At 55.3% G+C, this 57,671-nt stretch carries 46 protein-coding genes and 1 tRNA gene (2 of these 47 running past the window's edge); 30 read left to right on the top strand and 17 right to left on the bottom strand.

Translation table 11 applies throughout. The annotated features are described in order from the left end of the window. Positions 1–679, bottom strand: partial view of a GAF domain-containing protein gene (locus IEX74_RS18520; RefSeq protein WP_188815520.1) — the 5' portion only. Its footprint begins 29 nt before the window's first position; only the first 679 of its 708 coding nucleotides appear in the window; its start codon is at positions 677–679; its stop codon lies beyond the left edge, outside the window. A gap of 533 nt (positions 680–1,212) precedes the next feature. Here IEX74_RS18520 and IEX74_RS18525 point away from each other — a divergent pair. The 15 genes from IEX74_RS18525 (at position 1,213) to IEX74_RS18595 (ending at position 21,502) form a co-directional block, all read left to right on the top strand. Next, positions 1,213–1,446, top strand: a complete 234-nt coding sequence (locus IEX74_RS18525; RefSeq protein ID WP_188815521.1) for a hypothetical protein — start codon at positions 1,213–1,215, stop codon at positions 1,444–1,446. Continuing rightward, positions 1,418–2,662 carry a tetratricopeptide repeat protein gene (locus IEX74_RS18530; protein WP_188815522.1) on the top strand — a complete coding sequence of 415 codons (1,245 nt, stop codon included), beginning with the start codon at positions 1,418–1,420 and terminating at the stop codon, positions 2,660–2,662. The genes IEX74_RS18525 and IEX74_RS18530 overlap by 29 nt, the downstream gene beginning before the upstream one ends. 59 nt (positions 2,663–2,721) lie before the next feature. Next, complete coding sequence (locus IEX74_RS18535) at positions 2,722–3,246, top strand: sensor histidine kinase (protein WP_188815523.1); 525 nt, start codon at positions 2,722–2,724, stop codon at positions 3,244–3,246. 67 nt (positions 3,247–3,313) lie between these two features. After that, entirely contained in the window at positions 3,314–3,928 is a 615-nt protein-coding gene (locus IEX74_RS18540) for a response regulator (protein WP_188815524.1), read from the top strand. Positions 3,929–4,173: 245 nt separating this feature from the next. Beyond that, on the top strand, positions 4,174–4,350 hold the full coding sequence (locus IEX74_RS18545; protein WP_188815525.1) for a hypothetical protein: 177 nt from the start codon (positions 4,174–4,176) through the stop codon (positions 4,348–4,350). 29 nt (positions 4,351–4,379) lie between these two features. Next, positions 4,380–4,982: a glycine-rich protein gene (locus IEX74_RS18550; RefSeq protein WP_188815695.1), complete on the top strand. Its 603-nt coding sequence runs from the start codon at positions 4,380–4,382 to the stop codon at positions 4,980–4,982. Then, positions 4,979–6,442, top strand: a complete 1,464-nt coding sequence (locus IEX74_RS18555) for a LamG-like jellyroll fold domain-containing protein (protein ID WP_188815526.1) — start codon at positions 4,979–4,981, stop codon at positions 6,440–6,442. The genes IEX74_RS18550 and IEX74_RS18555 overlap by 4 nt, the downstream gene beginning before the upstream one ends. A 74-nt stretch (positions 6,443–6,516) precedes the next feature. Then, the gene (locus tag IEX74_RS18560) at positions 6,517–7,728 is read left to right on the top strand and encodes a T9SS type A sorting domain-containing protein (RefSeq protein ID WP_188815527.1); all 1,212 of its coding nucleotides are present in this window, start codon (positions 6,517–6,519) and stop codon (positions 7,726–7,728) included. 526 nt (positions 7,729–8,254) lie between these two features. Next, complete coding sequence (locus IEX74_RS18565; RefSeq protein ID WP_188815528.1) at positions 8,255–11,410, top strand: SusC/RagA family TonB-linked outer membrane protein; 3,156 nt, start codon at positions 8,255–8,257, stop codon at positions 11,408–11,410. A gap of 49 nt (positions 11,411–11,459) precedes the next feature. Continuing rightward, positions 11,460–12,974 carry a RagB/SusD family nutrient uptake outer membrane protein gene (locus IEX74_RS18570; protein ID WP_188815529.1) on the top strand — a complete coding sequence of 505 codons (1,515 nt, stop codon included), beginning with the start codon at positions 11,460–11,462 and terminating at the stop codon, positions 12,972–12,974. Between the two features lie 283 nt (positions 12,975–13,257). Beyond that, entirely contained in the window at positions 13,258–14,976 is a 1,719-nt protein-coding gene (locus IEX74_RS18575) for a ribulokinase (RefSeq protein WP_188815530.1), read from the top strand. Next, positions 14,976–15,677 (top strand): L-ribulose-5-phosphate 4-epimerase, encoded by a 702-nt coding sequence (locus tag IEX74_RS18580; RefSeq protein WP_188815531.1) that lies wholly within the window; start codon positions 14,976–14,978, stop codon positions 15,675–15,677. The genes IEX74_RS18575 and IEX74_RS18580 overlap by 1 nt, the downstream gene beginning before the upstream one ends. Positions 15,678–15,750: 73 nt before the next feature. After that, positions 15,751–17,244: an L-arabinose isomerase gene (araA, locus tag IEX74_RS18585; protein ID WP_188815532.1), complete on the top strand. Its 1,494-nt coding sequence runs from the start codon at positions 15,751–15,753 to the stop codon at positions 17,242–17,244. Between the two features lie 229 nt (positions 17,245–17,473). After that, positions 17,474–19,531: an alpha-L-arabinofuranosidase family protein gene (locus tag IEX74_RS18590; RefSeq protein ID WP_188815533.1), complete on the top strand. Its 2,058-nt coding sequence runs from the start codon at positions 17,474–17,476 to the stop codon at positions 19,529–19,531. Positions 19,532–19,747: 216 nt separating this feature from the next. Beyond that, positions 19,748–21,502, top strand: a complete 1,755-nt coding sequence (locus IEX74_RS18595; protein ID WP_188815534.1) for a family 43 glycosylhydrolase — start codon at positions 19,748–19,750, stop codon at positions 21,500–21,502. A 132-nt stretch (positions 21,503–21,634) separates the two neighbouring features. Here IEX74_RS18595 and IEX74_RS18600 read toward each other — a convergent pair whose 3' ends face one another. Beyond that, positions 21,635–22,621, bottom strand: coding sequence for an arabinan endo-1,5-alpha-L-arabinosidase (locus IEX74_RS18600; RefSeq protein ID WP_188815535.1), 987 nt, complete (start codon positions 22,619–22,621; stop codon positions 21,635–21,637). Positions 22,622–23,037: 416 nt separating this feature from the next. On the opposite strand from IEX74_RS18600, the gene IEX74_RS18605 reads away from it, so the two are divergent. Next, positions 23,038–24,153 (top strand): LacI family DNA-binding transcriptional regulator, encoded by a 1,116-nt coding sequence (locus tag IEX74_RS18605; RefSeq protein ID WP_188815536.1) that lies wholly within the window; start codon positions 23,038–23,040, stop codon positions 24,151–24,153. A gap of 314 nt (positions 24,154–24,467) precedes the next feature. On the opposite strand, the gene IEX74_RS18610 is transcribed toward IEX74_RS18605, so the two are convergent. Then, positions 24,468–25,583 (bottom strand): glycoside hydrolase family 43 protein, encoded by a 1,116-nt coding sequence (locus IEX74_RS18610; protein ID WP_188815537.1) that lies wholly within the window; start codon positions 25,581–25,583, stop codon positions 24,468–24,470. A gap of 172 nt (positions 25,584–25,755) precedes the next feature. Between IEX74_RS18610 and IEX74_RS18615 the strand changes: the two genes are divergently transcribed. Next, a complete protein-coding gene (locus tag IEX74_RS18615; RefSeq protein WP_188815538.1) occupies positions 25,756–26,046 on the top strand; it encodes a YciI family protein in 291 nt (96 codons plus the stop codon). A gap of 98 nt (positions 26,047–26,144) precedes the next feature. Here the strand turns inward: IEX74_RS18615 and IEX74_RS18620 are convergent, their stop codons facing one another. From IEX74_RS18620 to IEX74_RS18630, 3 genes are all read right to left on the bottom strand, one after another. Then, positions 26,145–26,546: a SpoIIAA family protein gene (locus tag IEX74_RS18620; RefSeq protein ID WP_188815539.1), complete on the bottom strand. Its 402-nt coding sequence runs from the start codon at positions 26,544–26,546 to the stop codon at positions 26,145–26,147. A 332-nt stretch (positions 26,547–26,878) separates the two neighbouring features. Further along, positions 26,879–29,290 carry an endonuclease MutS2 gene (locus IEX74_RS18625; protein ID WP_188815540.1) on the bottom strand — a complete coding sequence of 804 codons (2,412 nt, stop codon included), beginning with the start codon at positions 29,288–29,290 and terminating at the stop codon, positions 26,879–26,881. A 208-nt stretch (positions 29,291–29,498) separates the two neighbouring features. Beyond that, complete coding sequence (locus IEX74_RS18630) at positions 29,499–30,116, bottom strand: DUF4136 domain-containing protein (RefSeq protein ID WP_188815541.1); 618 nt, start codon at positions 30,114–30,116, stop codon at positions 29,499–29,501. Positions 30,117–30,857: 741 nt separating this feature from the next. On the opposite strand from IEX74_RS18630, the gene IEX74_RS18635 reads away from it, so the two are divergent. The 9 genes from IEX74_RS18635 (at position 30,858) to IEX74_RS18675 (ending at position 45,485) form a co-directional block, all read left to right on the top strand. Next, on the top strand, positions 30,858–34,040 hold the full coding sequence (locus IEX74_RS18635; RefSeq protein ID WP_188815542.1) for a SusC/RagA family TonB-linked outer membrane protein: 3,183 nt from the start codon (positions 30,858–30,860) through the stop codon (positions 34,038–34,040). Positions 34,041–34,304: 264 nt separating this feature from the next. After that, the gene (locus IEX74_RS18640) at positions 34,305–35,759 is read left to right on the top strand and encodes a RagB/SusD family nutrient uptake outer membrane protein (RefSeq protein WP_188815543.1); all 1,455 of its coding nucleotides are present in this window, start codon (positions 34,305–34,307) and stop codon (positions 35,757–35,759) included. Positions 35,760–35,962: 203 nt separating this feature from the next. After that, positions 35,963–38,512: a zinc-dependent metalloprotease gene (locus IEX74_RS18645; protein ID WP_188815544.1), complete on the top strand. Its 2,550-nt coding sequence runs from the start codon at positions 35,963–35,965 to the stop codon at positions 38,510–38,512. A 279-nt stretch (positions 38,513–38,791) separates the two neighbouring features. Continuing rightward, positions 38,792–40,360 carry a peptidase dimerization domain-containing protein gene (locus IEX74_RS18650; protein ID WP_229755385.1) on the top strand — a complete coding sequence of 523 codons (1,569 nt, stop codon included), beginning with the start codon at positions 38,792–38,794 and terminating at the stop codon, positions 40,358–40,360. 321 nt (positions 40,361–40,681) lie between these two features. Then, positions 40,682–41,611, top strand: a complete 930-nt coding sequence (locus tag IEX74_RS18655; protein WP_188815546.1) for a WD40/YVTN/BNR-like repeat-containing protein — start codon at positions 40,682–40,684, stop codon at positions 41,609–41,611. A gap of 146 nt (positions 41,612–41,757) precedes the next feature. Then, a complete protein-coding gene (locus IEX74_RS18660) occupies positions 41,758–42,246 on the top strand; it encodes a hypothetical protein (RefSeq protein ID WP_188815547.1) in 489 nt (162 codons plus the stop codon). A 49-nt stretch (positions 42,247–42,295) separates the two neighbouring features. Then, the gene (locus tag IEX74_RS18665) at positions 42,296–43,918 is read left to right on the top strand and encodes a hypothetical protein (RefSeq protein ID WP_188815548.1); all 1,623 of its coding nucleotides are present in this window, start codon (positions 42,296–42,298) and stop codon (positions 43,916–43,918) included. 269 nt (positions 43,919–44,187) lie between these two features. Beyond that, on the top strand, positions 44,188–44,943 hold the full coding sequence (locus IEX74_RS18670; protein ID WP_188815549.1) for a hypothetical protein: 756 nt from the start codon (positions 44,188–44,190) through the stop codon (positions 44,941–44,943). 128 nt (positions 44,944–45,071) lie between these two features. Next, positions 45,072–45,485: a hypothetical protein gene (locus tag IEX74_RS18675; RefSeq protein ID WP_188815550.1), complete on the top strand. Its 414-nt coding sequence runs from the start codon at positions 45,072–45,074 to the stop codon at positions 45,483–45,485. 63 nt (positions 45,486–45,548) lie between these two features. On the opposite strand, the gene IEX74_RS18680 is transcribed toward IEX74_RS18675, so the two are convergent. After that, entirely contained in the window at positions 45,549–45,965 is a 417-nt protein-coding gene (locus IEX74_RS18680; protein WP_188815551.1) for a hypothetical protein, read from the bottom strand. Between the two features lie 170 nt (positions 45,966–46,135). Here IEX74_RS18680 and IEX74_RS18685 point away from each other — a divergent pair, with 170 nt between their 5' ends. Beyond that, a complete protein-coding gene (locus IEX74_RS18685) occupies positions 46,136–46,558 on the top strand; it encodes a hypothetical protein (protein WP_188815552.1) in 423 nt (140 codons plus the stop codon). Positions 46,559–46,608: 50 nt separating this feature from the next. Here IEX74_RS18685 and IEX74_RS18690 read toward each other — a convergent pair whose 3' ends face one another. Together IEX74_RS18690 and IEX74_RS18695 are read right to left on the bottom strand one after the other, a co-directional pair. Beyond that, positions 46,609–47,379: a TIGR02757 family protein gene (locus IEX74_RS18690; protein WP_188815553.1), complete on the bottom strand. Its 771-nt coding sequence runs from the start codon at positions 47,377–47,379 to the stop codon at positions 46,609–46,611. Positions 47,380–47,490: 111 nt separating this feature from the next. Then, a complete protein-coding gene (locus IEX74_RS18695) occupies positions 47,491–48,519 on the bottom strand; it encodes a LysM peptidoglycan-binding domain-containing protein (protein ID WP_188815554.1) in 1,029 nt (342 codons plus the stop codon). A gap of 236 nt (positions 48,520–48,755) precedes the next feature. Here IEX74_RS18695 and kdsB point away from each other — a divergent pair, with 236 nt between their 5' ends. Continuing rightward, complete coding sequence (gene kdsB, locus IEX74_RS18700; RefSeq protein ID WP_188815555.1) at positions 48,756–49,508, top strand: 3-deoxy-manno-octulosonate cytidylyltransferase; 753 nt, start codon at positions 48,756–48,758, stop codon at positions 49,506–49,508. Here kdsB and IEX74_RS18705 read toward each other — a convergent pair. The 3 genes from IEX74_RS18705 to gap form a co-directional block, all read right to left on the bottom strand. Continuing rightward, positions 49,505–49,846, bottom strand: coding sequence for a translation initiation factor (locus tag IEX74_RS18705; RefSeq protein ID WP_188815556.1), 342 nt, complete (start codon positions 49,844–49,846; stop codon positions 49,505–49,507). The two genes, kdsB and IEX74_RS18705, sit on opposite strands and share 4 nt — an antisense overlap. A gap of 148 nt (positions 49,847–49,994) precedes the next feature. Beyond that, positions 49,995–50,870 (bottom strand): diacylglycerol/lipid kinase family protein, encoded by an 876-nt coding sequence (locus IEX74_RS18710; RefSeq protein ID WP_188815557.1) that lies wholly within the window; start codon positions 50,868–50,870, stop codon positions 49,995–49,997. A gap of 102 nt (positions 50,871–50,972) precedes the next feature. Beyond that, positions 50,973–51,980: a type I glyceraldehyde-3-phosphate dehydrogenase gene (gene gap / locus IEX74_RS18715; RefSeq protein WP_188815558.1), complete on the bottom strand. Its 1,008-nt coding sequence runs from the start codon at positions 51,978–51,980 to the stop codon at positions 50,973–50,975. 505 nt (positions 51,981–52,485) lie between these two features. Here gap and IEX74_RS18720 point away from each other — a divergent pair. After that, positions 52,486–52,557: transfer RNA gene (locus IEX74_RS18720), tRNA-Glu, on the top strand. Positions 52,558–52,900: 343 nt separating this feature from the next. Further along, entirely contained in the window at positions 52,901–53,746 is an 846-nt protein-coding gene (locus IEX74_RS18725) for a hypothetical protein (protein WP_188815559.1), read from the top strand. A 165-nt stretch (positions 53,747–53,911) separates the two neighbouring features. On the opposite strand, the gene IEX74_RS18730 is transcribed toward IEX74_RS18725, so the two are convergent. From IEX74_RS18730 to IEX74_RS18750, 5 genes are all read right to left on the bottom strand, one after another. Continuing rightward, positions 53,912–54,808 carry a phage baseplate protein gene (locus IEX74_RS18730; protein WP_188815560.1) on the bottom strand — a complete coding sequence of 299 codons (897 nt, stop codon included), beginning with the start codon at positions 54,806–54,808 and terminating at the stop codon, positions 53,912–53,914. Positions 54,809–54,814: 6 nt separating this feature from the next. Continuing rightward, a complete protein-coding gene (locus tag IEX74_RS18735; protein ID WP_188815561.1) occupies positions 54,815–55,327 on the bottom strand; it encodes a hypothetical protein in 513 nt (170 codons plus the stop codon). Further along, positions 55,317–56,051 (bottom strand): baseplate J/gp47 family protein, encoded by a 735-nt coding sequence (locus tag IEX74_RS18740; protein ID WP_188815562.1) that lies wholly within the window; start codon positions 56,049–56,051, stop codon positions 55,317–55,319. The genes IEX74_RS18735 and IEX74_RS18740 overlap by 11 nt, the downstream gene beginning before the upstream one ends. A 93-nt stretch (positions 56,052–56,144) precedes the next feature. Further along, positions 56,145–56,996 carry a hypothetical protein gene (locus IEX74_RS18745; protein WP_188815563.1) on the bottom strand — a complete coding sequence of 284 codons (852 nt, stop codon included), beginning with the start codon at positions 56,994–56,996 and terminating at the stop codon, positions 56,145–56,147. 1 nt (position 56,997) lies between these two features. Next, on the bottom strand, positions 56,998–57,671 hold the 3' portion of the coding sequence (locus IEX74_RS18750; RefSeq protein ID WP_188815564.1) for a hypothetical protein. Its footprint extends 442 nt past the window's final position; only the last 674 of its 1,116 coding nucleotides appear in the window; its start codon lies off the right edge, out of view — the gene reads right to left on this strand; the stop codon is at positions 56,998–57,000.

Genomic DNA, 57,671 nt, shown 5'->3' on the forward strand with positions numbered 1-57,671 from the left:
GCAGATCCTGAAAGCGCCGCTCGACTTGCGCCAGCACATCAGCCGGCACCGGAATCTGGATGCCATAGCGCGTGAGCATGTAGCGCACCAGCGCCGTGAGGCCTTGCAACTCTTCCTGCAACTGCCCACAGATGCTCTGCCAGCGGGCTTCACCGCCTGTCGGCAGGCTTCGGCAGCGATGCCGGGTAACGACGGCCTCGCTGACCAAAGCCGCTAGCTCTTCCAGCACGTGCTGCTCCTGAGTGGTAAAAACCCGCGGCTGCCGATCAATAATGCACAGCGCCCCAACATTCCGCTGGTCGGGCATGCGCAAAGGTGCGGCGGCGTAAAAACGTAGCTGATTCTGCTCGGCCGCCTGCATCGCCTGCGCCGTAATAAATGCTTCCTGCTCCGTTGATAAATCTTTGTAAACGACAGCCTTATCGTGCAAAATAGCAGTAGAGCACAAGGCCTCCTCCCGCGATTGTACGTTGTTGCCGGGCATACCGAAGTTGGCCGCATAGTGTACCTGCTCTTCATCAACCACCGCAATCAGGGAAATGGGCAGGCTAAAAACGCGTGCGGCCAGGGCCACAAATTCGTCGAAGACCGCCTCGTTCAACGAATGAAGCACATCGTACTGCTGGAGCGTGCGCAAACGCGCATCTTCATCAGGCGGAATCAACGGGCTGGAGGTCATATAATAATTAAAAACGAAAGAATCGAGGGAGTAAGCACCAAGTTAATTGGCTAAAGAATCAACAGTCTGCGTCTGGATAATTGTTGCCGTGCCTGACCAGCTTGGCAGATGGGTAAGTAACAGAAGTGAGAGAATGCCAGCATACTGAATGTGGCTACGGCCTTTGTAAAGCCTGGATGCTGCTGACATTATTACCTGACAAAGAAAAGAAACCGTTTGTGAAACCAAATGCACTAAGCTCTATATTCTTGCAACTATTTGGGTAGATACAAGAGCAGGCACAGCGGACTTAGCCTGCCACGTTAGCTTCCACTGGTTCGGCGCGGAGGTCATACATTCGGCTGCTTTGCAAGGCAGAACAAGGGCCAGGTAGGGTGCTGCGAACCGTGGCGGGGCTGCCTGCATTTTGTCGTAATTGAGGCTCGACAAGAGCCAAAAAACCAGTGTATACTTACGTGTTCTAGTTCCGTTATATCTGCCCCCTACCGAACCTCTGATAGCCGCTTGGAGGTCTTCGCTACATCCTAGCTTTTATGCCACTGATGCGTTTTCTGTTTTGCCATTGGTGGTTACTGGGGCTAGGATTGTTTCTTGGAGGAACTGGTGTTTTGCAGGCCAATCCGGCTGACTCTCCTAATAGCTTGCGCGCCCTGCTGCCGAGCACCCGCGCCCAGCAGCTGCATCGCATTGATAGTGTGCGGGCGCTGGTGCAGGCACACCCGCAGCCTGATACTACGCGTGATTCTGCTGACGCATCTGGCAACTGAAATCAGTGCTTACAACGCGCGTGCTGCCGGGCCGGTGCGTCGCGAAGCCCTGCAACTAGCTTACCGCGTCCACTACCGCGGCTTTGTTGCCGAAACACTACTGGACCTCGCCGATTACCACATCGTACTGGCCGAATACGGGCCTGCCATGCGGCGCTTAAAGGCCGCACAAGCCGAGTTTGTCCGTCTCAATGACCAAGGTGGGGTAATGCGCTGCCTAGGTCGTTTTGGTAAGATCGCCGATCAGGAAGGCCGCTACACGGAGGCGTTAGCATACTGTTTTAAGGGATTGGAAATAGAGGCTGCCGGCGACCTGCGCCGCTTTAATACCAGCCTCAAAATTCAAGTCAGCATCTACATCCGGATGCGGGAATATGACCAGGCAAAGCCATATTTAGTGGAGGCGCTGCGGATTGCACGCTATTTTGACTACCCCGACCGGATCAACCTAGCTCTGCGGGCGTTGGGGGAGCTTAGCTGCCGACAAGGGCAGTGGGGCGTCGCCCGCCTATACTACCAGCAAAGCATTGCCATCAGTCAGCACTTAGCCAATCAGCCAGAGGTGCTGACAGTGAAGCTAAACCTGGCCGAAGTAAACGAACAATTAAGCTATCATGCTGATGCGTCTGTCCTGGGTCACAGCGTATTGCAGCAAGCGGAAGCAGCTAACCAGCTGCTCACCGTCTTGAGGGCGCAGGTGCTGCTGGCGCGGGTTTGCCTGAGTACTGGCTACACCGATAGTGCCATCTGGTACGGGCGCCGCAGCCTGCACGTCAGCCGGCAGGATCATTACCAGCAAGGAGCCCGCGATGCGACCCAGATATTGGCGCGGGCGTATGCGCAGCGTCACAACTATGTCAAGGCATACCAGGCACAGCAACAGTTTATTGCGTATAACGACAGCCTGATGGGCACAGAAGTAGCGCGGCGAACAGCGGCGCTGCAGTTCAAGTACGAACTTAGCCGGAAGCAAGCCCAGATTCAGCTGCTAACCAAGCAGCAGCAGCTCGACCACCTGCTTCGACAGCGGCACTTGGCCGGGAAGCTAGGTCTTGGATTGCTGGCGCTACTGACCGGCGGCTTGCTCTGGCTCTATAGGCGGCAGCAGCGCCGCCGGGAAAACGCCCTGCGCACACGTCTGGCTACCCACCTGCATGATGATGTAGGCACATTGCTCAGTCAGATATCCCTGCAAAGCAGATTGCTACAGGGTTAGCCGATCCGGCCAGCCATCGTGAGCAGCTCAGCCAAATCTCCGATGCCAGCACCTCAGCCGTGCGACAGCTCAATGATGTGGTCTGGAGCCTCGATGCCCGCAACGACCATCTGGCTGATCTGGTGAATCGTATGCGCGACTATGCCTACGACGTACTCGGGACAGTCGGCCTGGAGGTACATTTTGAAGCTCCGGCCGGCCTGCTTACCCAACGCCTGTCGGCGCTGCTCCGGCGCAATCTGTATCTGATCTATAAGGAAAGCCTGCATAATATTCTCAAGCACGCTGCCAGCGCTACCCGCGTCGCGGTGCAGGTGCGTTTGGAGCCGGGTGCGTTAACGCAACTGGTGCTCGAAGTGCTGGATAATGGCCAGACTACGCCTGCTGCCAACCGTGCTCCGTGCTATAGTCGCCGAACGGGGCAGGGTTTGCGCAATATCAAGGAGCGCGCTCAGGCAATGGGCACCGCTAGCTGCGAAAGCATTTCCGAAGGCTTTTGCATCCGGGTAGCGGTGCCGTTGCTGTCGGGCTGGAAGGCATACGGCCGGAAGAAAAAGCAAACCACTAACCTAGGTACACAATAAGCTGCCAGTGGCTTTTACGCATCAACATGCGATACTCCCGTGCCAGCAAAGCCGATAATTTTGGAGCATGAAAGTTCGCTTAGCCATCGTGGAAGACCAGTCGGCTATTCGGGAGGCCTTGAGCACGTACCTAGGTGCGCAGGCGGAGTTTGAGTGCAGCCTGGTAGTGGAATCGGTGGAAGTGCTGCTGGCTGCGGGTGCCCCCAAGCCGCGATTGGTGCTGTCGGACATCGGGCTGCCCGGCGTGTCGGATGATGGTATTGCGCTGCTGCGTGAGCAGGCCCCGCAGGCTGAAGTAGTGCTCATTACGGTGTACCAGGATGCAGACCGGGCATTCAAAGCTTTGTGTGCCGGCGCCGTAGGCTATCTGGTAAAAAGTACGCCGCTGCCCGCCATCAAGCAGGCTCTGCTGGATGTGCTGGCGGGTGGCTCACCCATGTCTCCGGCCATTGCTCGCCACGTCATGCGCTACTTCCGACCCGCGCCGGTGGCTTCCGGAGTAGGCCTGACCCCACGGGAGCAGCAGATCGTGGAAGCATTGGAGCAAGGACTGAGCTACAAGCTGGTAGCTGACCGGTTAGGTATCAGTCTCAACACCGTGCGCGCCTACATCCGGTCGGTGTACGATAAGTTGCGGATTAACTCCAAGGCCGAATTGCTGAGCCGTAAGCGGCACAATTAAGGGAGTTGTACTTTCCGGGGGTCGCATCAATATGCGATGCTAAGGTTGGTAAGCGGGCGTACTCTTTGTAATGCGAAGCTGGATTATTCCACTTTGTTATCACTACCTGCTTGAAACATCTCTCCTCTTTTTTGATGAAGCATCAGCCATCAATGCTTTATAGCAACCGAATTAGATGGCCGCATGCTAGTTTATCAAACATTCTGAATATCACTGGGCTTCATTTCACTCACTGGTTCAACGTTGTGCTGTTGATCCTGGGCTCTGTAGGGGGGGCGCTGGCCCAAACGACGACTTTCTCATATATCGGTGGCAACCAGACGTACACTGTGCCAGCAGGCGTAACGCGCATTCAGGTCACTGCCATCGGTGGGGCTGGTGGCGTTGCAGCTAATCAGGGCCTTAGAGCAACTACGGCCTAGGGGCACGCGTCACGGCGACGCTCACGGTAATCCCTGGTGAGGTACTAACAGTGCGTGTTGGTGGACAAGGGGGCAATGACGGTGGCGCTGGTGGTTATAATGGAGGAGGTAAAGCGGCTAGCTTTGGTAGTGGTGGTGGAGCAACTGACTTGCGGCGTGCTACCGCTAATGGCGCAACCAGCGATTATGATGCAGTCCGCAACGCGTTGCTAGTGGCAGGCGGTGCAGGTGGTTCTGATGAAGATCAATCGGCTACTGGTGGCGCTGGTGGTACTCCTGCGGGTGCTAACGGAGGAGGAAATGGAGGTATGGGTGCCACACAGACTGCTGCGGGTGTAGGAGCCGGTAGCAACACCAATGGGGCTGGCAGTATAGGAGGAGCCGGCTACTGGGCTGGTGGTGGTGGTGGTTACTACGGTGGTGGCAATACCGATGGCATTGCCGGTGGCGGCGGCTCCTCTTGGGTAATGCCCACGGGTAGTAGCAACGTCAGCAGCTATAGTGTAGCTCCTTCAGCGACGAACGGTTTGCTGACTATTGTTGTCACGGGTCCTACTATCACGTCCTTTTCTCCTAGCTCCGGCGTGCGGAGCCAAGCCGTGACGCTGACCGGCTCAACCTGGCCGGCGTGACTGGCGTGACGGTGAATGGCGTGGCGGCTAACACGGCTAGCTTCATCAACAACACGGCTACCAGCATCACCTTTCAAGTACCTGCTACAGCTGGGGCTAGTGGTACCACCAGCGTGACTACAGCAGCCGGCGGCACAGCCAGCGTGACTAACTTCACCACCGTGGCTGCTGTGCCGCCCGGCAATGCGCTAGCATTGGACGGCACGGGCGATTACGTGGCTTTTGGTAGTATCCCTGCCCTGAATAGTCTGGGCACGGGTAACTTCACCCTTGAAGCCTGGGTCTATTACAATGGAGGCACGGGCGCGCAATCCATTATTCGAAAGACGGGCGACTACAATCTTTACCTCAATGGCAACACATTGCACGCGGAGGTTTGGCCTAATGGCATAGGCAACTCAACCTGGCAGGTAACCGACGGTAGCCTTGTGTTGCCGGCCAACCGCTGGGTACACGTAGCGGCCGTATGGACCAAGGCTGCCGCAACCTTGCAACTGTACGTAAATGGGGTAGCTGATGGAACCGGGGCAACAGCAACCGGCCAGATCACCCTCTACGACCAGACCAGCAACGCGTACGCCGGCACACTCACCAACTTCGCCCTGACGGGTACGGCCTCGAACTGGGTGGAAAGCTACGCCATGCTCGTGCCCAGTGTTGTGACTGCTACGGCTGTAACTACCAATGGTTTTGCCGCCAACTGGACCGCGCCTAACCTAGGTACGGTAACCAGCTACCTGCTGGAGGTATCTACGTCGAGCACTTTTGCTACTACTATCACTAGCTCGCCCTTTACCATTGCGGCCGGTACCACAACGCACAGCATCACCGGCCTGAACCCTAACACGACGTACTACTACCGCCTGCGGGCGGATAAGACGTCCGTGACGGGGCAGGGAGCCTACTCCAACGTTATTGCCATGACTACTTGTGCTTTGCCCGTTGCAGCAGCCAAGAATGTGACGGTAGCATTGAGTGCCAGCGGTAACGCGAGTGTAACGGCCGCTCAGGTCAATAATGGCAGCAACGCTGCCTGCGGGCCAGTAACCCTGAGCTTAACCGAGAGTACGGAGCGCCTCCTGAATGAGACGTTTGACACCAATACCAATGGCTGGACCGCTACGTATGTCGACGGCAGCGGCGGCTGGAACACCAACGGTAATCCGGGCGGCATGTTCATTCTTAACTCCAATGGAACAAGCACCGATTCTACCTATAACGCAAACCGTGACTGGACTCGTGAGCGGGGCAACCTACGTGCTGCGCGGCAGCTACCGCAATTACTATGGCCTAGGTACCGTAGGCACGCCCGCTTTCGCCATCGACCGGAACGGAACGGAACTGACGAACTTCCCGAATCCGGGAACGACCTGGACGGCCTTCAGCCTGACCTTTACCGCCACGGGCAGCACGCGGCGAAATCAACGGAAGCGACAGCGACATTGCCGTCGACAACCTGAGCCTGCGCCAGACCGGGAGCTCGACGGCCTGGGTAACCACAACATCCGCTGCTGCTCCCTCCGCAACCGTGCCGGTGACCCTGACAGTTACGGATGCCAGCGGCAACAGCAGCACGGCCACGGCGACGGTTACGGTGCAGCAGCCCAGCGTGGCCAGCACTCCATCCCTGATTTGGACGGGCAACACCAACACGGATTGGAGCGAGTGCAGCAACTGGAGCTTCGGCATGGTGCCCAGTGCCACCCACAACGTAATCATTCCGGCCGGTCTGAGTCGCTACCCCTCCCTGAGCGCAGGCACAGCCACCATAACTAACCTCACAGGTACGGTCCAGACGACCCGCGACCTAAGCACCGCCGGTACGCGCTACACCTTCGGCAACCTAGGTTTGGCCCTGACGCCCGCCGGCACGACACTACCCGGCAGCACGACCATTCGACGCGTGACAGGAACGGCACTTACCGGGCAGGGCACGAGCGTGAGCATCAAACGATACTACGACATTCAGGCTGCCACGAATGCCGGCCTGAACGTAGCGCTTGAGTTCGGCTATTTTACTACGGAACTCAACGGCATGCTGGAGAATCAGTTGATGTTGTTTCGCTCCAGTACGGGTACCGCTGGTCCTTGGCAGCCAATAGGTTATAGCAGCCGCAACGCAACGGCTCACACCGTTACGACAACTGGCGTGGACCACTTCTCTATCTGGACCCTAGATCAGCCGAGCAATCCGCTGCCGGTAGAGCTGATGAGCTTCACGGCGCAGGCACAAGGCCCGGATGCGTTGGTGCAGTGGGCCACGGCGCAGGAGAAAAACAACGCGTACTTCGTGGTGGAAAGCAGCGCCGATGGCGTCCGGTTCCAGCCGCTCACGCGCCTGAAGGGGCAAGGCACAACAGCTACCCGCCACGACTATCAATGGCTTGATGTGAAGTTGGCGCGCTATCAATCAACAGTCGTTTATTATCGCCTGCGGCAGGTAGACCAAGATAGCAGCGAGCAGTTCTCGCCCGTGCAGATGGTGCAGGTGAAAGCGCAATCCTCAGCGTTTGAGGTATATCCGACGGAGCTGGCCGACAACTACCTGCGCTACCACTACAACAGCACAGTAACTTCCGACGCGCTCCTGACTGTGTACAGCGCGGCCGGTCAGCTGGTGCTGCGCCAACAGGGAAGCACGCGGGCTAGCGGCAAGCTAGCTTTGCCAACCTTGCCGGTAGGATGGTACTTTGTGCAGCTAACCAGTAGCGGACACCACTACACGGTCCGGTTCTACCGCCCGTAGTAGTTCGTTCTTATTGCACGCAAGCAGAAAGGGACCGGCGTATGCCGGTCCCTTTCTGCTTTTCGGGGTAATGATACAAGTTGCCAGCAGCGTTGCAGCTGCGAGGGAAAACCTAGATAGGTGCCATGATCAGGTGGGGCATGGGAAGGAGCAAGAAACAGCCGCCAGCGAGGGGAAGGGTGGTTTTCCTGAAAGGGACCTTTCATCAGTCTAGCAGATATCAATCTAGTGAAGAAGTGTAATTAACAAAGGCCCGAATTATACACAATCCTTTGTGTTAACAATAAAATCCACTGAATTTGTTGATTTATTGTTAAGCCTTTGTTAATGTTACATCGAAAATATCCCCTAATAATCCTCTGAATAGGCGAAAAAAGCCCATTCCAAGCTTCCTGGCAGGGATTATAGAGCGTCTTCCAAGTAATTCTATTCAAAGTTTTTGTTTGTTTCAGCAATCGTTTGTGATAGTATGTAAAACACAAACGATTGTGTTCCTCATTTACCAAGTTCCCACAATTAGTACTCTATGAAAAAGCATGTACCTAAAATGCGCCGGCTCACCATTCCGGTCATACTCTTGTGCTTGCCGTTGCAGCCCATTGTGGCAGTTGCAAGCACCCCCGACAACAGCCGGATGGGGCTGGATCTGCGCCTGATTGCAGATATAGCCCTCAAAGGTCGCGTGACCGATGAAAAGGGCCAAGGATTGCCCGGCGTGAACGTGGTAGTGAAAGGCACCACCAACGGCGCCCAGACCGATGCCGATGGCAACTTCGCCCTGACAGCGCCCGACAACGCGACGCTGGTTATTTCTTACGTGGGCTACATCGCGCAGGAAGTAGCAGTAGGCGGCCGTGCGACCGTCAACGTGTCGTTAGCGCCGGATGCGAAGGCGCTTTCGGAAGTAGTGGTGGTGGGCTATGTGACTCAGGACCGTCAGAACCTGACGAGCGCCGTGAGCAGCCTTGATGTTAATGAAGCAATCAAAACACCTGTTCCTAACATAGCTCAGAGCATTCAGGGGCGAGTGGCGGGCGTGCAGGTGGAAAGCGCCGGCAACCCCGGATCGGTGCCTAATATTATCATTAGGGGCGTAGGCACGGTGGGCTCCGGTAGTAATCCGTTGTATGTGATTGATGGATTGTGGACAGATAACATTCGGGATCTGAACCCGAATGATGTGGAGTCGACTACCGTACTCAAAGACGCCTCTTCTACAGCTGTGTATGGTGCGCGTGGAGCGAATGGGGTAATCCTGATCACCACCAAACGCGGTCAAAGCGGCGAGCCCAAAATTAGCTTCAACGGCTACACCGGAGTTGAGAACATCTACCGGAAATATAACCTAGCTAACCACAGCCAGTGGGCTGATTGGGCCAACCAAGCCGCCATCAACGCTGGTATTCCTTCTCCTTCGCCTGGCGCGGTAAAGGGCACCCCAGCCTACAGTGACGCTGTGAATACGGACTGGCAGAAAGAATTCTTCCAAACGGGTAAAATACAGGACTATAACCTATCTTTCTCAGGGGGCAGCAGCGCCGGCAAGAATTCTACAAACTTCCTTATTTCGGGCGGTTACTTCAACCAGGATGGCATTGTGAAAGGGCCAAAGTTTGAGCGCTACAGTGTGCGTCTGAACTCGGGGCTGACCAGGGGGCGGTTGAAGCTAGGTCAAAGCGCCTTGCTGACGCACATCAACACAACCCTGCTCAATGAGGTGCCCTTCGTGGATGTGTTGACAGAACTACCGGGCATTCCGGTCTACAATCCCGCTAATTTCGGCGGGTATGGCTACGGTAGCGCTAACCTGTTTAACTACTCGGTAAACCCAATTGCGGCGCAGGAAATTCTGAACCGCACGCAGAAGAACAACCGCTTGCAGGGGAGTGCCAACGCTGAGTTTTCGTTCTTTGATTTCCTCTCCTATCGTCTGAACCTAGGTTTGGAAATACACGACTACAACGACCGGAATGCTCGCCGGGAAGGGTACATCCGTTTGGGGGAGTCGAACAACAATACCACGTACCTTTTCGAGAATCGGGGCACCCAACGTTTTCTGTTGGTTGAGAATACCCTGAATTTCAACAAGCGCTTCGGCGACCACAACGTTACGGCTCTGTTGGGCTACTCGGAGCAAACCTATCATCAGGATAATGCTACGGCCAACGCAACCGGCTTCCCGTCGTCGCCGCAGTACTTCTTTGTGCTAGGTGCGGGTACCAACCTAAATACTCCTCCGAGTGTAGGTGGTGGCATTGATGAGTATGCAAAACGCTCGTATTTCAGCCAGTTAAACTACGACTACAAGGGGCGTTATCTGGTAACGGGTAGCTTCCGGCGCGATGGCTCGTCGCGCTTCGACCCTGACCGGCGCTATGCAAACTTTGGCGCTGGTTCACTCGGCTGGCGTGTTAGCGAGGAAGACTTTTTCAAGAACAGTGTCTCCTTCATAAACAACCTAAAGCTGCGGGCTAGCTACGGCGTAAACGGCAACGACCAGTTGGGCGATGCCGGCAACTATGCATACCAGGCTACGGTGAACCAGACCATTTACTACCCGCTTGGTACTACCCAGACGCTGGTTAATGGTGCCATACAACCATCGCTGGAAAGCCGGGGTATCCGCTGGGAGTCGCGCTACACAACGAACTTTGGCTTGGATATGGCGCTGCTGGACAACCGGTTGACGCTGTCGACGGACTACTACATCTCGACTACCAAGAACGCCTTAGTGAACCCGCCTCTGCCGGGTTATGGCGGGGTGGCCGGTGCGGGCGCTTATCCATTTGCGAACCTAGGTGAAATTGAAAACCGGGGCTTCGAACTTGCCCTGGGTTATCACGAAACTCGCAAGGCATTCACCTATGGCGCTGACCTGACACTGACGACGCTGCGCAATAAAGTGCTGGCACTGTCAGAGCTTCAGCCCAATGTTCCAGGATTTATAGGTACTACTCCCGTAACGCGTACTACAGTTGGTCAACCAATCAGTCGGCTGTACCTGCTTAAAATGATTGGTGTCTTCCAAAATGAAGAAGAAATTCAAAACTATCGAGGTGCTAATGGGAATCTTATTCAGCCTTTAGCGAAGCCAGGCGATGTAAAGTTTGAAGATACAAATGGCGATGGCACGATCAATTTTGATACTGATCGTCAATTTGTTGGTAACCCTTTTCCAAAGCTGCAATACGGGTTAAACCTGTCAGCTGCTTACAAGGGAATTGACTTGAGTATTTTCTTCCAAGGCGTAACCGGCAATGATATTCTGAACTCAACGCGCGCCTCGTTAGATATTTTGGATGGCGCTGGTAACTTCCGCAGTGATATTGAGCCTTGGACACCAGAAAATGGTTCTAATACAACCCCGCGCTTAGTGTACGGAGGTGGTGCTGGTCAAGTAAAGAACTACGAGCGTGCAAGTACTCGCTGGGTAGAAGATGGCAGCTATCTACGCCTGAGAAACATACAGATAGGCTACACCTTCCCGCAACTGCTGACCAGCAAGGTGCCGAGCCTAGGTTCCGTACGCGTGTACGTAACGGGGCGTAACGTATTCACGGCAACCAAATACACCGGTTTCGATCCTGAAACTCCAGGGCTTGGCATTTTTGGTCGGGGACTTGACGATGGCACTTACCCAAACGTGCGGACATTCACCGCAGGGCTGCAAGTCAACTTCTAATACGCTGGGCAACAGCTTAGCAATGCGCCACCTTTCGAACTAATTCCCCATGAAAATACAGAAAATTACTACCCTAGCCGTATTAGGTACCTTGCTCGCTACTACTGGCTGCGACAAGGATCTGCTAGATAAAGTGAGCCCGAATAGACCTAGCACCGAGCAGTTCTGGAAAACCCAGGACGATGCCGTACGGGCGATGGTTGCCGCATATTCCCGCCAGCAAATTTTCACTAACTACAGCCTATATTGGCACTTTGCCACTACGGGCCGCACCGACGAGTCGTTTACGAATACTCCGGATACCGGCCTAAACCAATACTTAGTTTTCCGGCAGGTTAATACCTCTGACCAACGGTCGCAGTACATGTGGAACGACATGTACAGCATCGTTTTTCGCTGCAACCAAGTCCTGACGAATGTGCCGAATATTCAGATGGATGAGGATCTGAAGAAGCGGACGTTGGCCGAAGCGTTGTTCCTGCGTTCACTGGTGTACTACGACCTAGGTTTGCTATTTGGCAATATCCCGCTGGTGCTGACGGTGTTTGACGCCAACACCCGCGTGATGCAGGTGACGCAGGAAGAGGTGTATGCCCAGGTTATCAAGGACCTGACCGCGGCAAAACCAGACCTGCCCCTGACGTATGATGATGCCAACAAGGGTCGGGCGACCCGTGGAGCGGCGGCGGCGCTAATGGGAAAAGTGTACATGCAGATGCGGCAGCCCCAATGGGCGCAGGCCTCCGCTCAGTTTGCGGAGGTAATCAACTCAAACGTATACTCGCTAGTACCTAACTACTCGGATAACTTCACGGAAGCCAACGAGAATAACTCGGAGTCGGTCTATGAAGTCCAGTTCTCGGGTGTGAATCAAAACAACACCCAAGACCAGCCGGGTTCTACTGAGGGAAATGAACGGGCGCAGTTCTTTGGCCCGCCCGGTATCGGCTACACCGACGTTGAAGTGCGCCCTTGGTTGTTCAGTGAATTCTACGATAAAACGACAACTGGCGGAGTAGACCCGCGCCGCGACGTTACCATGTTCAGCGCAGTTGGTACCCCAATCGTGTATGGTAAACCTTTTGGTGCGGGTGGCCTGAACATCAACCCCAATCGCCTCTTGTGGCGTAAATACCAGAATGATCGTACCCGGACCTTCGAAAACTTATTCTCGGGTATCAACATTCGCCTAATTCGCTATGCCGACGTGCTGCTGATGCAGGCAGAAGCACTCAACGAGCAAAATCAGGTTCCTGCTGCGGTTGCCCTCATCAACCAGGTGCGAAATCGGGCTAATCTGGTGCCGCTCGTGGCTGCTAGCTTTAACCAAGCCACCCTCAGAACGCAGCTTCGTCATGAGCGGATCACGGAACTTGCGGGTGAAGGCATACGCTGGAGTGATTTGGTGCGATACAAGCTATTCGAGACGCCGGAAGGCTTGAATGAATTGAAAGCCCGCGATGCGGATTTCAACAACTTTATTTACCCCAAGAATGCGTTGCTGCCCATTCCGCAGACGGATATTGATGTAGACCGTACTCTTAAACAGAACCCTGGTTTTTAAATAAAAAAGCTGTCTATTAGCTGTTCTTGCTTCGCTCGAAACAGGTGGTAGACAGCTTTTTATCTTGAATAGCGTGTGGCAGCGAAATACAGAGCGGGAAAGAGCTATTCGTACAAAGTATCCTAGGTTACATAAGGAGTAGTTTACACAAACGATTGTGTGCGCTGTAGATAATGCCTACTTTACGGCCGCTTCTGGCCAGCAGCTAACCTAGATCTTAGGCGAGCAAGCTACCCCTGAGCTTACTATAAAACAGGCTAAAAAGAGCGTTTACGTTTTAACCATGCAAAACACAGATTCAACGGCGGCCTACGTGATTGGCGTCGACTACGGCACCGATTCCGTGCGCTCCCTACTGGTGAATGCCCGTACGGGGGAGGAAGTAGCCCAGGCCGTGCATTATTACACGCGCTGGAAAACCCTGCAGTACTGCAACCCCATCCACAACCAGTTCCGCCAGCACCCGCTTGACTACATCGAAGGGCTGGAAATAACGGTGCGGAAAGTGGCCCAGTCGGTGCCCGCCGAGCAGATCGTGGGTCTGGCCGTGGATACGACCGGCTCGACACCGGGTCCGGTGAATGAGCACGGCGTAGCCCTGGCCCTCACGCCCGGCTTCGAGGACAACCCGAACGCCATGTTCGTGCTCTGGAAAGACCACACGGCGCTGGAGGAAGCCGCCGAGGTCAACCTGAAAGCGCGCACCTGGGGCGGCGAAGATTTCACAAAGTTTGAAGGTGGTATCTACTCGTCGGAGTGGTTTTGGGCCAAGATCATGCACATCGTGCGTGAGGATGAAACTGTAGCGAAAGCTGCGCACTCCTGGATGGAGCACTGCGACTGGATGACGCTGCTGCTCACCGGCAGCGACCTAGCCCACTTTAAGCGCAGCCGTTGCGCGGCCGGCCATAAGGCCATGTGGCACGAGAGCTGGGGCGGCCTGCCCATCGAAGAGTTCATTGTGCACCTGGAGCCCAAGCTAGCCGAGCTGCGCGGTCGTTTGTTCCAGGAAACCTACACCGCCGACGAGGCCGCCGGCAACCTCTCCGAAGAGTGGGGCCAGCGCCTAGGTCTGACCACTAACACGGTGGTAGCAGTCGGCAGCTTCGACGCACACGCGGGCGCCGTGGCCGGCGAAATTGAGGCGTACTCGATGGTGAAGGTGATGGGTACTTCGACCTGCGACATCGTGGTAGCTCCTTCGGAAGAAGTAGGAGGGAAGCTCGTGCAAGGCATCTGCGGGCAGGTAGACGGTTCCGTAATTCCCGGTATGTTAGGTCTGGAAGCGGGGCAGTCAGCGTTTGGCGACTTGCTGGCTTGGTTCCGGCAGATGCTGGAGTGGCCGTTGAACAACGTATTGTCATCCTCTTCGGTAATCACGCCGGAGCAGCAAGCCGCCTTGCGCGAGGAAATGAGCAACAAGCTGATCGTGGAGCTGACCAAAGCCGCCGCGCAGGTGAACCCCGCCGAATCGGCCGTGCTGGCCCTCGACTGGGTGAACGGCCGCCGCACGCCGGATGCCAACCAGGGCCTGAAAGGCGCCATCATGAACCTGACCATGGGCACCAGCGCCCCGCAGATTTTCCGGGCTCTGGTAGAGGCTATCTGCTACGGTTCCAAGCAAATTGTGGAGCGCTTCGAGCAGGAAGGTATTCCGATCAAGCAGGTTATCGGCATTGGCGGCGTGGCCAAAAAGTCGGCTTTCGTGATGCAGACCCTAGCCGACGTGCTTAATCGCCCGATCAAAATTGCGGTGTCGGAGCAGGCGCCGGCCCTCGGTGCGGCCATGTACGCGGCCGTTGCCGCCGGTGTGCACCCCGACGTACTGACCGCCCAAAAAGCAATGGGCAGCGGCTTCGCCGAAACCTACGAGCCGAACCCAGCGAGCGTAGCCGATTATCAGGCGCGCTACGAGCAATATCAAGCCTTTGGCCGCTTCGTGGAAGACGTGACCCTGCGCGAAGGCGAAGTAGCTGAAACAACACTAGTTGACGAAGTATAATGAGTCAGTACCAAGATCTAAAGCAGGCCTGCTACGAGGCCAATATGCAGTTGCCGAAGCTAGGCCTCGTGCTGTTCACCTTCGGCAATGCCAGCGTCGTTGACCGCCAGCAGGGCGTGTTTGCTATTAAGCCCAGCGGCGTGCCCTACGACATTCTGCGCCCCGAGGACATTGTCATCGTTGACTTCGCCAACAAAATCGTGGAGGGCACCAAGCGGCCTTCCTCCGATACCAAGACGCACGCGGTGCTGTTCAGCCACTGGGAGCACATCGGCGGCATCGTGCACACGCACTCGACCTACGCCACGGCATGGGCGCAGGCGCAGCTCGATATTCCGATCTTAGGTACTACGCACGCCGACCACCTCACCGCCGACATTCCGTGCGCGCCGCCCATGGACGACAACATGATTGCCGGTGACTACGAGCACCAAACGGGTTGGCAGATCATGAACGAGTTTCAGCGCCGCGGCATCTCGCCGGAAGAAGTGGAGATGGTGCTGCTCAGCAACCACGCCCCCTTCACTTGGGGCAAAACCGTGGAGAAAGCCGTGTACAATAGCGCCGTGCTGGAAGAAGTAGCCCGCATGGCTTACCTCAGCTGCACGCTCCGCCCCGACGTGCCGCGCCTGAAAGACGCCTTGATTCGCAAGCACTACGAGCGCAAGCACGGCGCGAATTCTTATTACGGCCAAAGCTAGGATGTAGCGCGAAGCGGGAGCTTCGCGCTACATCCCTCAAACAAGCAAACACATTAGTATTACCCATTCACCCATGATTGACATTTCGCAGTACGAAGCCTGGTTCATCACTGGCACCCAGCACCTTTACGGCCCCGAAACGCTGAAAGAAGTAGCCCAGCACTCGCAGCAGATTGCGGAAGCGCTGAACAGCAAGCTGCCGATCAAGATTGTGTATAAGCCCATTCTGACCGGCCCGGAGGAAATTTATAAGCTGATTCAGGAGGCTAACACCACCACCAACTGCGTGGGCCTGATTGCCTGGATGCACACCTTCTCGCCGGCCAAAATGTGGATCAACGGCTTGAAAGTGTTGCAAAAGCCAATGGCGCACCTGCACACGCAGTTCAACCGCGACATTCCGTGGGGCACCATCGACATGGACTTCATGAACACGAACCAATCGGCGCACGGCGACCGGGAGTTCGGCTTCATCAACTCGCGTATGCGCCTGAACCGCAAGGTGGTAGTAGGACACTGGGAAGATGCTGCGGTGCAGGATCAGCTGAGCGTATGGTCGCGGGCGGCGTGCGCCTGGGCCGACTGGCAGGGAGCTAGGTTCGTCCGCTTCGGCGACAACATGCGCTATGTGGCCGTAACCGAAGGCGACAAAGTGGAAGCCGAAATCAAGTTTGGCTACTCTGTGAATGGCTATGGCATCGGCGATTTGGTGGAAGTGGTAAACGCCGTGAGCGACGGCGAAATCGAGGAGTTGATGGCCGAGTACGAGGCCACCTACGAGCTAGCCGACGAGCTGAAGGACGGCGGCACGTTCCGCTCATCCCTGCGCGATGCGGCTCGTATTGAGCTAGGTATGCGTCGTTTCCTGCAAGATAAAGGTGCTAAAGGCTTCACCGACACCTTCGAAGACTTGCATGGCATGACCCAGCTGCCCGGCATTGCCACGCAGCGCCTCATGGCGGAAGGCTACGGCTTCGGCGGCGAAGGCGACTGGAAAACGGCGGCGCTGGTGCGCGCGATGAAAGTGATGGGCGCGGGCCTGCCCGGCGGCAACTCCTTCATGGAAGATTACACCTACCACTTCGCGCCCGGCAACAACCAGGTGCTAGGTTCGCACATGCTCGAAATCTGCCCCACGATTGCCGAAGGCAAAGTGCGCGCAGAGATTCACCCCCTCGGTATCGGCGGCAAGGCTGACCCGGTTCGCCTGGTGTTCAACTGCCCCGCTGGCCCCGCCCTGAACGCTACGCTCATCGACATGGGCAACCGTTTCCGTATGATTGTGAACGAAGTAGAAGCCGTGGCACCCGAGCAAGATCTGCCCAAGCTGCCCGTGGCCCGCGTGCTGTGGAAAGTGAAGCCCGACCTGGCTACCGGCGCGGCTGCCTGGATCTTGGCGGGCGGTGCTCACCACACCGGCTACAGCCAGAACCTGACCACCGAGTACCTCGAAGACTTCGCCGAAATGGCCGGTATCGAGTTCGTTGTGATTGATGCTGATACGAAGCTGCGCACGTTCAAAAATGAGTTGCGCGCGAACGAAGCGGCTTTTGGTGGCCGCTACTAAGCGGAAGCTAGCTACCCTAGCTTAAAAGAACGTCATGCTGAGCTTGTCGAAGCATCTCGCGTGCAATGCTACCTCCAGTCGTCAGGGTTTACCACCACAACGACTGCACGCGAGATGCTTCGCTGCTGCTCAGCATGACGTTCTTTTTTGCTTCCGTTGATTTCTCTGGTCAGTGTTAAGTAATGCCCAGTCCCACAAGAATTCCCGCCCTTCAACCTGCCCTTACTTTATGATGAAAATACCCTCTTCCTACTGTTCTTTTCTGCCGTTGGGCCTAGCTATCAGTAGCTTGATAGCCAGCCCAGCAGCAGCCCAGTCCGGCGCGCCGACCACCGTGACGGTACAGGTGAACAAGCCCGGCGCGCCCATCCCGAAAACCATGTACGGCTTGTTTTTCGAGGACATCAACTTCGGGGCCGACGGTGGGCTTTACCCGGAATTGGTGAAAAACAAGTCGTTTGAAACCGATGACCACCTCATCGGCTGGAAAGCCATCAAGGGCGGCGCGGCCCTCACGGAGTACACGGTACTGAGTCAGCAGCCGCTGAGCGCTACTAATAACCACTACCTGCGCCTCACCGCCCGCGCCAGCAGCCCCGATGCGGGCTTTATCAACGAGGGGTTCCGCGGAATGGGCGTGAAGCAGAATGCTGAATATACCTTGTCGGTGTATGCGCGGCGCGGCGCTGGTAGCATCAATGGCCTGAAAGTAATCTTGGAAGATGAAAAGGGTCAGGCACTTGCGCAAGCGCAGTTTTCGGGTCTCACACCGGAGTGGAAGCAGTACACGGCGGTGCTGAAGCCCACGGCCACCAACAACAAAGCACACCTTAAAGTGGTCATCGACGGAGCCGGCACCGCCGACATCGACGTGGTATCGGTATTTCCGAAAGACACCTGGCAGAACCGCCCCAACGGCCTGCGCACCGACCTGGTGCAGCTGCTGAAAGACATGAAGCCCGGCTTCCTGCGCTTCCCCGGCGGCTGCATCGTGGAAGGCCGGACCCTGGATCAGCGCTACCAATGGAAGAAAACGATTGGCGTGCCTAATGACCGCGAGTCGCTCATCAACCGCTGGAACACCGAGTTTGCCCACCGCTACACCCCCGATTATTACCAGTCGTTTGGCCTAGGTTTCTTCGAGTACTTTCAGCTATCTGAAGACATTGGTGCTGAGCCACTTCCCATCCTGAACATCGGCATGGCCTGCCAATTCAACTCGGCCGAGCTAGCTCCGCTCAGCGCCACTACGCCTGCTGGTGGTCCTAACGCCAGCGCCGACACGCATGTGCATAGCGCTGATGAAGTTACCTTAGAAACCTTTATTCAGGATGCCCTGGATCTGGTGGAGTTTGCCAACGGTCCGGTATCTAGTCCCTGGGGCGCCAAGCGGGCCGCGATGGGCCACCCGGCACCCTTCAACCTGAAGATGATCGGGGCGGGCAACGAGCAGTGGGGGCCTCAGTATTACGAGCGGTATGAGCTGTTTGCCAAGGCGATGAAAGCGAAATACCCGAATATCAAGCTGGTATCCAGCGCTGGCCCCGACCCGGCGGATGAACGCTTCAAGGCCGCTACTACCCGATTCCGGGAGCTCGGCGCTGACTTCCTCGACGAGCACTACTACGCCAAGCCCGAGTGGTTCCGCCAGAACGTGGGCCGCTACGACGATTATCCGCGCAAAGGGCCGAAGATTTTTGCCGGCGAGTACGCCGCGCAGAGCGTAGCCATTGCGAGTCCCAAAAATAAAAACACTTGGGATTGTGCCATTTCTGAAGCTGCCTTTATGACGGGCCTGGAGCGCAACGCCGACGTGGTAGAAATGGCTTCCTACGCGCCGCTCTTCGCCAACGTGGACGCGTGGCAGTGGACGCCCGACCTCATCTGGATGGACAACCTGCGCTCATACGGCACACCTAACTACTACGTACAGAAGCTGTTCAGCCTGAACAAAGGCACCACCATGCTGCCCGTTACGAACAAAAACGGTCAGGACAACCTGTTCACCAGCGCCGTCGCCGACAAAACGACCGGCGAAATTGTGGTGAAACTGGTGAACTACTCTACTTCCGCCCGCCCGGTAAAGATTGACCTTGCCGGCGTGAAGAAAGTGGGCCAAACGGTGAAAGCTACGGTGCTCGCCAGCAATGATTTGCAAGCCGAAAACAGCCTCGATAAGCCGACGTACCTAGCTCCCAAGGAAGAAACTTTCAAAGTTTCTTCGCCAACGGTGAGCTACATGCTGGCTCCTAACTCGTTCACGGTGCTGCGCATTCCGAATAAGTAAAACCCCTAGCCTGTAGGCTAAGTAATGGGCTGGAAGAAGAGAGTCGCGTTCTTTTTCCAGCCCATTTTTTATCCGTGCTTTTCCGCCCAGAGTACCCGGATAAGACGTGTGTTAGTCCGATCAGCGGGCGACTTTATTGCCTTAATTACCTTACTCACATCTGTTTGCCAGTACGCGTTGCCATGTTCCCTTTCTCACCACCAAATCCCATCTTTCATGAAAACCAATACCCTTTTTTCCAGGCGTCACCGCCTCGGCGTTGCTGCCGGTAGTGCAGCTTTTTCCCTGCAAGTTGAGTGGCTAGGTTATGCCTGTCGCCGTATTGCATTGTTCTTATTTATAACCAGTTGTTTAGCTATTCAGCAAGTCTACGCCCTGCAAGGCGCCAACGGCGCGCACGACCCGAGTACCATCGTTAAGAGCGGCAACACCTACTGGATCTTCACGACCGGCGATGGTGTGTACGGTATGTACTCGACGGACCTCGTCAGCTGGACGCCAGGACCTAGGCCCGTTTTCCCGATCGGCACTTGGCCGAGCTGGATCAACGCGAAAGTGCCCGGCTTCGCGGGTAATTTCTGGGCGCCGGAGTGCAAGTTTATGAACGGGAAGTACTACCTGTATTACTCGTGCTCCACGTTCGGGTCGAGAGTCTCGGCCATTGGTCTGGCGACCAACGTGACACTGGATCCGGCCAGCCCCAACTACAAGTGGGAAGACCAGGGCGAAGTCGTTTCAACGAATGCCAGCAGCGCCGTCAACGCCATCGACCCCGCGCTTTTCGAAGATGCTGACGGAAAGTTGTGGCTCACGTATGGCTCCTTTTTCGGTGGCATTCGCATGACGCAGCTGGATAAGACTACCGGTAAGCCGCTGGACCTAGGTACGCAATATGCGCTGGCTAATGGCGGCGTAGAAGCTCCGTATGTAATTCGTAATGGGAGCTATTATTATCTGTTCGTCAATAGGGGCGCTTGCTGCCAAGGTGTTAACAGCACCTACAACGTGCAGGTCGGGCGCTCGGCCAGCCCAACCGGGCCCTACCTCGACAAGAACGGCGTGAACCTGAACAGCAACGGGGGCACAACCATCTTAGCTACCGCGGGCCACTACATCGGGCCGGGGCAGGTTGGCGTTTACCAGGAAAATGGGGTAACCTACGTGAGTCACCACTATTACGAAGGGTTCGAGAACGGCGCGCCCAAGCTGAGTTTGGCTTCGTTGCTATGGGATGCGGCGCAGTGGCCCGTCCTTACCCGCGACTGGGTGGCCGCCGGCCGCTACCAGATTACCAGTAGCAACAGCCCGCTTGTGTGGGATGCCTGGGGCTGCACCGGCACAGCCGGCCAAGCTATTGCCCAAGGCACCAACGCCAACTTAGCCTGCCAGCAGTGGGATTTTACAAGTCTAGGCAACGGTGAATACAAAATCACCAACGCCCTGGGTGGCCTGGCTGCGGAAGTGGCGAGCTGCTCGCCCTACCTAGGTTCGAAGCTGCAACTGAACGCCTACAGCGGCCTGCTCTGCCAGCAGTTCAAGATCGAGCGCGCCAACAACGGCTCGTATGTGTTTGCCTCCGTGAATGGCAATCGGGTGGTGGAAGTGCCGAACGCTTCGCAAACACCTGGCGTACAGCTAGGTTTGTGGGATTACAACGGCTGCAACTGCCAACGCTGGACGTTGGGCAACGCCATTGTGACGGCCAATGCCACCTCCAAACTGCCGGAGCTAGCCATCTACCCGAGCCCCGTGACGCAAGGCAAGTTCACAGTCGAGCTAGGTACTTTAAAGCTAACCGGCCCGGTGCGCGTAGAAGTGCTGAGCGTGCAGGGGCAAATGGTTTACCAGCAGCAGTTTAATCCGCAACCTAGGTTGGAAGTAGCCGTGGATAAGCCGCTGGCAGCCGGTATGTATCTGGTGCGCCTGAAAACCAGCAGCGGCCAGCTGACGAAGAAGATTGTTGTTGAATAAGACCGTATCAAGGTAGTCGCAACGTGTTAGTTAGCGGCTACTTACAAAACAGAAGCCGCTCTGTACTACAGAGCGGCTTCTGTTTTAATAAGCATACCTGTCCCGGTTGTGGGCACCCGCAGATTGGCTTGGTTACTGAGCCAACTGCACCTGCGGCCAGCCTTGGGCGTCCCAACCTAGCTTTTCCAGGCGCAGCTTGGGGCGGCCTTGGTCGGCGGCATCGTAGGCGTGAAAAACAAGGTAATCGGTGTTGTCGAAGGTGTAGACGGAGTTGTGACCCAGGCCATACCACTTGCTGTCGCCGGCTAATACCTGCGTGCCGCCGCCTTGCTCCAGCGCTACGCCGGCCTTATCTACGTAGGGGCCAGCGACTTCCTTCGAGCGGCCCACCATGACTTTGTAGGTGCTCTTGGGGCCGCGGCAGCAGTAGTCGAACGATACAAAGAGGTAGTAGTAACCGCCTTTGCGGAAGATGAACGGGCCTTCGATGGCAGCGTCGCCGGGCAGGGAATCGGTGAGCTTAGGGTCGCGGGGACGGCTGGCGATGGTGCGCCAATGCTGGGGCTCGGCGGGCGCGGTGAGGTCGGGGCGAAGCTGCACGAGCTTGATACCGTCCCAGAAGGAGCCAAACGTCAGCCAGGGCGTGCCCGCCTGGTCGCGAATGAGGTTGGGGTCGATGGCGTTCCACATGTCGCGGCCCGGCACCGACTGAATCACCTTGCCGTGGTCGACCCACTTGAAATCGGGCGAGCTAGGGTCGAGGGTTTTGTTTGTAGCCAGGCCAATGCACGACGTGTTTTTGCCAAAAGCCGACACCGAGTAGAACAGCGAGTACACGCCATTGTGAAAGGAAATATCGGGCGCCCAGATGTGGTTGCGAAAGCTAGGTACCGCCTGCACGGCCCAGGCCGGCGCCGCGTCGAACACCGGCTTCTCCCGCTTCCAGTGCTTGCGGTCAGTCGACGACCAAACGGCAATGCCCGGCCCCGTGCAGAACATGTAATACGTGTTGTTCTGCCGAATCATGACCGGATCGTGGGCCGAAATAAGCGGAACAGCTTCCTGCGCCTTGGTGCCCAGGCTAAGCAGCAGCAACACGAACAAGAGTAATGGCTTCATTATGATGAGAATTACATAAACGATTGTGTAATCTACAGCAGTTTATTCTAAATGAAAGGGGGCGCGCTTTGTGCAAGCCGCCAACCAGCCCTTCCCAGAAGCCGTTTGATGTGTTTGTCGTGTTAACTTGTTAAATTAACTAGCTTTCTGTTGAGGTAAATACGAAAGATTAGCTTCTTGCAAGCAAGATTCGCATCAATCGGTTGTGCGACAACGGCTAGGCTCCCGGCTGTTATTTTACTACCTAGGTTTCTGGCTTGGCGGCTCATCTGGAGCGAGCAGGAGGGGAGAGCCGGAGAATAGCTGTGTGCTGACGCGTTGCTGCTGCTTCGTTGTCAAACTACCTGATAGCTAATCACGCTAAGAATAGTACAGTTAGCCTATTTTGCTGACTAATTACGCAGTAATACATCCCAATGGCTTCACGCACGAAGAAGGAGAAAGAGAATGAAGTTCCGAGTAGCCCCGTCTCGATGGCCGACCTAGCCAGAGAGCTAGGGGTGTCGATGACGACGATTTCGCGGGCGCTCAGCGACCATCACAGCATCGGCCCCGCCACGAAGCAAAGGGTGCTGAAACTGGCCAAAAAGCTTAATTATCAGCCCAATCACCTGGCGGCGGCCTTGCGCAAAGGCAAGAGCAAGCTGCTCGGCGTGATTGTGCCCTACATCGAAGGCCGGTTTTTTCCTTCGGTGGTACACGGCATCGAAACGGCGGCCAGCAAGGCGGGCTTCAGTGTGATTATGTGCCAGTCGAACGAGGATGTGGCACACGAGCGCAAGAGCATCGATACGCTGCTGAGTGCGCAGGTGGCCGGTATTTTGGTTTCTCTCTCGCGCACGACCAGCGACTTTCGGCATTTCGAAAAAGTACGCAAGCGCGGCATTCCGCTCGTGTTTTTCGACCGGGTGCTGACCGACGACTACGTAAATGCCGTCGTGCTCAACGACCGGGAGGGCGCTTACCAATCGACGCTGCATTTGATTGAGCAGGGCTGCCGGCGCATTGCCCACTTCGCTGGTCCTCAGCACCTGAACATCTACCAGAACCGCCGCCAGGGCTACATCGAGGCACTGCAAAGCGCTGGCATCCCCGTCGATGAAGAGCTGATTGCCTACTTCGATATGTCGCAGGAAAATGGGGCCGAAGAAATGGAACGCCTGCTCGCCCTACCTAGCCCTCCGGATGCCGTTTTTGCCGCCGGCGACTCGTCCATCCTGGGCGCTTTGCAGTATCTGAAAAACAAGGGCGTCCGGGTGCCGCAGGATATTGCGCTGGCTGGGTTCAGCAACGAGGCCTTCACGTCCATCACCGAGCCCATGCTCACCTCCGTCGACCAGCGCTGCGAGGAAATGGGGCAGGCATCGGTACGTCTTTTCCTGGAGCTGATGGAAACCAAAGGGCCGGCTTTCTCGCACCGGCAGGTGGTGTTGCAGCCGCAGCTGTTCATCCGCGAATCGTCCTTGCACGGGCAGGCCGCGCCCTCTGCGTCTACGCCTCAGGAAGAAGAAAACGTTCAGCAGGTCAGGTAGTAAGCTCTGGATAGCTACGGTTTGAATGGGGGTTCCTTCAGGTAGCGCGAACTTTGTAGTTCGCGGTTGCGGAGTAAAGAACCGAGCCCCGCCGGGGCGGCACATCGGTAGCACCTAGCCCGTACAAACGACCGAGCCCCGGCGGGGCGACACCCAACCTAGGTGCCGCCCCGCTGGGGCTTGGGCTTATTGCTGCAGTGCCGGTTTCTACCGATATGCCGCCCCGGCGGGGCTAGCTTGGTTACGTTGTAACACGCTGCAACCTAGGTTTTGTAGTCTGCATGTGAATGCTAAATTCAACTACAACGCCTGCGCTACCCGCGCCTAACCGCCGACGCAGGTTTCTGCTTGGGCGTGGTGGCCGGAGCAGCCTGCTGAGCCGGCTTCACGCCTTCCGATGTCATCACGACGCGCTTCATTGTGCCGTCTTTGTTGTAGTAGAGGTAGTCGATGCACACGGAGCGGCGGTAGCTGCTACCCGCCGTCGGGATGGCGCCGTTGTGGTAGATCAGGTACGACTGGCCTTTGAAGTCGATGATAGCCTGATGGTTAGTGTTGGAGTTGCCGGCTATTTCGTTCAGAATGCCTTTGTATTCCCACGGCCCTTCCAGGGTGCGGCTCATGGCATAGGCCATTTTCTCCGGAAACTGGTAGGCGTACGACAGATAATACCAGCCGTTGTGCTTGTGAATCCAGGGTGCTTCGGTGAAGTTTTTCAGGCCTTCCACCTTCTTGATGGGGCCGTCCAGCTCGGTCATGTTCGGCTTGAGCTTGGCGTAGTAGCAGATGGTGTTGCCCCAGAATAAGTATGCCTGGTTGTTGCCGTCGATGTACACCGTCGGGTCGATATCGTCCCAGCTGATCTTCGCCTCGGTAGTCATGTCGTTGGTAATCAGCGCCGAGCCACGGGCGTCTTTGAACGGCCCCGTCGGGCTATCCGACACGGCTACCCCGATGGCTTTGCCCTTGATGGTGCCGTGCTCCACGGCCGCGTACCAGTAGTATTTGCCGTTGCGCTCAATCACCTGCGAGGCCCAGGCGTCGTCTTTGGCCCAGGCAAAGTCCTTCACATTCAGCGGCGACGGGTGCTCGGTCCAGTGCACCATGTCCTGGGAAGAAAAGCAGAGCCACTCGTGCATCACGTAGCGTTCCTGCGGCGCGGGCGCTTCGTCGTGGCCGGCGTAGATGTACACGGTGCCATCCTTCACCAGCGCCGAAGGGTCGGCGGTGTATTTGTGCGTGAAGATGGGGTTGCCGCCGGTCACGGGAAGGGCAGTGGCTTTCTGTTCCGTGGTCTTCTGCTCAGTAGGCTTTGGGGCAGTTTGTTGGGCTAGAGCAGCGGGTGATGCCAGCGTAGCGGCGAGTAGACCGGCTGCCAGTCCAATGGTAGAGGCAGAAGGATTTGTAGTTCGGCTAGGGTTGACTTTCATGTAGGTAAGTAACACAATCGTTTGTGAAACTTTCGCAACAACTGGAAGTATTTTCCGGGCAACAACAAAAAGAAGCCGTCAGCCAGTATACTAGCCGAGTTGTACAATTAAACGCCACACTCACTTCCCCAAACCAGGTACGCTTAATCTGCTACCTAGCTTTTCCCTCAACATGAATCAATACCTGATTACCGCCTACGACTACACCGATGCCGACGCGCTGGAGCGCCGCCTGCAAGCGCGCCCCGCGCACCTCGAAGGCGCCCACCAGCTGCGGCAAACCGGCAACCTGCTCTTCGGCGGTGCCATCCTCAACGACGCCGGTCAGATGATCGGCTCCATGATGGTGGTGCAGTTTGAAAGTCTCGAAACCCTGAACGCCTGGAAAGAGCAGGACCCATACATCACGGGCGGCGTGTGGGAGAAGGTGGAAATCAAGCCCTTCCGACAGGCGGCGGTGTAGCTGGCTGCTTGGGTAAAACCACAAAGCTAGGCTCTGGCAGCGTTCCAGAACCTAGCTTTTTTATTTAGATCGTCCTCGAGCCGAAGGATAAACCTAGCTTAGGAAGTATAAATCTGCTTGGCTTGCGCAAGTGAAGGCTCCTCGCCGAGCGCCCACCGAACGGCTTCTTCTTTCTGCGCCAGCGGGAAGTGCCGCACCTGCATCGGCGCCAGCAGGTTGCTCGCGGCTGCTAAGGCTTTGATCAGCGTGTTATCGTCGCTGGCAACGGCCACGCGGTTGAAGTCGTTGTAGTGCTTCACATCCTGCCTGATGTCCTGCCACAAGGCCGGCAACGTCATAAAGTCGAGGCTGCGCACTTCCAGGTACACGTTGATTTTGCCCCAGCGCGCCACTTTTTGCTCTAGCGTTGGCACCACGCCGTTGTAGTCGGCTTTCGTTAGCGTGCCCGCTACAATGAGGGTCAGCAGGTTTTGGTCGGGATAATCAGAAGCTTGGAACATAAAGCAGGAGGGGAAAAGAAATTGACAAACGCCCGGGCGTAAGAGCCCCGCAATGCAAGCACAAACGAATGGCTGCCGATGGAAGTTATCGTGGAGATTCAGCTGCACGAAAACCTAGGTCTCCCTCCGCTGGCGCGAGCTTGTAGCTCGTGCCGACGATGGAGTGCGCTTCCTAGCGCAGTGAAAGCTAGCTAATTGCGAAATAGCCCTGCTGGCCTAGCAAACTGGCTGTAAGCCAGTCGACAAGGTGGGGCCAGCGTGTGCTTTACAAGCACACAAAAAAGCCTCCATCCTTTAGCAAGATGGAGGCTTTGGAGTTTATAGAGCGAGTGTTACTTCAGCACAGCTAGGGTCACACCGTCGCCGCCGCGGTCGGCGTGCTCGTCGCCGACACTGGCAATGGCGCGCACCGAGCGCAGGTAGTCGCGCACCACCTGGCGCAGCACGCCGTTGCCGCGACCGTGCAGGATCTTGAGCTCCGGCAAGCCGAACATGATGGCATCATCCACGAAGGCCATCACCTTTTGCAAAGCGTCTTCGGCACGCTCGCCGCGCAGGTCGAGGGTCGGGCTGAAGTCGGCCATGCGGCCGGTAAGATCCATGCCAGAGCTGGCATAAACGGCTTTCTCAGCCTTCTTCTCGCGCTCCTTCACTTCGGCGCGGCTGAGCTTTTCGAGCTGACTTACCTTCGTCAGCGTTTTCATACCACCGAATAGGACTTCAGCGGTTTTGCCTTTCACGCTGGCAATCTCCCCGTAGCCATCCTGACCTAGCAGCGCCACTTTGTCGCCCACCTTGAGGTTGGTAGCGTCGGCGGCTTCGCGGGTCGGGCGGGGCTTCGGCGGCTCGATGTGCAGCTTTTCGCGCACGAACGTATCGAGCTGCTCGCGGGCTTGTTTGGTCTGCTCTTTCTCGGCCTGGTTGCGGCGGATTTCGGCAATAGTCGCCTCAATCTGCTGGTTCGTGTCCTTGAGCAAGGTCTTCGCTTTCTGCTTCGCCTCGCGCAGTACTTCCAGCTGCGTGTCTTCCAAGTGGCGCTTCAGATCTTGATAATCCTGAGCGGCTTTCTTCAGACGGCGCTCCTGCTTGGCGGCCTCAGCGGTACGCTGCTCCAGGTCGGTCTTTTCTTTCTCCAGACCCTCCAAGAGCTGATCGTAGCGGATTTTATCCTTGCCAACCAACCGGGTTGCCTGCTCCACGATCTGCTTGGGTAAGCCAATCTTGCGGGCAATTTCGATGGCAAACGACGAGCCCGGCTTACCGATTTCCAGGCGGTAGAGCGGCTGCAATTGCTCCGGGTCGTAGCGCATGGCTCCGTTCACGATGCCTTGCGTGCGCTCGGCAAAGTTCTTCAGGTTGGTGTAGTGCGTGGTGATGACGCCGAAGCTGCGGGCCTGATTGAGCTGGTTCAGCACGGCTTCCGCAATGGCGCCACCTAGCACCGGCTCGGTACCGGTACCAAATTCGTCGATGAGCACGAGGCTGCGCTTGCCGGCAAACAGCAGGAACTGCTTCATGCTCAGCAAGTGCGACGAGTACGTGCTCAAGTCGTTTTCCAGACTCTGCTCATCGCCGATGTCGAGGAAAACATCATCGAACATGCCCGCTTCCGAACCATCGCCGGCCGGAATGAGCAGGCCGCATTGCAGCATGTACTGCACCAGGCCCACCGTCTTCATGGCCACCGACTTACCACCAGCGTTCGGTCCCGAAATCAGCAGAATGCGCTGCTCAGGGTTCAATTCCATGTCCAGCGGCACCACGTCGCGCGGATTATCCTTTTGCTCCTTGAAAGTGAGGTAGAGCAGCGGGTGACGCACCTGCTTCCACTGCACCAGCGGGCGCGGGTGCAGCACGGGCATCGTCGCTTCCAGTCGCAAGGCCAGCAAGGCTTTAGCCCGGATGAAATCCAGCAGACCTAGGTATTGATACGCCTTGCGCAGGTCCGGAATGTGCGGGCGCAGCTGGTCGGTAAGGGCCGTCAGAATGCGGATCAGCTCGCGCTGGTAGGCATTTTCCAGGTCCTTGATGTCGTTGTTCAGCTCAAAAACGGCTTCCGGCTCGATAAAAACCGTCTGGCCCGAAGCCGATTCGTCGTGAATCAGGCCGCGCACCCGGCGCTTGTGCTCGGCTACCACCGGCAGCACCAAGCGGCCACCGCGGATGGTCGGTTCGGCGCCTTCCGGCACCCAGCCTTGCTCGCGGGCATGACGCAGTACGCCGGCAATCTGCTTGCGCAATTGGCCCTGGCGGGCAATCAGCTCCTGCCGCAAGTGCGAGAGCAGCGGCGAGGCGTTATCGTACACCTGGCCTTCGTCGTTCACCACTTTATCTAAAGCAGCCAGCAAGTTACGGTCGACCTGCACGCCGATACCTAGCAGGCGCAGGGTAGGGTAGAGGGCTTCTTCGGCCTGGGTGAAAAACGCAAGCGCCTGCCGGATAGTGCGCAACGACATCTTCACGGCAAAAAAGGCGGGCACATCGAGGTAGGCACCGGGCAGCGCGGCGCGCACCAGGTGCGGGTGTACATCGTGGTAGTGCTGGCTGGGGAAGTCGGCGCCGGAGTTGAGCAGGGCGCGGAATTCATCCGTCTGCTGGAGCAGCTTCTGAAGCTGGTCGTACTTGGTCAGGAATTGCATCTTGCCCACGAACTGACGACCTAGGGCACTCAGACACAATGTTTCCAGCATTTCCCGCAATTGCGAGAAGCCTATTTTATGTTCAAAATTCTGAGGTAGAATCAAGATTGGTATTTTGGTAATGGTACTTAGATAAAGGCTTGTAAAAGTAAACATCCGCAAGCAGCAGAAGATTCGCTGGTAATACTATATTAATATGAATTGTCTGCTTTTCTGCGCCCAATGATGGAAAGCCAGGACCAGAACCTGGCTTTTTATAAACAACAAAAAAAGCCTAGGTACTACCTAGGCTTTTCACTGCAGGAAGCGGCTGCTACTGGTTGTCGCCGCGGTGGGTGTAGGCCACGAACACCTTGGCTACGGCCGCGGCCACTTTGGCCTTGTCTTTCTCCATGGCCTCGCCGCTACCTAGGCCGGAGGCGTAGCCTTGCCACACCACTTCGCTTTTCTTGCTGTCAACCAGCTGCACGAAGATGCTGCCTTTGTCAAGCTTAATATTGCGCGGGGCATCGTCGGGGCGGTACTCGTTGGCGGTCCAGTAGTTGTCACCGTAGCCGGAGTTGTCGCGAATCTCGGTGGGCTGCTCAAACACGCGAAAGTTTACGATGAGGTCGGGGGTGGTGGGCTGGTAGGTGTAGCCGCGCGTGACCATCTGCTGCTGCACCGCGTCGCGGATGGTGCGTTTGTAGCTGGCATCGTTGGCGAAGAACGTGGCATTCACCGTGTCGTTGACCTGGGAGGCCCAGCCGTAGGTTTTATAGGCCGAGAAATCAACGTTGGAGGCGGAACCAGTGCTGGCGTCGAGGGCAGAGCCGGTAGCTTGGTCGGCGCTGCCGCGCTGTTCGCTGCCCACCGAAACCTGCTCGGAAGAGGAGCAGCCTGCGACAAACAGAGCAATGACAAGGGCGGTAGGTATAGGCAAAGCTTTCATGATGCTTATTTTCTGGCGGGAAACAGGTGACGAGCATCAATACGGCTGTGGAAAGAACATGTTTGACAGCCCGATACGCGCTAATCTACTGCTCGCCAAGGCAGAAGGCTTTGCCCGGCGGGTAAGCCTTCTGAGCAGACCTAGGTAGCAGATCCGGGACCTGCTTCTTACGATCAATAAACTGAACAGTTTTGCGGAAGAAAATCTGTTTTGGTGAATTTTTAATAGAATATTTGCATAAACCATAACACATTTATATAATTGGGAAGAATTAGTTGAAAACATAGCAATTGATCCTGGCTATCAGCTGCTATTGCCTGCTTCGAATAGAAGTAATAATCTGACTTCAGCCGCTCCGCCTTCTGCCAACTCCCACGCCAGAAGTAGCTTCTCAGATTTCCTGTTCCTGCCTCCCGCCAATTCCCGCGCATTACCCTAGTACGCCCGTGCGACCGACTACCTGGCTTGGTAGATCGTGACCACGAGTCTTTGGCTCTGAACATCCCCGCAAATCCCACCGCTTACCTAGGCACCAGACGTGTGCCCTGCTACTGCTTTGCCCAACCAGTACGCTCGGCTTGCCGTGCGACTCGGAAGGCTTTCAGATGTGAATAGGTAATATAGTACTTTGATATTCAAGAATTTATACTTGAAATGGGTGCCTCGTGCGCAGACTCTGTCGGGGCAGATGCTGTTCTAAAAAATCAGAATCAAACCATCCATCTACCTAAAGTCCAAAGCATGAAAAGATTAGTACTCTTACTTTTTCTGTGCCTTTGTACGCTGTCAGCAGCGCTTGCGCAAAAGCAAAAAATTAGCGGGAAAGTGACAGAAGGTGAGAATTCGCCTTTGCCTGGCGTCACGGTCCTCGTAAAAGGTACTTCGCAAGGCATGACAACCAGCGGCGATGGCACTTTCTCAATGGAATGTGAGCCAACAAGCACGCTGGTTTTTTCTTTTATCGGCTATAGCACCCAGGAAGTGCCGGTAAATGGCCGATCGACCGTCAACGTGAAGATGGGCGCTGATGCTAAACAACTTGCTGATGTAGTGGTAGTTGGCTACGGCACCCAATCCAAAGAAGAATTTACTGGCTCGGCCGCGCGCGTGAAGGGCGACGTGGTGAAGGACCTGCCGGTACAGAGCTTCGACCAGGGGCTGGCCGGAAAGGCCACGGGCGTGAGTATTGGGCAGCCCAACGGCGTGCTGAACAACGCGCCGGTGATTCGAATTCGCGGTATCAACTCGATTTCGCTTAGCTCTTACCCACTAGTAGTGGTCGATGGTATTCCGATCAATACGGGTAACGTGGCCGGCAGCAGCACGGTGGCGAACAATCCTTTGGGTGATATAAACCCCGCTGATATTGAGTCGATTGACGTGCTGAAAGACGCTGCTTCAACGTCCATCTACGGCTCGCGGGCGGCAGCCGGCGTTATCCTGATTACCACGAAAAGCGGCAAAGCGGGCAAGCCGAAAGTAACCTATGAAGGCTGGGCCGGGGTGACCAGAGCCGTGCGCCTGCCCAAACTGCTGAACGCCGAGCAGTTCATGATGATCAAGAACGAGGCGGTGCTGAACGCCAAGATCCTGACGGGCAAAGAGAACGATCCGACGGTGCCTTCGGCGCTGTTCTTTCCTATGTATAACGCTGACGGCTCGCTCGTTGACACGGATTGGTACAAGGAAGTGTACCAGACGGGCTTTTCGCAGAACCACAGCCTAGGTGTGTCGGGTGGCTCGGAAACAACTAAGTATTACTTCTCGACCAACTACAGCAAGCAAAAAGGCATCCTTAAAACCAACGAGTTTACCCGCAAAGCCGTCCGCTTCAACCTCGACCACAAGCTGACGCCCTGGCTAAGTCTGACCGGCAATGCGAACTATAACAACACCCTGAACTCCTCGCCCAACACGGGTTCGTTGGAGGGCAATGCCTTTGGCATCGTTGGCTCGGCGCGCTTGGCCTGGATATCGGCGCCTAATGTGCCCGTCTACAACCCTGATGGCTCTTATAACATAACCACTGCCAACGCCATCGGCATGGGTAATAACCAGGTAGCGAGCAACTTCTACAACCCCGTGCCAGTGTTGAATCTGAATAAGTATACGTCAGAAAACGACCATATCATTGGCAATTTCGTCGCCGATTTTCACCCTGTCAAGGGGCTGAATTACCGGATCAGCTACGGGGTCGACCGCCTGAAGATCGAGAATATTACTTTCCAGAGTCGGGTGCACGGTCCGGCTTACGGTAGTGCAGTGGGCGTTGGCGGTAACGCTACCAACACGAGCCTGATGCTCAACAACACCGATTTCACGAACACCCTAGGTTACCAGACCACGCTGCTGGCTAAGCACAGCATTGGCCTGCTCGTGGGTTATGACTGCCAGAAGGTTGCCAGCTCAGCGTGGGGCGCCACGCGCAGCAACGTGGCCGATGATTTCTTTGATGAGTACCAGGGTAGCTACGGCGCTATCGTGCCGGGTGGTACCACTATCAACTCGCTGGGCGACAAAGCATTGGTTTCGGTTTTCGGCCGCCTGACCTACGATTACGACAAGAAGTACTTCCTGACGGTGAACTTCCGCCGCGACGGCAACTCGGCCTTGGGCACAGGGAAGAAATACGGCAATTTCGGGGGCGTATCAGGAGGCTGGTCGCTGGGAGAAGAGGCGTTCTACCGCAATTCGACCTTGGCGCAGGTGATGACCGGGGTGAAGCTGCGCGCCAGCTGGGGCCGGATTGGCAACGCCAACCTCAACAACTGGTATGGTTCGCTGACGCTGTATAACTCGGGGCTGTATGGCTCAGCGGCCACCTGGGCCTTTTCGCAGGGCGGCAACTCCGACCTAGGTTGGGAAACCGGCAAGCAAACCAATGTGGGCGCCGACCTAGGTCTGTTCAATGACCGGGTGCAGCTGGACATGACCTACTACCGCAACAACGTGGACGACCTGATCCTGAACGTGCCCCAGTCGCCTTCGAAGGGCATCCCAAACAACGCCATTCTGCAAAACGTGGGCGCCATGTACAACCGCGGCTTTGAGGTGGGCATTACGGCCAGCATAATGGAGCGCGGCAAGTTCAGCTGGAGAACCAACCTGAACTACACCCACAACAAAAACCGCGTAACGGAGCTATACGGTCAGGGCTCCGAGATTGTAGGCACCACCAGCGCCACCGCCGAAACCAGTAACATCACCCGCGTGGGCTACTCCGTAGGGAGCCTCTACGGGGCCAAAACGGACGGCGTGAACCCCGAAAACGGGCAGCGAATCTTTATCAATAAGGAAGGTCAGAAAGTGCAGTACAACCACGCCGTGCCGTCGGGCCAGAGCCGCTGGACGTACCTGGATGGCTCGGCGGCGCCCGCCATCAGCGTGAGCGACTACCAGCTGCTGGGCAACGCGCTACCGACTTTTTATGGCGGTTTCAACAACACCTTCACGTACGGCAACTTCGACCTAGGTATCAATTTCACCTACTCGGGCGGCAACTACGTGATGAACGGTAGCAAAGGCACCTGGCGCGACCAGCGCTTCTGGAACAACACCACTGAAGTGCTGGAGCGCTGGACCACGCCCGGCCAGGTGACGGATATCCCGCGCGTCGTCTACGGCGACCTGCTGTCGAACGGCTCTTCCTTCCCGATTTCCGAGAACGTGGAAAAGGGCGACTATATCCGCCTGCAAACGGCTTCGCTGGGCTACCGCGTGCCGGTGAAGCTGTTCGGCCCTAAGTCGGGCATCAGCTCAGTGCGCGTTTATACGCAGGTATTTAACGCTTTCCTACTTACCAAGTACTCCGGCACCGACCCCGACATCTCGTCGAACGGCAACAACAACCTCACGCCGGGCGTGGATAAAAATTCCGTCCCGCAGGGTCGCACCTTCACCTTCGGGGTGAACGTCGGATTCTGATCTGACTTCACGGTCCGAGTACGTTCAGGCGGGGCGCCTCACCCCTGGCCCCCTCTCCGAAAAGGAGAGGGGGAGCCGAGAGACAATGAACAATGGACAATGTAGAATGAACAATTGTTCACTGCTCATTGCTCATTAACGCCTGGCTCCCCCTCTCCTTTTCGGAGAGGGGCCGGGGGGTGAGGCGCCCCACTAGAACGACCATACATAAGTCCGCTAAAGCACGAGGTACTTAGTAAAAATCACCTAGCAGAAACTGAAAAAATGGCTCTATATACTTTTAAATCAACTGCCTGCAAAGCCAGCCTGGCCTGTCTGGCGCTGACGGTTACCCTAGGTCTCACAGCCTGCGACGAAAAGGACATCATGAACCCGGTGCCTCAGACTTCGCTTCAGGACGCATACTTGTTTGACACGCCGGCGCGGGTGCTCGGGCAGGTGAACGGCATGTACGCCGGCCTGAAATCGGGCAACTTCTTCGGCGGGCGCTTCCCGATGCTGAGCGACATTCGCGGCGAGGAGTTTATCAACCGCCTGCAAAACGTATTTACCGGCTACGATGCCTGGAATCACACCATCAACTCCGGCTCCAACGATGCGCTGACCACCTGGAGCAGCGCGTATGCTACTATTAACCTGACTAATCTGCTGATTGACGGTTTGGCCGCTCACCCCAACGTGGTGGATGCGGCTACCACGGCGCAGTACGTGGGCGAGGCCAAGTTCGTGCGGGCGCTCTGCTATTTCAGCCTGATTACGTTCTACAGCCAGCCGTACGTGAAAGATCAGGGTGCTTCACCGGGCGTGCCGCTGCGCATGAAGGGTGAGTCTTCCACCACAAACAACAACCTGGCTCGCAGCACGGTAGCCCAGGTATACGCCCAGATCATCAAAGATTTGGATGAAGCCGAAGCGGCTCTGCCGCTCAAATACAGCTCCGATCTGCTGAACACTTCGCGCGCGCACCGCAACTCGGCTATTGCCCTCAAAACGCGCGTGTACCTGAACATGGGGCAGTTCGACAAAGTGGTAACGGAAGCCCAAAAAATCGTGTCGGAAGCGGCGCCCTACAAAGCTTCCGACGGCGTAGCGCACCAGCTCCAGGCCGATATCAACACGCTATTCACGACCAACTACACTTCCACGGAGTCCGTTTTCTCCATGCCCATGACCGAACTGGATAACATCAGCGGGCAAAGCTCCTTGGGCTACGAGTACAACTTCAACCAGGAGTACAACCTGAACCCGAGCGGCATTCTGGGCAACGCGCTGTGGGGCAAGGATGATGCGCGCCGCACCATGCTGCGCACTTCCGGCACGGCGGTGTATTTGATGAAATATCGCAAAGTGAATCCGTATCTCGACTACGTGCCCGTGATTCGCTACTCCGAGGTGCTGCTGAATTACGCCGAAGCGCTGGCCCGGCAAAGCGCGCCCGACCTGAAGACGGCAACGGCGCTGCTCACGGCCGTGCACCAGCGCTCCGATGCGAAGTACACGTTTCCGGCCAGCGCTACCGCTACGGCCAAAGACCTCACCAGCACCATCTGGGCAGAGCGTCGCATCGAGCTGCTAGGGGAGGGGTTTCGCTCCAACGACCTGTTGCGCAACCTGCTACCCATTCCGAGCAAGGGCACGGCGCCATCTATCACGCCTTCGCAGCCGGAGTACATCTTCCCCATTCCAAACGCGGAGATTTCTTCCAACAAGGACTTATAATGAACCTAGCTAGGTCGGCATGTAGAGACGCATACTTGAGTCTCATCTTCGAACGACTGGCGCTAGAACGACGCAACCTGGAACAACCTAGGTACACAACATCCGCAACGAGGAGACCCAAGTATGTGTCTCTACCTCGAAATTGTCGGTTTTCGCCTGACAAGCTAGCTCAACAACCATAAACCCCGCTTCCCGAACACTTTATGAGAATAACTCGACCCTTGCTGGTAGGAATGTTGGCCCTCGGCCAGGTTTCTGTCGCCCAAAACAACCCTTCCAATCCCGCCCCCAGAGCCGAAGCCAAGCCCGCCGCATCCATCTCATCGGTCACGCAGGGCATGAAGAAATTCGACGGCTATTTTCCTTTTTACTACGATGAAAAGAGCGGCAAAATCTACCTGGAGGTAGACAAGCTAGGTAAGGAGTTCCTGTATTTCGGCTCGCTTACCGACGGTGTTGGTTCGGGTGGGCCGGAGCGTGGACAGGCGTCCTCGGCCATTGCCAAGTTTACGCGCGTCGGCAACAAGATCATGCTGGTCGAGCCCGTGTACGGCTACCGCGCCAGCGCCAAGAACCCGGATGAGCAGCACGCCGTGGAAAACGCCTTTGCCAAATCGGTGATTTGGGGCTTCAACCCCGCCGCGATAGAAGGCGACAAAGTGCTGCTGGACTTAACACCATTCCTGGTGCGCGACAGCCAGAAAATCGGCGACCGGTTAGGTACACCTAGCTATGCTGGCCCCGGCGTGGGTGGCGGTCGGGCAGGCGGTGGCGGGGCAGGTAATGCGCCGTATCGCTTCGACGAATCACGCTCGGCGGTCTATCTGGAGAACACCAGGAACTTCCCCAAAAACACGGAGTTCGAGGCCATGATAACGTTCACGGGCGGTCCGACTGGAGCGGGGCGTGGCTTTTTCGGAGGTGGCTCCGACATCGCGCCCGACCCGAACGCGGTGACGGTGAACATGCACCAGTCGTTCGTGGAGCTGCCCGACGACAACTACAAGCCGCGCAAGTTTGACCCTCGCTCGGGCTTCAACCAGTTCACCTACATGGACTTTTCGGCGCCGATGACCGAGCAGCTTACCAAGCGCTACAGCCGGCGGCACCGCTTAGAAAAGAAAAACCCGAAGGCTGCGATGAGCGAGCCGGTCGAGCCGATTATGTACTACGTCGACCGTGGCGCGCCGGAGCCGATTAAGAAAGCGCTCATCGAGGGCGGCTCCTGGTGGAACCAGGCATTTGAAGCGGCCGGATATAAGAATGCCTTTCAGATCAAGGAGTTGCCCGCCGGCGCGGACCCCATGGACATCCGCTACAACGTGGTGAACTGGGTGAACCGCTCTGGTAGCCCGAGGGCTTTTTCGTACGGCTCTTCGTACATCGACCCGCGCACGGGCGAGATTATCAAAGGTGTCGTGACCCTAGGTTCCGACCGTCACCGCCAGGACTACATGATTGCCGAGGGCTTGCTGCAACCCTACGAGGACGGCAAGCCGGTGAGCGACAAGATGGAGAAGATGGCCATGGCCCGCATTCGTCAGCTTTCGGCCCACGAAATCGGGCACACCCTAGGTTTCTACCACAACTTTGCCGCTAGTCCGAAAGGCCGCACGTCGGTGATGGACTACCCGTTTCCGCGCTTCTCGCTGAAGGCCGATGGCACCATCGACGTGTCGGACGCTTACGCCACGGGCATTGGCAGTTGGGACAAGCGCGCCGTGCTCTGGGGCTACCAGGATTTCCCAAAAGGCACGAACGAGGACGAGGCGCTGGATAAAATCATGCAGGAAACCCTGAAGCAGGGCCACATTTTCATCCCGGACATTGGCGGCTACGTGCACCCCAACTCCCACCAGTGGGATGATGGCGAAAACACCGTGACGCAGCTCAACAAGCTGATGACCGTGCGCCGGCACGTGCTGGATAACTTCTCGGAGAAGGCCATCCAGAAAGATATGCCGATGGCTACGCTGGAGGAGGTGCTGGTGCCCATGTACCTGCTGCACCGCTACCAGATTGAGGCCACGGCCAAGTCGCTGGGTGGCTTGTACTTCACCCACGCCGTGAAAAACGACGGCCAAACCATCACCCGCATGGTGGAGCCCGCCGAGCAGTGGCGCGCCTTCGATGCCCTGATGGCTACCGTAGCGCCGCAGGCCCTAGCCTTGCCCGAAAAACTGATTCAGAAGATTCCGCCGCGCCCTTCAGGCTTCCCCGGCGGCCTCGAAACGTTCAGCGGCTACACCGGCCCCACCTTCGACCCATTGGCCGCGGCCGAATCGGCGGCTAACGAGACGATTTCCTCCATTCTGAACCCGGAACGGGCGGCGCGCCTCGTCGAGTACCACGCCCGCGACGCGGCCCAGCCCGGCTTGCTGCCCGTGATGAACAAGCTGCTGGATAAAACCTGGAAAACGCCCCTGGCTTCTGGCTACAATGGTGAATTGCAAGTAGTAGTGAACAACCTCACCCTGAAATACTTGCTAGCTTTAGCTGCCAACGAAAAAGCATCGCCCGGCGTGCGCGGCGCGGCCTTGCTGAAAGTTGATGATCTTCAGCAATGGATGAGCGCCACCGTGGCGAAGGCCGAACCCAGGCAGAAAGCCAACCTGCTGTTTGGCCTGGACCAGATCGGCAAGTACCGCGAAAGCCCCGAAAAATTCCTAACACCGGCTGCTTCCGCGATGCCTCCCGGCGCGCCCATCGGCATGCCCGCTATGGACTTCCTGAATGATGACCTAGCTTATTAGCCTGTAGCGCGAAGCTCCAGCTTCGCGTGTCGTTGAACGAAATCGTTGCTAGGTTTTGGTCGTGCAACGATACGCGAAGCTCCAGCTTCGTGCTACATCACAACGATTCCGTGCAACGATGCGCGAAGCTCCAGCTTCGCGCTACATTTCAACCTCAACCAACCACTACTCCCCATGAAAAGAAAACTACCGCATCTTTTCCGCCGCGCTGGCCTTGTGCTAGCCACGGCCGGCTTAGTGGGCGCCCTCGCGCCTAGGCAGGCCGCTGCCCAAACCACGATGTCGCCGGCCAAGCTGGAGGCGCTCAAAAAAGAGATGGTGGCTGAAATCGACAAGCAGCAGAAATCCACGCAGGAAATGGTGGATATGGTGTTCAGCTTCGGGGAGCTAGGTTTTCAGGAAACGGAAACCTCGCGCTACTTGACCGATATTCTGAAGAAAAATGGCTTTACCATCGAGCAAGGCGTTTCCGGTATTCCGACCGCTTGGATGGCGAAATGGGGCTCTGGCAAGCCAATTATTGCCATTGGCAGCGACATCGATTGTATTCCGAAAGCCTCGCAGAAGCCCGGCGTAGCCTATCATGCCCCCATCATTGAAGGAGCACCCGGCCACGGCGAAGGCCACAACTCGGGCGAGCCGCTGAACATCACGGCGGTGCTGGCGCTCAAGAAGATCATGCAGCGTGAGAAGATTCCGGGGACGCTGGTGCTGTGGCCGGGCGTGGCCGAAGAGCAGCTCGGCGCGAAAGCCTACTACGTGCGCGACGGTTTCTTTAAGAACGTAGATGCCTGCATCTTCACCCACGTCGGCGATAACCTAGGGGTATCGTGGGGCGATGTAGGCGGCAACGGTATTGTGTCCGTTAAGTTCAACTTTAATGGGCAGGCGGCGCACTCGGCCGGAGCACCGTGGCGTGGCCGTAGCGCCCTCGATGCCGTGGAGCTGATGGACATTGGCTGGAACTTCCACCGCGAGCATATGGAGGTGACCCAACGCTCGCACTACGTCATCCCCGACGGCGGCGACCAGCCCAACGTGGTGCCCTCGAAGGCGTCGGTGTGGTACTACTTCCGCGACCGAACCTACCCCAAGATCATGCAGATGTACCAGGACGGCATCAAGATGGCCCAGGGCGCCACGATGATGACCAACACGGAAATGACGTATGAAATCCTGGGTAGCGCCTGGCCGGGCCACATGAACAAGCCCATGGCCGAGGTGATGTACGAGAACATCAAAATGGTCGGTCTGCCCACCTGGACGCCTGATGATCAGACTCTGGCTCGCGCCACGCAAGTCGAGATGAAGGCACCCAAAACCGACCGTCGCGGGCGCCCCATCGACGGTCTGGCCATGACCCTGGACAGCCTCAGCAAGCCCGACAACAACTCCATCGGGGGCGGCTCCGACGATATTGCGGATATTTCCTGGAACGTGCCCACCATTGTGCTGCGCTACCCGGCCAACATTCCGGGCTTGCCTGGTCACCACTGGGCCAATGCCATTGCTATGGCCACACCCATCGCCCACAAAGGCGTGACGGCCGGCGCCAAAGCCGAAGCCATGACGCTGCTCGACATGCTCGTGAAGCCTGAAATCATCAAAAATGCCTGGTCTTACTTCAACGACGTGCAGACCAAGGACACCAAGTACACGCCGTTTATCTCCAAAACCGACAAGCCCGCTATCGAGCTGAATAAAAAGATCATGGCGGAATTCCGGCCCGAGATGAAGAAGTACTACTACAATCCGGCGAAGTACAAAACGTACCTGGAGCAGCTAGGTATCAAGTACCCAACCGTGCGCCCCGCCGGCACGACCCAGTCGGCTACAGGCGGTGAGTAGGAAGTAGGCTAGCTTTTCACAAAGCTAGGTTTCAGCTGTTGGAGCAAAAGAAGCGGTGTTACGCCTGAGCGCGTGGCACCGCTTTTATTTTGGCTCATGCTACGATTAGCACTTGATATGTAGTTTAATTTATTGTAAAAGTACAATTATTAAAAAATAATTGTAGGGGGTTGTTTCAAATACATGGGAGAGTACATAACTTTGATAAATTACTATATATAAAAAACATAATTGATGAAGAAAGTATTACTTAGTATAGTAATAGCTGCGTTTTTAGGAAGTTGTTCAGAGGAAAAAAACATTCTCGATACATATTCTACCATGCGGTTCGAAGACCTGGCTGTACCCGCTAGTATTCGCCCCCAGACGTTAGCTACTGTTGATTTTATATCTGCTACACAGGGCTTTGTTGGAGGTGCGCAGGGGATCATCCTGGCAACGACAGACGGCGGGCAATCGTGGCAGGATAGAAGTCAGAAAGTACTGGGTGATGTAAATAAATTACTATTTACATCTGCTACTAATGGCTGGGCTGGTACCAGCACTGGTCTGTACCGCACCATTGATGGTGGGGTGAGTTGGAAAAGGCAAGAATACCTTCCTGTGGAGGATATTCAGCTGGTCACCGCCAAGGTAGGCTACGCGGTAGGTCCCGATAATACCATTTTGCGGACCAACGATGGGGGAGCTAGCTGGAGTTCTCAAAACGCTTACAACTGGTATCCTAGGCTCGATTTGCACGCCGTATCCTTCACCTCCGCCGATTCCGGGGTGGCAGTAGGTTCGGAATATGCTATCTACAAAACCACTAACGGTGGATTAAATTGGGATCGAAACTCCTTGGGCGGCTTTCCCAATATGTACGACGTTGTGCGCTATCGTAATGGGAAAGGGTTTGTGTGGGTAGGAGGAGCCAAAAACACGGGTATTGAGGGCGGGGGCTTTCAGGAAGTATTTCCTGTTCCGGGTAGCACAACTACCAGCAACTGGACCATCTACCGCGTTCATCCAAGCAATACCTTCACGATTCGAGGGCTAGCACAGTGGCAGGATAACATCGTAGCCGTTGGCGATTGGTCGATCATTCGTAAGCATAAGGAATATAGCAAGTACGACTCACCTTGGGTGCAGGTCTTGGGGCCTGATGGTACTACAATCCGGCACAACTACCGTGCGGCTGATTTCTCTGATGCCAGCACCTTTTTCGCCGTGGGCGACTCGGGTACCGTCTCTCGTTTTCACTATAACTAACGATGTATAAAAAAATAGTGAGCGTCCTGCTGCTGGCAGCAGGGGCGACTCTAAGCGCGCGTGCGCAAGTCAGCAAGTTTTCCGGATGTTATGGCGTGGGTGCTGTGCTGGTTCGCAGTTCAGCCCCTGAAGCTGATCCGTCCTACATGCCTGGTTCTGTGAATGAAACGTATAGGCTGAAAACTGTCAACGCCAAAGCTATTCACTTAGCGCTGAGTCTAGGTTTTGATACCCCAATTCTTAAGTTTAGTCCCGAACACTCGGTAGGCATTTCGCTCAATGCGAGTGCAGGCATCTTAGGTGCTCCGGAAAAAATAGATGGCTTTAATACGCGACTGCTGCTTGATTTCCCTGAATACGTAACGTGGCGTTACGGGGCCAAAGCTACTAAGAAGTCAAAGAAAAGCTTTGGGGTGGGAGCCGGCCTAGGTTACCGGGCCAGCTACTTCTTCATTCCGTTCCGCTCGCCCAGCGCCATGCTGGAAGGCGTGTACAGTTCCGACAAAGCCGATTGGTTTTTGCGCCTGAGCGGCGACTTACGCCCTACACGTTTCTACAATGTGTATTCCAGCGAGGGGTCGGTTGAGGTACTGTCGCTGCAAGAGCTACATGTGACTATGGGCAAAACGTTCTAGATACTACTCCTACTTTATTCATCTTTTTATGCTGAGATCATACATAAGGATGGGCAGCTTACTGCTCAGTCTATTAGCCTGCACAAGCGTTAGCATTGCTCAAACGCTGGTAGGCAATGTAAAGCTAGCCCCAAAGGAAGCCTTGGGCGGCGTGGTGCAACTCGCCGATAACAAAACAGCAGTTTTTATTTCCTCCAGTGAATCGAACGATGTGCGTGTGCTCCTGCTCCAGGCAACTGGAAAGACCGCTTGGGAGGGTAAAATCAGCCGCTTTCAGTTTGCCAAGCCTGAGGTTATTGTGCTAGGTATTGGCACGGGCAAAAGTACCCAGTCTGGCCGGGAGCGGCAGGCCTTATCCAGCTTCCTAAATCCAGTAGATGTATTCACTAATAGTTCCGACCTCTATACTGTAGAAGTCCTCTTATCTGATGTCGATAAGAAGGAAAAGGAATCAGCCCTGAAACACGGAAGTACAGTAGTACAGCATTTTGATGAAAGTGGTCAGCTACAACGTGCGGTATTTGCACCTACTACGGTAGAGAAAAAGGTAGAGCGACGTGTGATGGCTCATTTTGCAGAAGGCAGTGCTTATTACAAAATAGCGCGCGAACGTAACGAGCGAGAAGATAAAACAGAACACTTTTTGGAGGTCTATGATCTCAACAAAAAAACTCGACGTCGCATCACATTAGGCTTGCCAGCTACACCTGAGCGTACGAAGTCTAATATATTTTATAACGATTGGTGCTACCTAGGTCATCGCTCAGGGCAGTCTTACTTAGTCAGACGCTTGAGAGGGCACAGCAAAAAAGATAATTTTTCGCGTATGCCTGTCGAGTTTGAGGTCTTGGTAGTAAACAATGACGGACAGAAAATAGGAGGCTTTGTGACTACTCTCGGCCTCGAAAAAGGAACTTACCCAATCTATTCGGGTAGTTTCCAGCAAGCAGTGGAACAAAGCCACATCTACCGGGAGCATAGTACGAGCAAATACACCTTTGATGAATACGACCTGATAACTGGAGGCTTTGGTGACTTCTACCTAGATTATGCCACTGGTGATGTAGTTATCTACGGAGAGTACTCGCATGGGAGTGAAGGAAAACAGGATTATGGCTATGGTGATGATAATGAAGGGCTGTTCATGCATCGCTATGATCTGAATGGCGTAGCTCGTAGCAAATACCAGACAGCTTACCCGAAAGAGCTAAGCAAAGTCCAGAAAAATGCATTCAGCGGTGGGAAAATGTATCGTTCGTGCACCTTCCTGCCTGATCCGGTCACTGGTAATTTGGAGTTTACAATTAGCTGTGGTGTGATAATGGGCGGTGGCGGAAAGTTCTTTTTGAAATTTGATAAAGAGCTGAAGTATAAATCCTTCATCTACCGTCCGATTGAAGTCAAGGAACGGCGTCTTGGGTCAGAAGAAACAGAAATAAGCTATGTTCCTCCTGTTTGGATTACGCAAGGAACTAGCGCTAACGTAGAATCTCGGGAGCTAGCTGCGGCTGCCAAAGAAGATCCTTTGTATGCAGCAATCTGGAAGATGCATCAGAAAACGGCAAAGACTAATCCTGATACTCGCTACTACTTAGCTCACCCTGCAAGTGGAGCCCTGTTGTTAGAACAGCAAAAGCTAGTAGGGGGTAGCGTTTCAATCTATACCTTCTAAAAGCTTACCTATTCAATTGAGATTTAGCATCAAGCATCTAACCATGTGCCCCGCCGGCACAAGCCAGTCGCAGAGCGGTGGCGAGTAGGAAGTAGGCTAGCTTTTCACAAAGTTGGGCTTTGGCTGTTAAGCATAAGAAGCGGTGTTACGCCTGAGTGCGTGGCACCGCTTCTTGCGTGTGCTTCGCTCGGAGAAATCCCTGTTTATATATTTTTAAAATAATACAATTTACCTTCGCCCTGATAAGCATACTTAACAGGTAAGAACAAGTGTCTATTTCTTTTATTCGTACGCGGCGTTTCGTGTTGCAGCAGCTTGCTCCAGAGAAACGCGAAGCCTTGAGTCAATGCCTCTATTCTTTACATAGTCGCATTTTTTCGGGTGTCCCGTACGAGGCATTCCGCCAGTACGTTGTCTTTTCCGCGGCGTGGCGTACGTGGCTATATGTACGCCAGACGTCCGCCGGCGAGTGGGTGGGCTACACGGCTCTGCACGCCTTCCGTAAAACCTTGCAAGGCAAGCCCGTGTTGATCTTTCGCATGGAAATGGGTTCTCTGGAGAACTACCGCGGCTCCGACCTGACCATTTTGCACGTCCTGGCGAAGATGATTGGGGCTAGCCTGCGGCACTGGCGCTGGTCTGCCTACATCTTTGCGTCTTTTGTGCATCCTTCGAGCTACGCGCTGGCTGCCCGTTATTGCCCGATCGTGTGGCCTAACCGCAACCAGCCCACGCCCGGGGCCTACGAGCGGCTACTCCAGGCCCTGGCCGACGATTTTCAGCTGGCACCTGTCAACCCGCCTAGCCCAAGGGTGCGCCAGGTGAGCTGGATAACCCGCGAAACCACGCCGCTGGTCTGGGACCCGCAACGGAACCCGCATGTAGCGTATTTCCTCGAAGCCAACCCCGGCTACGGACAGGGACAGGGCCTGCTTACCGTTATCCGGGCCAGGTTACCCGATCTGCTCCTCATCTTCGTGCGCTTTGCCTATGTGCGGGGCCGACGGCTCCTGCGTAGTCGCTGAAAAAGCAAGCTTAGCGATACTATGGCAAGGATGTGCTTGTTTGCCTATCTTTACTACCTTTCATTTCCCCCTGAACTGTCCGACTCACCTATTGCTGTATGCTAGTGTATTCCAACAAAACAGGCACTTTGCGTGCTGACCAAGAAGGTAAGTACCTACACCTGACGTGGAATGAAGGAATACGTGAAGATTACCAGATTCAGGAGATGTTCAGCCACGTTTTGCGCTACATCCAGGAAACGGGCTGGCACAAAATCCTGATCAACCAGCGCTGGATGCAGCCGGCAAGTGTGGAAGTGGAGCTATGGTTTCGCACCAACTGGCTACCTAGGGCAGTAGCGGCAATCGGCACCTGTCGGGCGGCAATTGTTGTTGGGCAGGACGTATTCACCCGCCTTGTTACCGTCTCGCTGATGCGAGAGAGTAGCTTGGCTATCAGCAGTGTTTCGGAGCTACAGTACTGCCTTTTCCAACGGGAAGAAACCGCGTTGCGTTGGCTGCTCAACGACAGCCAGACGGATTGTAGTGAGGGTATTGGCTAGCGCCAGAGCACGTGCCGGCTGTTTCTGTAGTCCTCGGAGCGGACACCATCAAAGCTAGCCTGCTTAGGGAGCTTGCCGAAGCCATGCGGCAGCCGAAACTTCGTCCTGAAAGATCTGGTAGTGCAGAATGCCTTCCTGCGCTTCGTGCATCACCAAGTTGGTAGCCAAGCGCGCAAATACATCTTCAGGTAGAAGCATTGCTACCATAACATCTTGGTGCCTTTCGGTTTGCGTGGTCAACCACTGCTCCCGGATCCAGCGGCGCTCCTCATCGGTGAAAGGAGTCATGGCCCGTTGATCGGTGAGCACCTTGTGCCAGCTTCGGCGTTGGAGCAGGTGACCTAGGTGCGTAAGAAGCGCCTGAAAGTCGCCTAGAAGGCGTTTGCCAGGTTTATACTGCACAATGGCATAGCCGTTGGCGTGCTCACTCACGCGCCCAACGGCATTCTCGTAATAAACCAGGTGAGTGGAAAGCGGCATACTCGCGTTGAACAGAACAGGGAAAAGCTAATAAAAACTACGCAAAACTACGCGTACTGCTTATACCACCAAGAAGCTCCGGGCGCTTTTCATCGAAGCCTTTCACTCACCTACAGCTTGCCCGACAACGCTATTCCCGTACCTTTGAACACGCTTTATTGCCGAACCGAATGACTTCTTCTATGTTGGTGCACTCCAATACAGCCGGTTCGTTGCGTGCAGAGCAGGCCGGCCAATACCTTCATCTGCATTGGAATGAGGGCCAACGGGAGGATGCAATGATTGTCGAATTATTTGACCGAGTGCTGACTTACTTACTGCAAACTGGCTGGCGCCGCATCTTGGTCAACCAGCAGCGAATGCAATCCTCCAGCCCAGAAGTGCAATCCTGGTTTCGCGCCGATTGGCTGCCGCACGCCGCCTCCCAACTGGGACCTAGCCGGGCCGCAATTGTCGTTGGGCAGGATGTATTCACGCGGCTGGCCACCGTCTCGCTCATGCGAGACGCCACCCTGACAGTTGCCGAGTTTCCTGATTTCTCGTACCAACTGTTTCATTACGAGCAGGAAGCACAGCGTTGGCTGGTAGGCTAGCGCCCGGCAATTGCGACCAGGAAGAACGCAGAAACCTAGGTCGTAAACCTTTATAAGCTTTGTTGTCGCTTTTCCTCGACACCTAGCCCAAACAAAGCAAAGTCATATTTCACCGGATCATTCGGGTCGAAGGTGCGAAGGTGCGCCGTAAGTTCCTCGGCAGCCTGCCAATCGACCAGCTTGCGCGTGAGCAGGCCCAGGCGGCGCGCCACACGTTCCACATGCACGTCGCAGGGACAGATAAGATCGGCCATCGGCAGGCGTTGCCACAGGCCGAAGTCGACGCCGCGTGCATCCTGGCGCACCATCCAGCGCAGGTACATATTCACGCGCTTACAGGCCGAGCCGCGGGCGGGCGTCGCTACGTGCTTGCGGGTGCGCTGGGGCGCGTCGGGCAAGCTAAAGAAGAGGTTGTGGAAGTTCTCCAGTCGCTCGCGCTGCGTGCTGCCGAGCAGAAATGCCTCTTCCAGCGTGCTGTGGCTTTGGTAAAACCAGCGCAGCCAATGCACGAAGTACAGCAGATCGGTGTCGCAGAAGGTGCGATGGCAGAAGCCGAGCAGGCCCTTCAGGTCGTCGTCGGAATGCTGCATAATGAACTGATACGGCGCATCATCCATGCGGCGCAGCAGCTCGTGGCACTTGCTGATAATCGTCTTGCGCTGCCCCCAGGCAAGCAAAGCCGCAAACAATCCGCTGATTTCCACATCCTGCCGCTGCGTAAAGCGGTGCGGAATGTTGATCGGATCATTCGCAATGAAAGCCGGCTGATCGTAACGGTCGTAGTGGTCGTCAAGAAATTTACGAAGCTGAGCAGTATTCATTTCATTTAACATTTACCAATTAACATTTACCAGTTTATACTAAACCAGTAACCTAGGTTAGATTGGCAAGTGCTGATAACTGGTAAATGTTAATTGATAGATGTTAACTGACTACGGTACATACGAGGTTTCGACGCGGAAGCGGCTGTTTGGCATGGAGAGGCGCTGCACGGCGCGAGGGGAGAGGCGCACCAGAATGTTGCTGTTCTCGCCCGTGTCGGGTAGCTGACCAATTACGCGCACGTACACCGACTGGCCGTTCATGATGTTGCGAACCTGCATAATGGTGCCCACCGGCGCCGTCTTGTGCAGGGCTAGGTACTTGTCGGTTACGGCGCCTTCGATGGTAGCAGCGAGGCCATTTTCCCGCACTCGATGCACAATTTCGCTGGCCCGCTCGGGTGCCCGCTCTTCGTTGTTGCTAGGTGCCGATGTGATAGCGGCATCAGTGCTGTTTTCTTTGTTGCGCTCCTCTTCATCGGGGCGCTCGGGCAGGGTAGCTGGCGCTGGTGGGGTCGATTTGGGCGGGTTTGCTGCACCAGTCGGCTCGGTTGGGGCTGGTTTAGCACTGGCCGGAGCACCGTCGGCGGGCACAATGATCAGCGTTTGCCCCACCCGCACGCCGTACGTCACGGGCAGGTGATTGAGGCGGGCTAGCTCAGTCGGCGCCAGATTGAAGCGGCGGGCGGTCGAGAAGAGTGTCTCACCTTTTTGCACCACATACACTTGATTGCCAACGGCGTCGGAGTGCAGGCCGGGCGCGGGAGCTGTAGGTTTGGCTGCCGGTGCCGTAGGGGAGTGTGCAGCGGTAGCTGGGCGCGGAGCTGCTGGCACCGGGCGGGTCGCCGTTGCCGGGGCGGGAGTAAGCACTACTCGCGTGCGGGGTACCAGCACTACCTGTCCCGAATACAACGCTCCTTTGATCTGCGGGTTAGCCCCCACAATTTGGTCAACGGGCACTTTGTAGCGCCTGGAAATGCCGTACAGGGTTTCACCGGCTTTCACGCGGTGCTTGATCAGCATTTTGTTGTTTTGGTAGATGACTCCAATCGAATCGACCGGGGCAACAGGCCGGGGAGCGGCCAACGCCGTAAAACCAACGAAAAAAGACGTGGTAAGCAGCACTAAAAAACGAGTCATAAGAGAAGGTGCGCAGCAAGCACGCAGAAGCCAGCAACGGGGCCTGGCCCCGCGCGGAAGACGGGATAAAGTAGGCGGAAAGATAAAAAATAATCCTAGCCCAAGGCCGCTTACGCCGGCTTGGCTTGGCGCTAAATCCGGATAAAGTAGCTTTTCTGGCTGCAAACCCGACTGACCTAGGTAGATACCGGAAATTTCGGCGTTTTTTGCAGCACGGTTCTCAGTCCTGTTCTGCTATGCTCAACGCCCTCGGCATTATCCCCGCCCGCTACGCTTCCTCCCGCCTGCCCGGTAAACCGCTCATCGATCTGGGCGGACAATCCATTATCCAACGCGTGGTGGCGCAGGCTCAGCAGTCGTCGCTGGGCCGCGTGGTGGTGGCCACCGACGATGAGCGGATTCAGCGCCACGTCCTAGGTTTTGGCGGCGAAGTTGTCCTGACGTCGCCCGATCACCCGAGCGGCACCGACCGGGTATTCGAGGCTTATCAGCAGCTCGACCTAGGTGCTGAAGTAGATTGCGTGGTGAATATTCAGGGGGATGAGCCTTTCGTGCAACCTGCCCAGATTGACGCCCTGGTGCAGCTCTTCGCCGCTACGCCGCCGCCCCAGATTGCTACGCTCGTGAAACCCGTCCTGACGGAGGAAGAGTTGCGCAGCCCGCACTTGCCGAAAGTGGTGATTGACCAGCGCGGTCAGGCCTTGTATTTCAGCCGCCACCCGTTGCCGTACCAGCGCCAGCACGCGCCCGAGCAGTGGCTGGCGCATCATCGCTACCTGCGCCACATCGGCCTTTATGCCTATCGCCCCGACATTCTGGAGCAGATTACCCGCCTGCCGCCGTCGCCGCTGGAAATAGCCGAGTCGCTGGAGCAACTGCGTTGGCTGGAGCACGGCTTCCGCATCCAGACGGCCGAAACAACGTTGGAAACCATCGGGATTGACACGCCGGATGATGTCACGCGGGCCTTGCAATTCCTGCGGACCTAGCCTCCTGCCTTTTTCGCTTTATACCCTAGGTCTAGTAGCACGGCCAGAGCTTTATCCCGAAAGTCACCCTGAATCAGGATTTCGCCGTCTTTGGCATTGCCGCCCACGCCGCACTTGGTTTTCAGCGCCTTACCTAGGTTTTGCAGATCCGCATCGCGCCCCACAAAGCCGGTGATGAGCGTCACCTGCTTGCCTCCGCGTGACTTCTTGTCAAGCTGCACGCGGAGGTTTTGCTGCTGAGGCGGCAGCGTAGCGGCTTCCTCTTCGCTCTGGTGCTGGTATTCGAAATCGGAGCTGGTGGAATACACCACGCCTTCCCGGTTGCGTCGGTTTTTCATAGGATTAGAATAGAGTAACTGAGTAGCGGAGCAACTGCGTAAGTAGGTCAGCCGTGCTCTTCTTTAGCTTTGATTTATGGTAACTGAGCAGCGGAATAACTGAATAAGTCGTTGAACAACACTCAGTCACTCAGCCGCTCATCCACTCTTACGTGGCTACTTCCAGAGCCAAAGGAGCTAGGTTTACGTCAAAAATAGAGGATTCGCCTACATAGTCGCCGTCAATGTGGAAGCCGAGGGGCGTAGCCGCTTGCACCTGCACCTGGCGAGCCGTGTGGAAGTCGGCGGCGCCGGATCTGGGTAAGTCGCCGATGGCCAAACCTAGGCCCACGCGCACCGCTCGCCAGAGGGGGAGGGCATCAATGAGAACCAAGTCGAGCAGTCCGTCGCGAATATCGGCCAACGGGGCAATATAGGCGTTGTTGCCGTATTGAGCGGCGTTGGCAAAAGCCAGCACGTAGCAGTTGGTTTTCAACAGCTTTTCGCCAAACCTAACCTCAATAGACGTTGGTCGGAAATGCCGGTATTCGCGCAAGGCCACCCGCACGTAGGTTGTCAAACCCCGCGTGCCCGCCGCGGCGAAGCACTTGCTAACGTGCGCGTCAAACCCCAGCCCGGCCGTGCAGAAAAAAGGGTGCCCATTGATGCTGCCTACGTCAATGTGCTGAAAGCTAGGGGCATTAAAGCGCCGGATAGCGGCCCCTAGGTTTAGCGGCACGCGCAGATGGCGAGCCAAACCATTGCCGGAGCCGCGCGGAACAATGCCCAAGGCAGCGCCCGTGCCCAGCAGCCCGCGCCCGACTTCGTTCACGGTGCCGTCGCCGCCCACCGCCACCACTATTCGGAAGCCGGCCGCCGCGGCTCGGCGCGCCAGCTCCTCCGCGTGGCCCGCGTATTCTGTTCGATAAATTTCATAGTCTACTACACCTAGGTCGAGGTGTTGCGCCAGCAGGGTAGGCACATCCAGCCGGCGGTTTGTCCCCGAGTTTGGATTCAGAATAAAACAGATACGAAGCCTGGGCATAGCAGCGGAATACGGGAAAACTGGCCGAAAACGGCCGGCAACCTACCAAAAAAGAAAGCCCGCCCGAAAGGGCAGGCTTTCCACAAAATACAAAAAGCTAGCTTACGAAGCCATTTTCTCACCCAGCTTCTGGATGAGGTCGGCCGTACGCGTGCTGTAGCCGGTTTCGTTGTCGTACCAGCCAATTACTTTGGCCAGCGTGCCATTAGCCGACGTAAGCGCCGAATCGAAGATGCAAGAGTGCGTGTTGCCCACGATGTCGATGCTCACCAGCGGATCGGTGGTGTACTCAATGATGCCTTTCAGCGGACCTTCAGCAGCCTGCTTCAGCGCCTCGTTGATTTGCTCCTTGGTGGCTTCTTTTTTCAGGATTACGGTCAGGTCGGTCATCGAACCATCCGGCACCGGAACACGCATGGCTAGGCCATCCAGCTTGCCTTTCAGCTCGGGCAGTACCAGACCAACGGCCTTGGCAGCGCCAGTGCTGGTCGGGATGATGCTGTAAGCCGCGGCGCGAGCACGACGCAAGTCTTTGTGCGGCGCGTCTTGCAGGTTCTGGTCAGAAGTGTAGGCGTGCACCGTGGTGATGTAGCCTTTCTCAATGCCGAACACCTCGTCCAGCACTTTCGCCATCGGGGCCAGGCAGTTGGTGGTGCAGCTAGCATTCGAGATAATGGTCTCGTCGCCGGTGAGGATATCTTCGTTCACGCCAAGCACAACCGTGGGAATGTTGCCCGTAGCGGGAGCCGAAATAACTACTTTCTTCGCGCCAGCCGTGATGTGCTGACCTGCGCCAGCCTCGTCAACGAAGCGGCCCGTCGATTCCAGAACAACGTCAATACCCATGTCGCCCCAGGGGAGAAGCTTCGGGTCGCGCTCAGCAAGAGCGTGAATGCGCTGGCCGTTTACCGTCAGGCTCTCCTCGTCGTAGGTTACGGTGCCATCAAAGCGGCCGTGTACGGAGTCGTACTTGAGCAGGTGAGCCAGAGTTTTATTATCCGTGAGGTCATTGATGGCCACCACTTCCACGTTGTCACGCCCGAGCAGCGACTTGAACGTGAGACGACCGATGCGGCCGAAGCCGTTGATGGCAACTTTAATTTTAGCCATAAAAGAAATTGGTTTAGCGACTCCCAATGAGCCGGATGAAAACGCGGGGCTAAGGTATGAGGATGGTCTAACTTCGCCAAATCAGAGAAAATTACGCGCAGTCAGGTCCTCTACCCGCATCGCGGGATTGAGGGTATAACAATTTCACACCCGCATTGATTCTGACGCGCTGAATAAAAGCGCTGCAAAAGCTAGGTGCGTCGTGCTTCCGCAGTAGGAAGGTTGACGCTACTGATGGAGAGTAGGCAGGCAGCTCCGGTAGAGTCAAGAAGTCGCTGCCGGAGCCCGGCTTCTCATCCAAAAACCAATTTTGGAGCCTGGGTTTTCGGTAAGCAGACCAATATAATGCTGCTGATGCAGTGTTTGAGTGAAATTTTTCTGCCTGAAAGTCAGCTTATTCGTGTTCGATACGAGATTTTTTTAGGGACAGGTATTGCGGTGAAAGCTCCCACCTCTATCTTTGCACCATCAAAACGAACAAGGGACGGCAATAATACAACAAAATGGTCCGTTCGTCTAGGGGTTAGGACAGTAGATTTTCATTCTACCAACAGGGGTTCGATTCCCCTACGGACTACTCGAAACCTCGTTTTGATATTGCAAAGCCCCGTAAGTCAAGCACTTACGGGGCTTTTGCTTTTATCAGGTATCACATGGGTATCACATGTTGCAAAAAGTACCTTTTTGCCTTGTTCTAAATCCGCCTACGTTTGTATACCTGGCGTCTTTGTTTATATAATTATATAATGATTTAATAATATATTAATTTATGTATAAATGAGGGAATAGGCTTTAGACAGAAGGTGGTGTATAGTGGAACTTAGCCCACAGGCTCGCAATAGGAAAAATTAGCATTTTATTTACCGCACCAACGAAAAAATTACTGTAAGTACCACTCTCAGAATATAACAACCAAACACATGCAAACACATGAAATAAAAGGAGGTAGATTCTACCCTGGGGATTACAATAATTACTTAATAGCTGGCAATCTTATTAATGCATTCGCTATTGGTGCGGTAGGATCAGAAGATGATTTCTTTCTTATAGGTATGGAGCCATTTGATGAATCTCCAATGCCTCTTATTAGTGGGAGGGTTTTTGATTCAGAAGGAGCACTACTATTCAGTTTAGACAAGAATAATATAATCAATAATCAACATAACTTTACTTTTCATTATGGAGACAATGCCGGGTATGCCATTTCAGATAGTACTGGAAAGTTAATACTTAAAGTTCAGACTAAATTCCAAAAGGCTATAGGAAAAGGAAACCAAGAATTTGAGTCTTGGATTACAACAATAACTGCTAACCTGTATAATAAGAAAGGTGAGTTGGTATTCGAGGCAAATTCAGGTGAACCTGATGAACGTATACTTGCTAAAACTAATCTCATCCTAGGTTTTTCGAAACCAGCCGGTCTTCCACCTAGAAGGGCTTTCGCACTACCAATAGGTAATTACTCGCCCGCAGATATAGAGTATATTGGCTTCGTTTTGAATAACCATGCAGATATCAAAGTCCCTTTAAGGGGGGATATTGAAGGTCAAAAAATAATTTTAGATGGGAAAGTTTTGCAAGATGTTAATGTGTCTGATTGTGATGTGATTATAGATAAGGCCGATATTGATTTAATTGGAGATAATAAGTTTAATAATTGCAAAATTACCTTTACTGGTAATGCTGAGTTCTTATACTACATATTTACAAGGTTTAATAATCCTTCCAACGAATCAGTAACTGATAATCCGTTTACTCCAAGTTGAGAACCATTAGCCGTGTTCAGGGGCCATGAAGGCCACGAACAAGCCTATTTCTCTGCCTGTATTTAATTATTTCATTATTTTCAGATACTCAAATCTATGAATAATGAAAAAAGAGAAAACTAGCCGGGAAATAAGAAAGTTCGTGGCCTTCGTGGCCTATCACGGCTAAAAACCGACCCACTCGCGAGCAACGAGAGTATAGTATGGCGGTCGGTTTTCGTGCTCCTGGCCACCCCCTGTTTCGTCAACTTCGTGTACGTGGTCGCCGGCTGTTTGCGTTTTTAGGTTGCCATCATTACCAGCTTGGTTGCCTCGCGAGGCTGAAAGCTGGCCACCATCAGACCCACGGCTATTGATATCATGGGCGTGGCTTCCGGCTTTCTGCATACCGTGCTTGTGCGCTGGGATTTCATCGGTCGTGAGCCTGTGCTTAGCCTCACCACCTGTTTTGCCAATGGTATAGTCGCCGTTCGTTGGGTTCATGCCTACAATGAACCGCTCGCGCAAGTCAGCTGCGCCACCTTGCCCGTTACAGAGCTGCCAGCCTCGTGCGGCTTGGTCTCGCCACCCGCGGCCGGTCCCGTCGTACAAATCACTGTTGTGATTAGTTAGCCACTGAACCTCGCCTTTATAGCGGGTTTTCGATTCAATCCACTTCCAATAAGTAAGTTCCGGACCATTAACGCCAAACAACACAGCATCAGCTGTAGCAGCAGTGCCGTAGGCTTGCACCTCTAACTGTGGCTCGCTCATGCAATTCTTTGTGCCACCTGTTTGATAGGGGCGCGGGTCAAACTGCTCATCGTGGGTATGGGCAATCTCACAAGGAAACTGCACATCACTAGCACCGTCAAAGCGCTGAATGTGGTAGCCCGCCCAGACGAAACCCGGTGAAATGTTGCCGCGGCTATTGCTTAGGAATTCACAAGTACAGCCACTTAGCACCATTGGCGGCGCCCCCTGCAAGATTGCCTCTATTGCGTCGTGTGCTTCTGTTTGCAGTGTTAGCAAATCATCGTTAGCAACCGGCCGGCCGCCAACCTCAAATATCAAATACTTCATTGACTGTTACTTATAAACTATCGTGTGACGGATTAGAGCAAGTTTTAATTGCTTGATTCTCGCTTGTAAGGAAGCTTGTTTAGGGGCAAGCGACCTAGGCACCTGCACAGTAAACCCTACTTGATTAGTGTATTCATTCCATGCATTTATGTAAAGCAATGGCTCGCCTTCATTGTCCAAATACAGCGCCGGCGCGGGTTGCTGTTCACTCACAAAATTGAGGTAGACGGGTTCTAGCTCGGTATCTGAATTGATAATCTTGATTCGCCTAAAACCTGGGTCGAAACGGTCGTTGAGAGCTTTTTCAAGCATCATGGTTTGGCCGTTATAGCTCAGTTCAGTTGTCGAGCGCTTTACGTGCTCAATGAATTGTTCATAGAGGCTCAACAGTGGCAAGTGTAGCGCTTGAATCCAAGCTACCATTCGTTTTTGCCTGAGCAGTGCAGGCAGGAGCGAGGTAAGCAGCGCTTCAATGTTGAGCCGGTACCGGGCCGGCACCTTGGTTAAATCAAGAGCCATAGGGGATGAATTGCAGGGTGTCAGCTAGGGTGCTTTCTGAGGCATTATCTTCTACTATGTAACCTGCCTGGGTCTCATAGACTCGGGGAATGATAGTAGGAGCCCCGTTGCCGGCGCGAGCCGACACGGTTAATAGCTTCACATCTTTTACCCCGGCTACGCTCTGTATTGCGTCCTCAATTTTCGACAGATAGACTAGGCCGTTGAAGTCGAGATTAGCTAGGTAGGAGCGAATAGCGGCTTGCACTAGCAGCTGTAGCCCTGGCACGTCAATGAGTGGGTCGTAGTACACATCAGCCGCAACTTTGAGCTTGTCAGCGGCGCGGCTCACAATTTCTTTCCGAACACCGGCAAAGCCCTTACGGTCAAAGTACCCGCGCACCTGCACTAGCTCAGCATTCGACAGCGGCGCGAGGGTGCCCGCTGTAGCTCCATCTTTGGCAACCTTAATAAAAAGCTTGCCCGTCAACTCGTTTTCAATGGCTGCAGCTCGCGTAATAATGCGAGCACCAGTGCTACCCGCGGCATAATGTATGCCCTCATCATCAGCAACGAGTGTGTCGCCTGCTTGGAATAAAAGTGCTTGGTCAGCATACCATGCGGCGGTACCCGGTTTGGCGCGAGCTAGGGCAGCGTCAACGTCGGCTTTGTGTCGGTCCCACAGCGTCTCATGTGCCCAGAGCACAACCGACGTGATGTAAGCCCAGAGCCGGTGTATTGACACGGCCGAAGGTGAATTTAGGCTAGATAGCTCTGGCTTAGCCTCGCGAGCTGTTTGTATCGAGTCGAAAATATCAGAGATAGAACGGGCCATCGGTTACACGTTGATATAAGGGGCATCAGGATAAATCTGTTGTAGGAGGGCATCAAAGGAGCTGATCTGTGCATCTGTCCAATAGCCGGAGCTTGCTAGCTGCATGCCGTAGCGGTAGGCTCCGGACTGGCCAGCGGTGATACCTAGGTTGAGCGTGGCGGCGTATTGCCCCCCTACGTTTTGGTAGTTGTACCACTGTGAGCCCTGCCTACGGAGGCCGTTGTATTGGTAATTGATCGGGTCATTACTGGCTAGATCGATCCGGACAGCAGTGCGGCGGGAACCATAGTAGCCCCCAGCGCCATCGGTTTGCATGGTGCGTCCCTGCGGGCCATCCAAAATGCACATCACCGGATTGCCTGAATCGTAGAAAAACAGGAAGTGCCCAATGCCGTTCTCACTGTAGAGGGTTACAGGTGAGTTGGGATTGTTGCCAATCGTACCCAGGCCAAAAGAAGTAGTATAGCGCGGGCTATTGGTGCTCCAAGTGGCGGAAAAGGAGCAGTTAGCCGGCAGGAATACACTGCTCCGACCTTGGCCGTAGGCATTCACATCATAAAAAGGAAAGCCGGAGGTACGTACCAGATCATTGCCGAACAGACAGAAAATGCGGCTCACATAATCATTGGCATCTTTGACAACGCCAAACACCACAGCCGACCAGTGCATAAAGGCATTAGGGGCCGTGCTGATGCCTTGGTTTTCAGCCCAGGCAAAGCACAGATCAATCAAATCCAAATCATAGAGCACGCCACCGGCCGCGTCTACTCGGGCGGCGTGCGCTTTAGTTTCCGGCCGGTGGAAGGGTCCAACGGGTGGCACTACTTTAGCCGAGGTATAGTAAACTCTAAGCATGCTATTGTTTTCTGAGCCGTACCGTGCCGCTGCCGGCACCTAGGATGGTGATTTTATCACCCGCGGCCACTGTGATTGGCAGCGGAGAATCAATGCTGTTTTTTTGGTAGCTGCTCACGTTCACGCCCGTAGCACTATAGAGCGCATAGGTGCCGGCCGCCGCGGGCCAAATGGTGAGCGTTGCCGTTTGATTATCGGCGCCGGCAAACTCAGCCGCTAGCTCTACTAAGTCAGAAATTGAAAGCGTGCCGTCGGCGCTTACTGCTACACCCGCACCAGCTTTTACTAGGCCGGCCGTAGTTGTGGTAGCTGCAGCCTTAGCAGCATACTTCGTATCACTCTCAGCCTTGTTATAGTAGCCGCTTAGGTCGGGTGCCGTGCCACCAGCGTTGCTGCTATTGCTGCTAATCGAGAGCTTGCCCGTAGCAAGGTTTTTGGCAATTGTAACGTTGCTGCCTTGCTCAAAAACAGACAGCACGGCATCTGCTGTCACACTGCCTGCAGCTGGCGCGGCGCTGCCATCGGGAGAGGTATAGCGCAGCCGCCAATAGGCAGCCACACCAACACCTGTTTCTCCTTCGGCTAAAGGAGTGTTGGCTATACTTGGCCCTATGTATTCATAAATAGCAAGCTTGCTACCCGATATCGTGTAAAACCAAGCATCGCCAACAGTAC

The organism is Hymenobacter cavernae, assembly GCF_014641455.1.
Taxonomy (GTDB): domain Bacteria; phylum Bacteroidota; class Bacteroidia; order Cytophagales; family Hymenobacteraceae; genus Hymenobacter; species Hymenobacter cavernae.

Coding starts and splice junctions, on each gene's coding strand:
- IEX74_RS18580 (WP_188815531.1), top strand. CDS start 14,976: ATGAGTCAGTACCAAGATCTAAAGCAGGCCTGCTACGAGGCCAATATG.
- IEX74_RS18640 (WP_188815543.1), top strand. CDS start 34,305: ATGGCTCTATATACTTTTAAATCAACTGCCTGCAAAGCCAGCCTGGCC.
- IEX74_RS18660 (WP_188815547.1), top strand. CDS start 41,758: ATGCCTGGTTCTGTGAATGAAACGTATAGGCTGAAAACTGTCAACGCC.
- IEX74_RS18600 (WP_188815535.1), bottom strand. CDS start 22,621: ATGAAGCCATTACTCTTGTTCGTGTTGCTGCTGCTTAGCCTGGGCACC.
- IEX74_RS18730 (WP_188815560.1), bottom strand. CDS start 54,808: ATGAAGTATTTGATATTTGAGGTTGGCGGCCGGCCGGTTGCTAACGAT.
- IEX74_RS18680 (WP_188815551.1), bottom strand. CDS start 45,965: ATGCCGCTTTCCACTCACCTGGTTTATTACGAGAATGCCGTTGGGCGC.
- IEX74_RS18570 (WP_188815529.1), top strand. CDS start 11,460: ATGAAAATACAGAAAATTACTACCCTAGCCGTATTAGGTACCTTGCTC.
- IEX74_RS18615 (WP_188815538.1), top strand. CDS start 25,756: ATGAATCAATACCTGATTACCGCCTACGACTACACCGATGCCGACGCG.
- IEX74_RS18695 (WP_188815554.1), bottom strand. CDS start 48,519: ATGACTCGTTTTTTAGTGCTGCTTACCACGTCTTTTTTCGTTGGTTTT.
- IEX74_RS18605 (WP_188815536.1), top strand. CDS start 23,038: ATGGCTTCACGCACGAAGAAGGAGAAAGAGAATGAAGTTCCGAGTAGC.
- IEX74_RS18745 (WP_188815563.1), bottom strand. CDS start 56,996: ATGCTTAGAGTTTACTATACCTCGGCTAAAGTAGTGCCACCCGTTGGA.
- kdsB (WP_188815555.1), top strand. CDS start 48,756: ATGCTCAACGCCCTCGGCATTATCCCCGCCCGCTACGCTTCCTCCCGC.
- IEX74_RS18575 (WP_188815530.1), top strand. CDS start 13,258: ATGCAAAACACAGATTCAACGGCGGCCTACGTGATTGGCGTCGACTAC.
- IEX74_RS18690 (WP_188815553.1), bottom strand. CDS start 47,379: ATGAATACTGCTCAGCTTCGTAAATTTCTTGACGACCACTACGACCGT.
- IEX74_RS18665 (WP_188815548.1), top strand. CDS start 42,296: ATGGGCAGCTTACTGCTCAGTCTATTAGCCTGCACAAGCGTTAGCATT.
- IEX74_RS18630 (WP_188815541.1), bottom strand. CDS start 30,116: ATGAAAGCTTTGCCTATACCTACCGCCCTTGTCATTGCTCTGTTTGTC.
- IEX74_RS18685 (WP_188815552.1), top strand. CDS start 46,136: ATGACTTCTTCTATGTTGGTGCACTCCAATACAGCCGGTTCGTTGCGT.
- IEX74_RS18620 (WP_188815539.1), bottom strand. CDS start 26,546: ATGTTCCAAGCTTCTGATTATCCCGACCAAAACCTGCTGACCCTCATT.
- IEX74_RS18525 (WP_188815521.1), top strand. CDS start 1,213: ATGCCACTGATGCGTTTTCTGTTTTGCCATTGGTGGTTACTGGGGCTA.
- IEX74_RS18725 (WP_188815559.1), top strand. CDS start 52,901: ATGCAAACACATGAAATAAAAGGAGGTAGATTCTACCCTGGGGATTAC.
- araA (WP_188815532.1), top strand. CDS start 15,751: ATGATTGACATTTCGCAGTACGAAGCCTGGTTCATCACTGGCACCCAG.
- IEX74_RS18565 (WP_188815528.1), top strand. CDS start 8,255: ATGAAAAAGCATGTACCTAAAATGCGCCGGCTCACCATTCCGGTCATA.
- IEX74_RS18650 (WP_229755385.1), top strand. CDS start 38,792: ATGTCGCCGGCCAAGCTGGAGGCGCTCAAAAAAGAGATGGTGGCTGAA.
- IEX74_RS18635 (WP_188815542.1), top strand. CDS start 30,858: ATGAAAAGATTAGTACTCTTACTTTTTCTGTGCCTTTGTACGCTGTCA.
- IEX74_RS18595 (WP_188815534.1), top strand. CDS start 19,748: ATGAAAACCAATACCCTTTTTTCCAGGCGTCACCGCCTCGGCGTTGCT.
- IEX74_RS18735 (WP_188815561.1), bottom strand. CDS start 55,327: ATGGCTCTTGATTTAACCAAGGTGCCGGCCCGGTACCGGCTCAACATT.
- IEX74_RS18710 (WP_188815557.1), bottom strand. CDS start 50,870: ATGCCCAGGCTTCGTATCTGTTTTATTCTGAATCCAAACTCGGGGACA.
- IEX74_RS18655 (WP_188815546.1), top strand. CDS start 40,682: ATGCGGTTCGAAGACCTGGCTGTACCCGCTAGTATTCGCCCCCAGACG.
- IEX74_RS18540 (WP_188815524.1), top strand. CDS start 3,314: ATGAAAGTTCGCTTAGCCATCGTGGAAGACCAGTCGGCTATTCGGGAG.
- IEX74_RS18705 (WP_188815556.1), bottom strand. CDS start 49,846: ATGAAAAACCGACGCAACCGGGAAGGCGTGGTGTATTCCACCAGCTCC.
- IEX74_RS18590 (WP_188815533.1), top strand. CDS start 17,474: ATGATGAAAATACCCTCTTCCTACTGTTCTTTTCTGCCGTTGGGCCTA.
- IEX74_RS18610 (WP_188815537.1), bottom strand. CDS start 25,583: ATGAAAGTCAACCCTAGCCGAACTACAAATCCTTCTGCCTCTACCATT.
- gap (WP_188815558.1), bottom strand. CDS start 51,980: ATGGCTAAAATTAAAGTTGCCATCAACGGCTTCGGCCGCATCGGTCGT.
- IEX74_RS18645 (WP_188815544.1), top strand. CDS start 35,963: ATGAGAATAACTCGACCCTTGCTGGTAGGAATGTTGGCCCTCGGCCAG.